The following is a 56,445-nucleotide window of genomic DNA, read 5'->3' on the forward strand; positions in this document are numbered from 1 at the left end:
TGGGTGGCCCGCTCGGCCTCGTGCTCGACGAACGGCACGGTGGCGCCGCGGCCGGCGATGTCGAACGGGGACAGCCCGGCGGCGCGCGCCGGGGTGGCGGTGGAGACCGCGACGGCGCTGACGCACGTCGCCACGAGCGTGGTGCCGACGATCGCGGCCAGCAGGGAGCGGGCGGATCGTCCCGGGGGTGGAGCGGGGGTGCCGATGGTGTGGTGGGCCATGAGCGGTGCTCTCCGTTTCGTCGGGCGGGCCGGGTCCCCCGTGGTGTGGGCGTTGCGCTCTGCGGTACCTCCTTCGGTTGCGCCGGCGAGGGGGCCGGCGACGTGGCGGCGGGTCGGGACGGACCGGCCGGTGGGGGTGGCGCCGGCCGGTCGGGACGGACCGGCCGGCACCGGGACAGCTCAGGAGGCCGGCGCAGCGCCGGGGTCGGCCGGCCGTTCCCGGGTACGCAGCCAGACGGCGGTGTCCGGCGGCAGCAGGTCGTCGTCCAGCGGCGCGCTGGCGAGCAGTCGCGCCTCGTGCGGGGGCAGCGGCACCGGGGTCGTGCCGAGGTTCACCAGGCAGGCGAAGGCGGGACCGCGGGCGAAGGCGAGCACCCCGTCGGGAGCCGGCAGCCAGCGCAGCGTCCCGTCACCGAGGTCCGCCTCGGTACGCCGCACGCCGATCGCCGCCCGGTACAGCTCCAGCATCGAGTGCGGGTCGTCGGTCTGCGCCCGGACGGTCCGGTCCTTCCACTCCGCCGGCTGGGGCAACCAGGGCGTCCGGGACGCGCCGTCCGGGCTGAACCCGAACGGCGGTGCGTCGCCGGCCCAGGGCAGCGGCACCCGGCAGCCGTCCCGGCCGTGCCCCGAGCGCTCCCACATTGGGTCCTGGCGCCGCGCGGGCGGGATGTCCTCGACCTCCCACAGGCCCAGCTCCTCGCCCTGGTAGACGTAGACCGCGCCGGGCAGGGCGAGGGTGAGCAGCGCCGCCGCCCGGGCCCGGAGGGTGCCCAGCTCCAGGTCGGTGGGGACGCCTTCGCGCTTGCTGGCGAAGCTGAACGTGGTGTCCGCCCGGCCGTAGCGGGTGACATGGCGGGTCACGTCGTGGTTGGACAGCACCCAGGTGGCGGGCGCGCCGACCGGGGCGTGCGCGGCGAGCGTCTCGTCGACGCAGCGGCGCAGCGCCGTCGCGTCCCAGGCGCAGCCGAGGAAGTCGAAGTTGAACGCCGAGTGCAGCTCGTCCGGGCGCAGGTAGTGGGCGAACCGTTCCCGGTCCGGCAGCCACACCTCGCCGATCAGCGCCCGCTCCCCCGGGTAGGAGTCGGCGATCCGTCGCCAGGCGCGGTAGATCTCGTGCACCCCGTCGAGGTCGTGGAACGGGTGCGGCCGGCCCGTCAGGGCCTCGGGCAGCGTCCCGTCCTTGACCAGCAGCCCCGCCGAGTCGATCCGGATGCCGTCCACCCCCCGGTCGAACCAGAACCGCAGGATGTCCTCGAACTCCGCCCGTACCCGGGGGTGGTCCCAGTTGAAGTCCGGCTGCTCGGCGGTGAACAGGTGCAGGTACCAGTCGCCGGGGGTGCCGTCCGGGTTGACGGTCCGGGTCCAGGTCTCGCCGCCGAACTCGCCGACCCAGTCGGTGGGCCGCTGGTCGCCGTTCAGGCCCCGGCCGGGGCGGAACCAGAACAGGTCCCGCTCCGGCGCGTCCGGGCCGCCGGCGAGCGCCGCCTGGAACCAGGGGTGCGCGTCGGAGCAGTGGTTCGGCACCACGTCGACGATGATCCGGATGCCGAGCGCGTGTGCCTCCGCGATCAGCGCCTCCGCTTCGGCCAGGGTGCCGAAGACCGGATCGATGTCGCGGTGGTCGGCCACGTCGTAGCCGGCGTCGGCCATCGGGGAGGGGTACCAGGGGCTGAACCAGATCGCGTCGACGCCGAGCGCGGACAGGTGGCTCAGCCGAGACCGGATGCCGGCGAGGTCGCCGATGCCGTCGCCGTTGCCGTCGGCGAAGCTACGCGGGTACACCTGGTAGATCACGGCTCCACGCCACCACGGACCCTTGTCTGCTGTGGACACGAGCACCTGCTTTCTGCGTCGGTACGTCGGCGGATTCGCCGGAGCTGAAGGTGAATCGGGCGAGCGGCCGTCGTCCGTCGCGCGGGGATGGTTGCGCTGGTGGCGCACCGGTCGGCTCCTCGTCGAGCCCGCCCGGCGGCTGCCCTGCCCGGCGTCCGCGGCCGCGGGGCTAGCCCTTGAGGCTGCCGGTGGTCAGTCCGGACATGATGTTTCGCTGGAAGATCAGGAAGATGACGACGGTCGGGATCGCGGCGATGACCGACGCGGCGATCACCACGTTCATCGGCGTACCACCCGAGAAGGCGTAGATGCCGACGCTGACCGTCCGGGTCTCGGGCGACGGCATCACCAGCTTCGGCCAGAGGAAGTCCTTCCAGACCGCCGTCACGGCGAAGATCGAGACCACGCCGAGGATGGGGCGCGACATCGGCAGGATGATCGACCACAGCGTGCGCAGCGGTGTCGCGCCGTCCACGAGGGCCGCCGCCATCAACTCCTCCGGGATCGAGTCGAAGAACCGCTTCAGCAGGAAGATGTTGAACGCGTTCGCGACCGCGGGCAGCCAGATCGCGAACGGCGAGTCGAGCAGGTTGAGGTGCAGGATCGGCAGGTCGATCACGGTCACGTACTGCGGGACGATGAGGACCATCGCCGGGATCATCAGCGTCGCCAGCATCAGGCCGAGGATCAGGTTGCCGAACACGGGTCGAAGCTTCGACAGGGCGTACGCCGCGGCGGTGTCGAGGACGAGTTGGAACAGCAGCGCGCCGATCGCGTAGTAGAACGTGTTGAACAGCAGCTTGGCGAGGTTCAGGTTGGTCCACGCGTCGGCGTAGTTCTGCAGCTCGGGATCGGCCGGGAACAGCGACGGCGGGGTCTGCGCGATCTCCTGGCCGGATTTCAGCGCGCCGGTGACCATCCAGTAGAGCGGCCCGAGGAAGACCAGCGTGAAGCCCACCACGACGACGGTGAGCAGCGTCCAGTAGACGACCTTGCCGCGCCCGCGCCGGAGCTGGGCAGGAGAGATGAGGGTCCGGGTCCCGGAGTCCTGTGCCATTGCTCGCCCCGTCCTAGTCCTGTTTCGCGCTCAGTCGCAGGTACGCGGCGGAGAAGCCGGCCAGCACCACGAGCATGATCACGCCGAGCGCCGCGGCGCCGTTGAGGTCGTTCTGGAAGAACCCGTGCTGGTAGATGAGGTACGCCACCGAGGTCGCGGAGTCCTCCGCGCCCGCACCGTTGGCGAGGATGAGCGGCTCGATGAAGAGCTGCATCGTGGCGACGATCTGGAGCATCGCCAGGAGCGCGAGGATCAGCCGGGTCTGCGGGATCGTCACGTGGACGATCCGCCGCCAGATCCCGGCGCCGTCGAGCTCGGCCGCTTCGTAGAGTTCGCCGGGGATGTTCTGCAACGCCGCCAGGTAGATCAGCACCGCGCCGCCCATGTTCATCCAGGTCGACGCGAGCACCATCGCCGGCATCGTCGTCTCGGGTGACTGCATCCACTGCGACGTCGGCAGGTGCAGCGCGGTGAGGATCGCGTTGAAGAGTCCCGCCTCGCTGGGGTCGTACGCGTAGAACTTGAAGAGGAACAGCGCCGAGGCCGGCGGCAGCATCACCGGCAGGTAGACCAGGATCCGCAGGTACCCCTTGGCGTGGCGGAACTCGTTGAGCAGGATCGCCACGAAGAACGGCACCGCGTACCCGAGGACGAGCGCGAGAAGGGTGAAGTAGAGGGTGTTCTTCCAGGCCGTCCAGAAGCTGGGGTCGTCGATGATGCGCAGGTAGTTGTCCCAGCCCACCCAGGTGGTCTCGCCCCGCCGGGTGCGCTGGAAGCTCATGACGATGCCGCGGATCATCGGGTACCAGGAGAAGACGGCGAAGCAGAGCACCGCGCCGATCAGGAAGGTGTGCCCGGTGAGGTTGTCCCGTACCTTGCGGCCAAGGCTCGTACGCTGCGGTCCGGCCGGGTACGGCGACGCGGGGCGACCCGCTCCCCTCGTGGTCCCCGGGACGGTGGTGATCGCCAAGGCAACTCCTGCGTGAGTCAGAGGTCGACGGTGCGGCGCGGAGGGTGTGGGGGCCGGCGCGCCGGCCCCCACACGATCGGATCAGCTCTCGGCGGCGAGCAGCTTGTTGACCTTGTCCTCGGCGGTCTTGAGCAGCCCGTCGATGTTCGCGCTCGGGTTCGTCAGCACCCCGGACATCACGGCGTCGAGCACCGCGTAGATCGCCTGCGCGTTGCGGGGCTCACCCTTGATCGGCACCGGGTTCGCCTCGAAGATCGCGAAGTTCGCGGTGTCGACGTTCGCGTTCGCCTTGCGCAGCTCGAGCTCCTGCTTCTGCGCCTCGCTGCCATTGGCGAACAGCAGCGGCTGGGGCAGGCCCACCGGGTAGTTCTGCGGCTTGGCCCGGACGTAGTCGAACTGACCCTTGCCCGGCGTCAGCTTCTGGTACGCGATCCACTTCAGACCGGCCTTGACCTGCTCCGGGGAGAGGCCCTTCTTGAAGAAGTAGCCCTCGCCACCGCCGAGCGTCGCCTTCGCCTGGCCGTCCTGGCCGGGCAGCGGGCCCATCGCCCAGTCCTGGAACTTGCCCTGGAACTGGCTGACGATCGCCTGGGTGGCGTCCGGCGCGCCGATGAACATCCCGACCTTGCCGGCGCCCGCGTTGGTCAGCAGGTCGCCCCACTGGAGCAGTTGGCGGGCACCCATGCTGTTGTCGCCGTACCGCATGTCCTTGAGGTTCTGCAGAACCTGCTTGCCCATCGCGTTGTTGAAGTCGGCCTTCTTGCTGTCCGGGGTCAGCACCTGGCCACCCTGCGAGTAGAGCAGGGAGGTGAAGTGCCAGCCGCCGGTGTTGCCGGCGCTGTACTCCGCGTACCCGGCGATGCCGTTGCCCAGCGCGGAGATCTTCTTGGCGGCGTCGCGGACCTCGCCCCAGGTCTTGGGCGGGTTGTTGACGTCGAGCCCCGCCTGCTGGAACAGGACCTTGTTGTAGACCAGGCCCATCGAGTAGTTCTTCACCGGGACGGCGTAGAGCTTGCCGCCGTCGGTGAAGACCTCCTTGAGCGCCGGGTCGACGCTGTCCCAGGTCGAGACGGTGTCCTTGGTGGCGTACTGGGTGATGTCCATCGCCTGACCGGAGTCGAGCACCTGCTGGAGATCGGTCATGTACCCGTAGAACACGTCGGTCACGGTGCCGCCGGCGAGGCGGGCGGTGAAGTCCGGCGGGTTGTTGCACTGCTCGCCGACGCTGACGCTCTTGATGACGATGTTCGGGTTCTGCCGCTGGAACTCGACGACATCGTCGTTCCAGTTCTTCAGCAGCTCTTTCTGAGAGCCGACCGGCTGGCAGTCGACGGTGATGGTGACCTTGCCACCGGCATCGCTCGTCGTGTCGTCGCTCTTCGTGGAGCACGCCGTGAGGCTGAGCCCCAGGCCGGCCACGAGCGCCAACGCCGCAGCCTTCCGGTACTGCGGTACGGACATCTGTCCATCCCTTCGGGAACGGGTGTCTTCAGGACGTCGCCGACCTGCGGTGAACGCACCGCGGCACCGCCCTGCCAGTGATCTGCATCGATCGGATGACCTGACCCCCGGTAGCTGCGTCGGGGCCAGCTGTGAGTGGAGTCACTGTAGCGAGGCCGACTCATTTCAGCAAGGTTTCGATCGTGGCCTGAAAGGACGCGACGTAGACGTGGCAGATGTTGACAGGGCCTCGGGTGGCACCCGGATTGTGGGGTGTTCGCAGCTTTTGTCGCTCGTGCTCGGTCCGTCGCTCGCGCGGGAACCTTCCGGTGGTCCAGGCGGCGTCCAACCTGGTCAGCGCGGGGCTGAGCAGTGTGGACCAGCTGGATCGGGCCGGGTGCTGCTCGGCACCGTTCGACAGCAACGACGAAGCGGCCGCCGACCGCGAGGAGCGGTCCACGGCCGGGAGCGTCGTCCGACGGCCGGGAGCGTCGTTCGGCGGTCAGGGCGGCGGTTCGGGGCCGGATCGTCGGTCAGTGGCCGCCGGGACGGTCAGCGGCGGGAACGGTGGCCGGCGGCCGACCGACGACCGAGGCGGCGGACCCGGGTCAGCGGCCGGGGGCGGGCGCGGTGGAGCCGCGTACCACCAGTTCGGGCTCGAACAGCAGCTCGTCGTGCAGCACGCCGGCGCCCTCGATCTGGGTGACCAGCAGGTCCACCGCGGCCTGCCCCATCGTCTCGATCGGCTGCCGCACGGTGGTCAGCGGAGGGTCGGTGCAGGTCATGAACGCGGAGTCGTCGAAGCCCACCACCGACACGTCGGTCGGCACCGCCCGACCCAGCCGCCGGGCGGCCCGAATGGTGCCCAGGGCCAGCACGTCGCTGGCGCAGATGATGCCGGTCACGCCCCGCTCGACCAGCTTGGTCGCGGCGACCCGCGCCCCTTCCATCGAGAAGCTGGAGCGCTCGACGCACTCCCGGTCGTCGGCCCAGTTCGCGGCCTGGACCATCGCATCCAGCTTGCGCCGGGACGGCACGTGCCCCTCCGGGCCGAGCACCAGGCCGATCCGCTCGTGCCCGAGCGAGCGCAGGTGCCCGTACGCCTGCTCGACCGCGACCGCGTCGTCGGTGGACACCCGGGGGAAGTCCAGCGCGTCGACGCCGGCGTTGACCAGCACCACCGGCAGCCCACGGTCGGTCAACCGGCGGTAGTGCTCGTGCGAGGCGTCGGCCAGCGCGTACGAGCCACCGGCGAAGATGACGCCGGAGACCTGGTGGTCGAGCAGCATCTCGACGTAGTCCGCCTCGGAGACGCCGCCGATCGTCCGGGCGCAGAGCGCGGGGGTGTAACCCCGTTGGGCGAGCGACCCGGTCACCACCTCGGCGAGCGCCGGGAAGATCGGGTTCTGCAACTCCGGGAGCACCAGCCCGACCAGGCGGGCCCGCTCCCCCCGCAGCTTGGTCGGCCGCTCGTAGCCCAGCACGTCCAGCGCGGTGAGCACGGCGGTACGGGTCGACTCGGAGACGCCGCCACGACCGTTGAGCACCCGGCTGACGGTGGCCTCGCTGACGCCGGCCTTCCTCGCCACCTCGGTCAGTCGCTTCGTCACGCCGCGATGATACGTCACCGATCCTGCAAGAAATGAACTGCACGTTGACGTGTCACGTCAGCGGTCGCCGACAGGGCAGCCTCTTCATTGGGCACTTGGGCGGACCCGGCGGGTCGCCGTCACCGGGCCCGTCCCGGCCGAGGGCACCACCTGTCTGGGCCGCCCGGAGGCAAGCCGGCTCTGCAACTACTGCACAAACACCTGCTTGAATATTGACAGGTTGTAGAAATAACATCGCCGCAACCAACTCGCCTCGCTTCTGACATCCACCGCGGCACGACGGGGACTGCCCGCGGCGTCGATGACGGTCGTCGGGTCCTCGGGAGAACGGATCACGCGATGTCTCGAATCAGCACAGGACGGCCGGGCGGACCGGCGCGCCGGCGAACCGTCGGGGCGGCGGTCATGGCGGCGGTCATGGCGGTCACGGTGACCGGTGGGGCCGGGCCGGCCCGGGCCGAGGCCGCCCCGCCCGCATCCCCGGCGCCGGTGGTCACCCGGGCCGCTCTCGACCCGTCGCTCGTCGCGGGCCGGGGCGCCGACGTCGGTTTCCTGGAGCAGGAGGCGGAGCACGCCACCACGAACGGCACGCTGATCGGCCCGGGGCGCACGGCGTACACCCTGGCGTCGGAAGCCTCCGGTCGCCGGGCGGTGAGCCTGGCGCCCGGCCAGTTCGTCGAGTTCACGCTGCCGGCCCCGACCAACGCCATCACCGTGCGGTACAGCATCCCGGACGCGCCCACCGGCGGTGGCATCACCGCGCCGCTGGACGTCTCGGTCGGTCGCCGGCCCGCCCGGACCATGACGCTCACCTCGCAGTACGCCTGGCTGTACAACCAGTACCCGTTCTCCAACGACCCCGCCGCCGGCCTGCTGCACCCGGACTGGTGGATCACCGAATGCTCCTGCGTCCCCGCGGCCACCACGCCCACCCCGACGATCACCAGGCCGTTCCGCCCGCACCACTTCTACGACGAACAGCGCATGCTGCTCGGCCGGACGTACCCGGCGGGCAGCGTGCTGCGGCTCGCGGTCCCGGCGGGCAGCGTCGCGCCGTGGACGGTCATCGACCTGCTCGACTCGGAGCTGGTCGCCCCGCCGCGCGTCGTGCCGGTCGCGGCGAACGTGCTGGCGTTCGGCGCGGACCCGACCGGCCGCCGCGACTCCGCCGGCGCCTTCGACCGGGCGATCGCCTTCGCCCGGCGCACCAAGCTGAAGGTCTACCTGCCGCCGGGGACCTACCAGGTGAACCGCCACGTCATCGTCGACGACGTCACCATCGAGGGCGCCGGCAACTGGTACACGATCGTCAAGGGACGCGAGGTCGCGCTCGACACCCCGGCCCCGGACGGCTCGGTGCACACCGGGGTCGGCTTCTACGGCCGGCCCGCGTCGGCGGGCGGCAGCCGCAACGTGCACCTGTCCGGCTTCGCGATCGAGGGCGACGTCCGCGAGCGCATCGACACCGACCAGGTCAACGGCGTCGGTGGCGCGCTGAGCCATTCCAGCGTCGACGGCCTCTACCTGCACCACACCAAGGTGGGGCTCTGGTTCGACGGGCCGATGACCGACCTGCGGGTCACGAACAACGTCATCGTCGACCAGATCGCCGACGGCCTGAACTTCCACACCGGCGTCACCGACTCCGTGGTACGCAACAACTTCGTCCGCAACAGCGGCGACGACGGCCTCGCCATGTGGTCGGAGAAGACCGGCAACGCGGGCAACATCATCGACCGCAACACCGTGCAGTCGCCGGTTCTGGCCAACGGCATCGCGGTGTACGGCGGCACGGACAACACCGTCTCGCGCAACCTGGTCGCCGACCCGGTGCGCGAGGGCAGCGCGATCCAGGTCGGCTCCCGGTTCGGCGCCGAGCCGTTCACCGGGCACCTGTGGATCACGGAGAACACCACCGCCCGGGCCGGCACCTACGAGCTGAACTGGAACATCGGCCTCGGCGCCATCTGGTTCTACGCACTGGACCGCAGCATCGACGCCGACATCCAGGTGGTCGGTGACCACTACCTGGACAACACCTACAACGCGATCATGCTGGTCAGCGACTGGCCGGTGAAGGACCGGTACTCGATCACCAACGTGCACTTCCGCGACGTCCGGGTGGACGGCGCCGGGACGTCCGTGGTGAGCGCCCGCACGGCGGGCTCGGCCTCGTTCGCGAACGTCGACGCGCGCAACGTGGGGGCGGTCGGCGTCAACAACTGCGGCTCCTTCCACTTCACCCCCGCCGGATCCGAGTTCAGCCTGACCGACCTCGGCGGCAACGACGGCGGGTGGCTCGCCCCGTGGCTGCTGCCCAACACGATCACCTGCGACGACCGGCCGCCGGTCGTGGCGCCGCCACCGCCGTCCACCTGGTGACCGCCGGCGGATCCCCGGCGCCGTGGCGATCGTCCGCCCCGGCGCCGGGGCCGCCCGTGACCACGGGGCCGGCCGGACGTGACGCGCCGCGACGGCCCCGCACGTTCGACCGACCCGATCGGTACGGGACTGGGGGGATCCCCGCCGCTGCGGTTCCGCTAGTGCTCGACGACGACGTCGACCGGGCCGACGCGCAGGGTGCCGTCGTTGAGCGGCGTGCAGCGCACCCCGCCCCGACCGCGCAGGGCCCGCCAGGTGCCGGGGCCGACGGTGGCGTCCATCCAGGCGCACGGGTTCGCCGGCCGGTTGACCCGCAGGCGGACCGGGCCGTCCCCCGAGTCCAGCACCAGCACCGACCCGACCAGCTCGTCCACCGCGATGCCGGTGGTCAGGACATTGCGGCGGACCTGCACAAGATCGACGCCCGGCGGCAACGACTCCCGTGCGATCACCGTCACGCTGGCCTCGCGGTGCGCCGGCCGACCGAAGTACCGGTCCCCCACGATGCCCAGCCCGGCGCGGAGCTGGACCTCGGTCACCAGCTCGCCGGGCGGGGCCGGCAGCGGACCGTCGGCGGGCCGGCCCACGTACCGGTGCACCGGTGAGGCCAGCAACTGGACGATCCGCGGCACAGCGGCGATTCTACGGAGCCGGCACCGCCCGCCGGGCGCGCTCGGCCGGTCAGGTCGGCGGAGCGGAACCACGCCCACGCCGAGGTGCCGGGCCGGAGGCGGCGCTGTCGATCTACCGCGACCTCGTCGGGGTCAACGCGGTCGCCTTCGAGCTCGACCTGGCCGCCGTGCTGGCGAACCTGAGCGGATACCTGTGGCAGCTGGGCCGCCGCGCCGAGGCGCTGGGGGCCAACAGCCAGGCCGAGGAGGTGTTCGCCCGGTGGGGCGGGGCCAACCCCGAGGCGCTCTCGGTGCACCTGCGGCATGTCCGCGAGAACATCGCCCGGATGAACGCGCAGCGCGGCCCGGCGGACCTGCGCCGGTGGGAGCTGGGCGCGCACTCCTTCGCGAGCTGAGCCACGACATTCCAGGCGGGTCCGTCGGGGTGTCCGCGCTCATCGGCTGCTGCCATCCGGGCGCCGTGGTGCGACGATGACATCGACGGCATTCTGGCCGAGCGGAGGACTGTCGTGGCAGACGGAAACGACCCGGCGGTGAACCGGACGCGTCGGATGGGCCGGAGCGCCCTCCCGCACCTCCTGGCGATGGTGATCTTCGGGCTGCTGGCCTGGTCCGGGGGGAGCATGCTGCGCCAGGGGGTGGACGGGCTCGCCGTGCCCTCGCTGATGATCGGGGCGGCCGGAGTCGTCGGCGCCCTGCTGATGGCGGCGGGGGGTCCGTCCCGGCACGCCGACCGGAGCGGACCCGACCCCCACCAGCTCGTCCGGGTGGCGATGGTGTTGGTGGCCGTCACCGCCCTGGTAACCGGCACGGCCCTCGCCCCGGACGGGATGGACCGGGGCTTCGTCATCTCCGTGGACGCGGTCCTCGCCGGCGCGCTCGCCTCGTACGCCCTGCTGGCCGGCGAGCAGCGCCGTCCGGCCCGGCTGCCGGGCTGAGCGCGCGCCGCACCGGCGCAGCCGCTCCCCCGCCGGCCCCCACGGTCCCGCCGACCGGCACGTACCGGGCGGAAACCGGACCAACCAGCGGGCCGGCCGCGTAGCGTGGGCGACACGAGCGGCAGCAGGAGGGTGACGTGACGGAGCCGGAGGAAGACCAGGAGAAGACCGGCAAGACCGACCGGGTGCTCTACTCCCCCGACGGGGATCCCCACCACACCTTGGCGCAGGCGCCCCAGCCCGACGAGCACCCTCCGGTGACCGTCACGCGCGACGACCGGACCGAGGTCCTCGACGACGAACAGTGACCGGCTGACGGCGTCGCCGGGCCGTCGGCCCGCCGGGGACCCGGCGCGCAGCCGGGTTTCATCGGGTGGCGTACGGGCATCAGGTGGCAGGTCGGCCGACGTCGACGATCCGCCGTTGCCGCCGCACCTCCAGTTGGAGGTCACCTCGGCGTGCAACCTGCGGTGCGTCATGTGTCTGGTCCGGTACCGGCCCGCGGTCAACAAGCTCGCCGGGGCCATGCGGCCGGAACTGTTCCACCGTCTGCTGGCCGAGGTACCCGCACTGAGCCGGATGACGCTGCAGGGTCTGGGCGAGCCGCTGCTGTCGCCGTACCTGATCCAGATGGTGCGGGCGGCGGTCGCCCGCGATATCACCGTCGGGTTCAACACCAACGCCACCCTGCTCACCCGTGGCCGCGCGGAGGAGCTGGTGGACAGCGGGGTCGACTGGCTGCACGTCTCCCTCGACGGGGCCGGCGCGGGCGTCTACGAGGCGGTCCGCGAGGGGGCCGACTTCGCCCGCGTCGTGGCGAACCTCGCCGGGCTGGTGCACGCCAAACAGGCCGCGGGCAGTGTCACCCCGTGGATCCGGGTGGTGTTCGTGGCGATGCGGGACAACGTCAGCGAGCTGCCGGACCTGGTGCGCCTGCTGGCCCGCATCGGGGTGGACGAGCTGCACGTGCAGAACCTCTCGCACGACTTCTCCGACGCCGACCCCGCCGGCGGGTACGACGGTATCCGGCAGTTCACCGCGGACCAGGCACTGTGGACCGGCGCGGACGCGGACCGCGCCGCGACGGCCTTCCACGAGGCGGGCGAGGCGGCGCGGGAGCACGGGGTACGACTGCGCCTGCCGCGCCCCGGCGTTCCGGCCGACGCCGGCCCACCCTCGGGCCGAGGTTGTTCCTGGCCCTGGGAGGCGGCCTACATCACCAGCACCGGCGTGGTGCAGCCGTGCTGCATGGTGATGGGCGACGACCGGATGTCGCTGGGCCGGCTGACCGAGCAGAGCTTCCCGCAGATCTGGTACGGCGAGCGCTACCGCGAGTTCCGGCACCGCCTCCTCGGCGGCGAGCCGCCCGAGGTGTGCCGGGGTTGCTCGCTGTACCGGCGCGCCTTCTGACACCGCCCCCCGCCGGGTAGGCATCGATGATGGTCGTGGCTCACCGGTCAGTCCGCGCGGCGCAGGGGACCCCACTCCCGCGACGCCTGCCCTTCCACCGCCCGGTCCGCCTGCCGCAGGGCCGCCTCGCCGACCCAGGCCACCGGCCGGTGGCAGATCACCAGGGGTTCGTTGTCGGGTCCCCGGCCGATCTGCTCGCCCAGCAGCACCCACGGACGTACGCCGGGACCACGCAGGTCCCGCAGGTGGCAGTAGTCGTACAGCCGGCGGGCGATCCACAGCCGCAGGGAACGGTCACCCCACCACGACTCCACCGCGAGCGGGTTGGCGGACAGGCCCGGCAGCTCCGTCCCGGTCAGCGCATCCCGGCTGGATTGCCTGGCCTGCTGCTCGTCGGTCAGGTCCGCCTCCGGGCCCCGGGACCACCGCACGTACAGCGACTTCTCCGCGTTCTTCTGCACCAGGTTGACGAGCTGATCCAGGTCCTCGACGACCCACATGCCCGCTTGGTTGCCCACCTTGCTCACCCCGTCCATGTGCCCTGCCGGCCCCCTGGCCATTCCTCCTGATTCCGGGCCTTTTGGGGATCGGGCCGGCTCACCCGCACGTCTTCGGGCGGGTTGGCACCTCCTCGCCTACCGGCGACGGCGGGCGGCGATCGCCGGCAGCCGGAACGCATGTGCCCAGCCGGTACGGGTAGCCACGGGTCGACGTGTCCGTGACGGCGGCGCGGCACCCGCGGGAGCTGCGGGGCGCCCGCCGGTACGGCCCGAGCGCCTGCCGGGTGGCCACGGGCCGATCCGAGGCGGCGGGAGTGCGCGATGGGACGCTACGACGACGAGGTGACCGGGCTCGCGGCGCCGCTGACCGACCCGGGCGACCTGGACGTGCTGATGGACCGCGTCGGTGCCGCCCGGGTGGTGATGCTCGGCGAGGCGACCCACGGCACGCACGAGTTCTACACCTGGCGAGCCGCGATCACGCGGCGACTCATCGAGGAGAAGGGCTTCTCGTTCGTCGCCGTGGAGGGCGACTGGCCCGACTGTGACCGGGTCGACCGCAGCGTACGGTGCCGCAGCGACGCGCCGGCGGATCCGCGCGCCGCCCTCGCGGCGTTCGAGCGGTGGCCGACCTGGATGTGGGCCAACGAGGAGGTCGTCGACTTCACCCGCTGGCTGCGGGCCCACAACGCCCAGCTGGACGGGCCGGCACGGGTCGGCTTCCACGGCCTGGACGTGTACTCGCTGTGGGAGTCGCTGCGCGAGATCCTCGTCTACCTGCGCGAGCACGACCCGGAACAGGTGCCGGCGGCGCTGGCCGCCTACCGCTGTTTCCAGCCGTACGACGAGGATCCGCAGCAGTACGCGCTGGCGACCCGGCTGGTGCCGAACAGCTGCGAGAACGAGGTCGTCGACCTGCTCGCCGCGCTGCGCGAGCGGGCCGCCACCGACGGCGCGGGCCGCTTCGGGGCGTGGCAGAACGCCGAGGTGGTCGCCGGCGCCGAGCGCTACTACCGGACGATGGTGCGGGGCGGCCGCGAGTCGTGGAACGTCCGTGACCGGCACATGGACGACACCCTCGACCGGCTGCTCACGCACTACGGTCCGGGCGCGAAGGCGGTCGTCTGGGCACACAACACCCACGTCGGTGACGCCCGGGCGACCGACATGGTCGAAGCGGGCGAGGTCAACATCGGCCAGCTCGCCCGCGAGCGCCACGGCGTCGACCAGGTCGTCCTGGTCGGCTTCGCCACCCATCGGGGGACCGTGGTGGCCGGCGACGCCTGGGGGGCGCCGATGCGAGTGATGACGATGCCGCCGGGCCGGCGACACTCGCTGGAGGAGGCGCTGCACGGCGCCGCGCCGCCGGAGGCGCTCTTCGTCTTTCCCCGGGACGGCCGTCCCGACCTGCTCACCGACGAACTCGACCATCGGGCGGTCGGGGTGGTCTACCACCCGGAACGGGAGAGCTGGGGCAACTACGTCGCCACGGTGCTCGGCGACCGCTACGACGCCCTCTGCTGGGTCGACCAGTCCCAAGCCGTCCGGCCGCTGCACATCCGGCCCGCCAGCCTCGCCGAACCGGAGAGCTACCCCTCGGGCGTCTGATTGGGTCGGGGCGTCCGGCGGGCGGGGCTGGCTTACCTGACGGCGACGGTGATCTTGTCGAAGTCGGGTGCCGGCGAGTCCGGGTTGAACATCTTCAGCGTGTTGGGCCCGGGTCGGAACGGCACCGTCACGACCATGGTGCCGACGCTGCTCCACCCGCCCGTCCCCGGGAAGGTCAGGGTGATCGGGGCCGCGCCGTTCACACTGATCCGCCCCACGCGGGGGGACTCGCCGTTGACGTACGCGATGGTCACGGTGGCCGACCCGCCGGTGCGGGCGGTCACGCCGTTGAACTGCAGCGTTCCCATGTCGCGCCCGATGTTGCCCACCTTCTTCCCGCCGGAGCAGCCAGGACAGTCATAGATCCTGATGTCGTCCAGGCCGTTCTCCGTCGACTCGGCCTCGTAGGACCGCACCACCACCGGTGCCGCCGGGGCGGCGGGTGGGCGGGTGGCCGGCGGTCGGGTGGTCGGGGGTGCCGTCGACGGCGCGGCGGGTCGGGTCGCCACCGATCCGACGCGCACCTCCCCGCCGCCCTCGGCCGGGGTGGCCGTCGCCGGGTCCGGCGTCGGGAAGGCCGGATCAAGGTCCGTCGCCGGGCCGGCCGGGCCGGGACGATCCGCCGCCGGCGACCCCCCGAGGCCCAGATCCACGTTCACCGCCGCCAGCGTCAGCACGATGATCAGGTAGCCGACTCCCACCACCGCCAGCAGGCGGATCGGGCCGATCCGCCACATGCCGTGCGGACCGGATCCGTGACGTGGACTCACTCCCGAGGCTCCCCTCCGCGCGCCGAGTGGTGCGCCCGGCGCGGAGACGACCCGGAGCCGGGTGTGACAGGTGCCACAGGATTGTAGGGGGCCGATCAACTTCTGGCCCGCCGCCAGGTGCGTCACGCGGGCAGCGTCCGGTCCGCGGGCCTACTTCTCGATCTGGGTACGCGGCAGCATGGTCGGCGACCAGCCGAAGTCGTACCGGGGGACGGCGACCGCCTGGGCGAAGGCCTTGGCGGCGGCCGGAGAACTGACGATCCTCCAGTCCACCTCCTTGTTCGCCTCGAACCAGATCAGGCCGATGATGTCCCGGTGGCGGGGCAGCAACTGGAAGGTCTGCTTGATCCACTCGGCCTTGCGCCCCGTGCCGTTGGAGGCGCCGGTCTCGGTGATGACCAACGGCTTGTGGGTGAAGGTGCGGATCTCCTTGATCGTGGGGTTGAAGATCGCGTCGAAGGACCGGTACGTCGAGAGCGCCCCGGTGCCGTAGTACCCCGAGAGTCCGACCCAGTCGACGTAGTCGTCGCCCGGGTAGAGCGTGGAGAGTTTCGGGGTGGAGTTGTCCCATCTGACGTTCGGGCTCCACGTCCAGATGACGTTCTTGACCCCGGCCGCCTCGAACACGTCGTGGACGTGACGCCAGGCCTTCACGAAGTCGCCCGGCCGGTTGCCGTTGACCGTCTCGCACCACGGGTACCAGTCGCCGTTCATCTCGTGGCCGAACCGGACGGCCACCGGATAGCCGAGTGACTTGATGCCCTGGGCCCAGGACAGCAGGTACTTGTCGAAGCTCCCCCGGGCGATGCGGGACAGCCGGTAGTGGGGTTGGTCGGAGCGGATCTTGTCGATCCTGCGGGCGCTGAAGCCCTTCTTGCGGGCCGCCTGGTCCAGGCGGTAGTCCCACGGTTCCCAGGCCAGCATCGGCAGCATGCCGCGGCTGTTGATCTGGTCGAAAAGCGTCCGGTCGAATGTGTCGGACGCCCACCCCGAGCTGAAGAGCATCACCTGCGGCTGGCGCTTCGCGGCCGCCGTGAACATGTCCACCGCGGTGAAGTCGTGCGGGCCCTCCTGTGTCATGACACCGATGAACGCCTTGCCGGCCGGCGGGAAGAGTTCCGCAGCCGGTCGGGGCGGCGCGCTCGGTGCCGCCGTGGCTCCGGCCGGCACCGCCGCACCTGGCTCGGCCTTCGCAATCCGGCCGGACGGGCCGTCCTCCCGGCCCCCGGACATGGTGGTCGGTGCGATGGCGAACGCGTAGGTCAGCAGCAGCGCGCCGATCAGCACCATCAGGACCCGCGGAACGGTCAACCTCATTGTTGCAGAACCCCCTCAGCCGCCACCCGCAACCTCGGGTGGCGTTCCTCGCTGTCGGCGCGAGCGACCGGCTCGGCCATGTCGTCAACCGCCGGCAGGTGCTGGTCGACAGCCTCGCCGCCGGGCGCTCCGCCGACGCCGCGGTGAAGTTCCTGAACGGGTACGGGTTCGTCGGTCTGATCTGGCCGGGCGTGACGTGAGTGAAAGGCCCGGCACCGGGTCACCCGTCCTGCCGGGGCGGGCGTCGACATCGACCGGGGACGAGGCAGGGTACGGAACACCTAGTCCTCGAGTTTCGTGCGCAGGAGCATGTCTGGCGACCAGGTGACCTGGTAGCGAGGGTCGGCGACCCCCTTGGCGAAGGCTTTTGCCACGGCCGGTGAGCTGACGATGCGCCAGTCCACCTCCCTCTCCTTGTTCACTTCGAACCAGATGACGCCGATGATGTCCTTGTAGCGGGGCAGCAGCCGGAATGTCTGCGTGATCCACTCGGCCTTGCGCGCGTAGGCGTCGGAGGCACCGGTCTCGGTGATGACCAGCGGTTTGCTGCTGAAGGCGCGGATCTCCTTGATGATCCTGTCGAAGATCACGTCGAAGGGCCGGTAGTCCGGGGTGAACACAGTGGTGTAGTAGCCGGAGATGCCCACCCAGTCGACGTAGGCATCGCCCGGGTAGAACGTGGAGAGTTCCGGGAGCGAATCGTCCCAGATGTTGTTCGGGCTCCACACCCACGTGACGTTGGTGGCCCCGGCAGCCCGGAACAGATCATGTACGTGGCGCCACGCCTTGACGTAGTCGCCCGGTCGGTTGCCGTTGACCAGCTCGCACCACGGGTACCAGTAGCCGTTCATCTCATGGGCGAACCGGATGGCCACCGGGTAGCCGAGTGACTTGATCCCTTCGGCCCAGGATCGCAGGTAGCTGTCGAAGTCCCCGCGCGCTATGTGGGACAACCGGTACGGGGTTTGCTCGTTCCGCAACCTGTCGACCTCGCGGGTCGGGAGCCCCTTCTTGATGGCCGCTTCGCCCAATCGGTAGTCCCACGGTTCCCAGCCCAGCATTGGCAGCATGCCGCGCTCTTTGATCCGGTCGAAGGGCGTCCGGTCGAATGCGTCGGATGCCCATCCGGAGCCGAAGAGCATGACCTGCGGCTGGCGCTTCGCGGCCGCCGTGAACATGTTCACCGCGGTGAAGTCGTGCGGGCCCTCCTGGGTCATGACACCGATGAACGTCTTACCAGCCGGAGGAAAGGTTTTCCGGTCCGGTCCGAGCGACGAGCCTGGTTCGGCCGTCGCCCCCGCGCTTGGTCCGGCCGCGGCAACCCGGTCGGACGGCGCCTGCTTTCGGCCCTCGGCCGTGGTCTTTGGCGCCATGGCGAAGGCGTAGGCCAGCAGCAGCGCGGCGATCAACACCATCATGACCCGCGGGACGGTCAGCTTGGCCATGGCAAACCCCCGTTCGCCGCCACCCGCGACTTCGGCGGTTTGCGCTCCTCATTGCCGGCGCGCGCGGCGTGCTCGGCCGTGTCGTCGTGCTGCTTCCCGCGGGCCGTGATGTGCGACAGGAGCGCGATCAGCGGCGGACCGAGACCTGTCAGGAGGGTCAGGATCGGCCAAACGTGGAGCATGGTGAAGCTGGTGTCCAGGACGAAACTCGCGCCGAGCAGGGCAGCGGCGAAAGCCGCCCAGCAGAAGTGCAGCCGGAAGGTGCCGAGCGACTCGGTGGTGCGCAGCTTCCCCTTGGCCGTCACCACGAACCCGAGCTTCCGCCGAAGCAGCGCACTGACACCGGCGGCCACGTAGATGGGACCGGCGAAAAGCGCCAGCGCCATGCCGACCAGGCCGATCTCCTCCCGTTCGTGGGGAGCGATGTTGAAGCGGCGGAGCCAGAGCCACAGCAGGAACCAGGTGCCCATGCTCGAGCCCCACAGCACCGACCACACGGTGACGTCGAGTTGGGCCGCGCCCACACCGGTGAGCAGGTACATGGCCGTGGCGAGATTGCCCAGCAACAGGCTGACGGCGACGCTCGGGTAGTAGAACTGCAGCAGGCGGTACTGCCAGCGGCGCCGTCCACGGAGTTCGCGCGGTGCGCGCAGCTCGGGGCGGATGAGGATCTCGCAGATGCCGGCCGCCCACCGCTTCTGCTGGTTGAAGTAGTCCGCCCACGACGTCGGGCCTTCCCCGATGGCCACCACGTCCGGGGTGTAGACGCCCTTCCACCGGTTACCGGTCTGCGGGTTGACGGCGGCGTGGACCCGGATGCTGGTGAGATGGTCCTCGATGATCGAGTCCTGGTAGCCCCCGATGCTCCGCCAGGCCGCCGGTCTATAGAGGTGGCCGGTGCCGGTGAGCAGCGGCGCGTCCAGCCCGTTCCCGCCCCGCGCGATGAGCCCGTTGTAGAGGTACTGCTGCACCGACGCGCCGTGCGCCACCCAGTTCTGGTGCATGTTGCCGTAGACCTGCGGCGTCACCACGAAGGCGACGTCCGGGTCGCGGAAGTAACCGAGGGTCCGTTCGAGGAAGCCCGGCAACGGCACGTGGTCCGGGTCGACGTTGGCGACCACGTCGTAGCAGTCCTCGTACTCCGCCCGCCAGGCGTTGTGGTTGCCCGACTTCGTCCGGGCCCGGAACTCGCCGCTCGGCTGGTTGTACTCCGGGCGGCCCTTACGGCTGAAGTGCCGCACCCCGAGCCGCGCGGCCATCTCCTTCACCGCCGGGTCGTCCCCCTCGTCGAGGATCCAGACGTCGACTTGGCCGCAGTACACGATCTGCGTCATCCTCCGCAGGGTCCGCTCAGCGACGTCGATCGGCTCCTTGCTGGGCACGATCGTGGTGAGCAGCGCCACCCGCAGGCCGACCGGCGGATCGACCGGGATCGGATCCTTGGCGTGGAACGCGAACACCCAGATCACCACGTTCTGCGCGAGGCGGATCAGCTCCACGCCGACGACCACGCAGAAACCGATCCGGGCCGCCGTCGTCTGCCAGCTCCCGAGCCCGGTCACGCCCGGCCCCGGCACGTGCGCCGGGAGCAACAGCCAGCCGATGAACAGCACACCGGCCGCGCTGTTGACGAGGACGAACAGCGCGAGGATCAGCCGTGACGCCGGCGAGACGGCGTGGCGGAACTCGACCGCCGCCTCCGGGTGCCGCGGCGCGACCAACGGTCCGGCCGTCGTCCCGCACGCCGCGTAGGCACGACGCGCTCTGACGTTGCGCTGTCGACGGTCGGAGGGCTGCTCCGACGAGTCCCGGGGCGAGGTAGCGGCCGGAGCACCCGACGTGACCTCCCCCGCGACGTGAGCCAGCCGGATATCGCTGGCGATCCCCACGTTGCCCCCAAAGGACTTCTGCCCGACACGAACTCGACCGGAGCTGATGCTATTCGGGCAATCTGCTCAAAGGGTGCGTGTTGCCTAAATGGTCATGAGCATCGTTCCGCCGGTCGTCTCATTCACCGGCGGGGGCCGGGCGAGTCCCGTGCGGCGGCTCGCCGCCGGCGGGCCGGGTCCACAGTTGAATGATCCTCGCGAGATCGCCGGTCGCCTGCTCGTGTCCCTCCGGCGCCGGCCGGGCCAGTTGTGCCGGCGCACCGAGCACCGCGATCGCCACCAGGGCGACCGCACACCACCGGGCACGGACCCGGGCGAGGGCGACGGCGCCGAGCGTCGCCCACGCCGGAAGCGTGAAGAGCAGCACCTCCGGCCCCCAGATCGGCGTTGCCTGCGCGACGAGCAGCAACCCCAGCGGCGGCACCAGCGCCCACGCGGTGTACACGGCGGCGGAGCGCCGCAACGGAAGGCTGAACAGCGCCAACCCGAGCAGCACGACCCCCAGGGCGGTGACGCCGAACAGTTCCCGGGGGGTCGCGGCCAACACGTCCGGGGTGAGCTTCGATCCCCGCGCGATCGGCACGCCGGGTTGCCCGCCGAACAGTCCCAGCGCGGCGGCCGCGGGTAGCGCACCCAGGAGCGCCACCGCCGACCAACGGCCGGCCACGCCGCGCCGGAAGGCGAACACGGTCCAGCCGTGCCCGGCCAGCAACAGCAGCGCGAGACCGTGGGACAGGCCCAGCAGCAGCACCGAGGCGCCGTAGCCGGCGAATCGTCCGAACGTCGGCCGGTCGACGGCCAGCACGAGCAGGAACGTGGCGAGCACGGCGGCGAACACCGTCAGCGCGTACGGCTGGACCTCCTGCGCGTACCGCGTCGACGTCGGCAGCAGCGCGAAGATCACTCCGGCCAGCAGGCCGACCCGCGGCGTGAACAGTCGGGCCGCCAACAGCCCGACGAGGGCCGCCGCGGCGGTGATGGCCACCATCGACACCGCCCGCACCGCCGGGCCCGGCGTGCCGAGGACCTCCGCCGACCAGCGCATCAGTGCGGAACCGGCGCTACCCCAGGCCGGGGCGTCCTCGGTGGACGGGGCGGGCGCGCCGGCCCGGACGAGGTAGAGCGCGACGGTCAGCAGAGCCGGTACCAGCCAGGCGGCGACCCGCCACCGGACGGGGTCGGGCGCCGGCCGGGGGGCCACGTCGTGGCTCTCGCCCCAGGGGTCCTCGACGTCGACCTCGGTCGACGCCAGCCGGGGCAGGACTATGGTGTCCGCGTCCTTCATCGTGTCTCACGCATCTCTGTCGGAACCGGCGGTCGGAGCCGCGGCAGGGGCGCGCCCTTGGGCGACGCGAGGCCAGCCGTCCCGTGGCGTGGGCAGCACGCGGCGCAGGACCGGCCGGAGTCCTGGATCGGGTAGGAATGTCACCTGGAGCATAAGGAACACGGGCGGACAGATAGCCCGTATGCGCCACAAGCACCAGATCGGGGATCGACCACCGCTCAGCGGCGGCGCTCAGCCGCTGGATGCTTTGGTCCCAGCGTCGCCAGTGCGACGAGAGTCCGGGCTCACGGGACGTTTCGCGGCGCCTGAGGGGTCTGGTGGGTGTCGAGGTGCGCGCGCAGCGCTGCGGCGATCTCGCCCGCCGCGACGAGCTGATCCGGCGTGAGAGCGTCGACGAAGAGTTCGCGGATGGCGCGCAGGTGCGGAACCGTGGAGCGCCGGAACGCGTCGGCTCCGGCGGGCGTGAGCAGGACCTCCGCCCCGCCGCGATCCGTGGCGCACTCCTGGCGGCGGATGAGCCCGCGCCGCTCCATCCGCCCCAGGTGGTGGGAGAGGCGGCTGCGCTCCCAGCCGATGTGGGCCGCGAGTTCGGAGGAGCGCATCTGCCGTTCCTGCGCCTCGGTGAGGGCGAGCAGCACGGCGTAGTCGCCCGGGGAGAGGGAAGACTCGGTCTGGAGGCGGGACGCGAGCTGGGACCTGAGCGCTTCCGCCGTCTCGATGTAGTCGCGCCAGGCCCGCAGCTCCGCCGCGTTCGGAAGCTGGCGGCCCTTCCGCCGGTCAGGTGTGGCTTTCGTCATCTCGCACTCCTGGTTGACATGTCAATCCTGAGGCTAGCATGGTTGACGTGTCAATCGTCGAGGGCTTCCTGCGGCGGGATCGCCGCCGGGGAGCGAGCGTGAGGAGGAGACGATGACAGCCCAAGGCTTTGAACTGGGGCTCAACTCGTTCGGGGAGGTCGCCACCGACGGCGGCCGGGTCCTGAGCGACGCCGAGACGGTGCGGCTGCTCGTCGACGAGGCACGGCTCGCGGAGTCGGTCGGCCTCGACGTGTTCAGCGTGGGCGAGCACTACCGCGAGGGCCACACCGACTCGGCGACGCCGGTGTTGCTCGCGGCGATCGCGACGGCGACCGATCGGATCCGCCTCGGGACCTCGGTGACGGTGCTCAGCACCAACGACCCGGTCCGGCTCTACCACGAGTTCGCGACCCTGGACGCGGTGTCGAACGGCCGGGCCCAGCTGGTTCTCGGGCGGGCGTCGGCGACCGAGTCGTTTCCGCTGTTCGGCTACGACCTGGCGGACTACGAGCGCTTGTTCGAGGAGAAGCTCGACCTCTTCGTCCGGCTCCAGCGGGACGAAGCGGTCACCTGGTCGGGCACCGTACGCACTCCTCTGGTCGAGCAGCGCCTGCATCCGCGGATGCCGGCGGGTGGCATCCCGACGTGGATCGGCGTCGGCGGGAGTCCGAACTCGGTGATCCGCGCCGCTCGCTACGGCCTTCCGCTCATGCTCGCGATCATCGGCGGGCGCCCGCAGCGGTTCGCCGGCCACGTCGACCTCTACCTCCGGGCGCTCGAACAGTTCGGGCATCCCGTGCAGCCGATCGGGCAGCACTCGCTCGGCCTCGTCGCGGACACCGACGAGGAGGCCGTGGAGACCTGGTGGCGGTACTGGCAGCCGGTGGTGGCGCAGATCGCCGCGGAACGCGGCTTCTACAAGCCGGACCGCAAGCGCTACGAGGCCGAGCTCGACCGCGGCGCGCTGTTCGTCGGGTCACCCGAGACGGTCGCGCAGAAGATCGCCACCATGGCCCGTGACCTGCGGCTGAGCCGCTTCGACCTCAAGTACGACATCATGCACCTGCCCCGCGAGGCACGCGCGCGCACCATCGAACTGCTGGGCAGTGAGGTCGCGCCGCGGGTCCGGGAGCTGCTGGCGAAGGAGCCCACCCATGTCTGATCTCGAGTTCGGCCTCGACACCTTCGGCGACGTGCCGGAGGACGACTCCGGCAAGCTCATCTCCTACGCGGCGGCGATCCGTCAGGTCGTCGACGAGGCGGTGCTGGCGGACCAACTGGGGGTCGACGTCATCGCCCTCGGCGAGCACCACCGGCCGGAGTACTCGGTGTCCACGCCGGAGACCGTGCTCGCCGGGATCGCCACGCGTACCTCGCGGATCCGGCTCGCCTCCGGGGTGACCGTGCTGAGTTCGGACGACCCCGTCCGGGTGTTCCAGCGCTTCGCCACGGTGGACGCGCTGTCGCACGGCCGGGCCGAGGTCATCCTCGGGCGCGGGTCGTTCACCGAGTCCTTCCCGCTGTTCGGCTACGACCTGCGCGACTACGACGTGCTCTTCGAGGAGAAGATCGAGCTGTTCGTGAAGCTGCTGGACGAGCAACCGGTCACCTGGAGCGGCACCAAGCGTGCCCCGCTCGAGCGCGCCGACGTCTTCCCGAAGACCGAATCGGGACACCTCACCACCTGGGTGGGCGTCGGCGGCTCGCCGCAGTCGGTCGTGCGTACCGCCCGATACGGCCTACCGCTCATGCTCGCCATCATCGGTGGCGCTCCCGAGCGCTTCGCGCCCTACATCGACCTCTACCGCCGGGCCGCAGCGCAGTTGGGCACGACGGCGCACCCGGTCGGGATGCACTCGCCCGGCTTCATCGCCGACACCGACGAGGAGGCGAAGGAGCTGTACTGGCCGTACTACCGGGTCATGCGGGACCGGATCGGCGCGCTGCGCGGTTGGCCGCCGATCCGCCGCGCCGAGTTCGACGCCGAGGTGGAGCACGGTTCCCTCTACATCGGCTCCCCGGAGACCGTCGCCCGCCGGGTGGCCCGCGCCATCCGCAGTCTCGGCGTCGGCCGGTTCGACCTCATCTACACCGCCGGAGCGCAGCCGGTCAGCGCCCGGATGCGCGCGGTGGAGCTGTACGGCACCAAGGTGATTCCCATGGTCCGTGACATCCTCGCCAGTTGATCGGGCCAACGGACGCCCGATCGGAAAGCGGAAGGACGACATGAACGACAGCGCCCGGAGCGAGCCCCGGACCCTCGGCATCCTCGGTGCCGGCAAGGTGGGCACCGTACTCGCTCGACTCGCCCTCGCCGCCGGCTACCGGGTGCTGATCGCCGGCTCCGGCGACCCGGAGAAGATCGCCCTCACCATCGAGGTGCTCACGCCCGGGGCAGTGGCCACCACCGCGGTCGACGCCGTGGCCGGCGCCGACATCGTCATCCTCGCCCTTCCGCTGGGCAAGTACCGGAGCATCCCCGTCGAGGCGCTGCGCGGCAAGCTCGTCGTCGACGCGATGAACTACTGGTGGGAGATCGACGGCATCCGCGACGACCTCACCGACCCGCGCACCTCCTCGAGCGAGACGGTCCAGGCGTTCCTGGCCGACTCCCGCGTCGTCAAGGCGTTCAACCACATGGGCTACCACGATCTCGAGGACGGGGCGCGGCCGAGCGGCACACCCGACCGCAAGGCCATCGCCATCGCCGGCGACGACCCCGGTGATCTCGACGTCGTCGCCTCCCTGGTGGACCGGCTCGGCTTCGATCCGGTGGTCGCCGGCCCGCTCGCCGAGGGCGTGCGACTGGAACCAGGCAGCGAGTTGTTCGGCGCCAACGTGAGCGCCGACGAGGTGCGGACCATGCTCGACCGCTTCGCGGAGTCGGAGCGTGGGCGGATCGTCGCCCTGGCCCGGGCCACGCCGAAGGCGGGGTAGGCCCGGCTTCATCGCCCGGCAGCCCGCACGTGCCCAGGCCGCGCTGGTTGCGCGGCCCGGGCCGTGCTGCGCGGTCCGGGTCAGTCGACCGGCGGGGTGTACGTGTCGCAGACCCGGCCACGCTCCGCCCGGGCCACCGTGGTGCCGACGCACAGCCGGAGCCGTGGCTTGAACCCACCCCACAGCAACTCGGAACGGGTCTGGACGGTCGTCTTACCAGGAGTGCACAGCGCGGCGAAGGTCCGCCAGACGAGCTCGTCGGCCGGCCCGTTGGTGGCGATCTGGACCACGCCGCACCGCCCCGGAGCGTTGACCGCGAGCGTCCCGTTGACCGCCACCGGCGGTACCGGCCGCTCCGGGATGCTCATCATCATCTCGTAGCTGCCGTAGGCGGTGACCCGGGCGCTCTCCAGTGCGAAGTCGCTGTCAACGGAGGCCGTCGCGGGTGAGGCGCCAGCCGCGACAGCGATGCCGGTGACGGCGACCGCACCGAGCATCCTGACACCGAGTGACGTCATTGTGCACTCCCTTTCGAAAGGGCCTACCGATCGGGCGGGCCAAATGGGCGGCGTCCACCGTGGTCGCGCGCCGCGGGTGAATGGCACGACCACGATGACGGGAACGCCGGACGGCGCCGACCGTTTGATGATTCGTCGGCGCCGGCCCCGATGAGATCGCATCACGGATACGCCGTCAAGGAGGTCCGGGCGGGTTCCGGAGACGCGGCGACCGGCATGAGAGCGCACTTTCGCTGTTCAACGCCGACGCCGCCGACAGAACAGCGCCGACGGATGTGTCCTGCTTCACTTCGGCGCCGCTCCGCACGATTTCACGATTGTCGCAGCGAATTCTTCTCGTCCACATATTCGCTGCCGGCGACGCTGACCGTCGTCCCTCGGCAGCGCACCGAAGGCGACGAGGATCGAACGCCGCTCGGCGAGTGCCGACGTGCCGCCCGTTCACTTTCGATACCTGCCGCACGTCCGACGCGATCACCGCCACCGACCGCCACGAGAAAGGAAATGGCTAGGGCGCCTCCACCGCCGAAATCACCGGTGGACGAGCCGCCCCGGGGAGTTCGGTTGCGAATGTTTTCGTCGTGCCGGCGAAATAATGGCGATCGTTACGCGGCAACCCGCCCCGCTCGGCCTCAGGCAGCTCCCGGAGCCGGTCCCCGCTTTCCGCGGCGCGGAAATGTGGCTCTTCACAAAGCGGGGTGTAGTTGGGGTCTGAATCCGCCGGTTTCGAGGAGTGCCCTGGCGATGCAGTGGGTGAGGTTGCGGAAGCCGAGGGCGATGCCGGCGGGGCGTCGGCGATACTGTGGGCGTGGAGTACGTGTCCAGAGTGCCGCGACCGCCGCTGGACGGGCTGATCGACGACCTTTACTACCTGGAGGGTGCGTCGCCGTACGCCCGGCTGACGCTGCCGCCGATGCCGGCGGCGTTGCTCATCGTCAACCTCGGGGCGCCGTTCCGCATCCGCGCCGGCACCGACATCGAGCCGGCCGAGTACGCCGACGGCTGCGTGGTCACCATGCCCACCCGCGCGTTGGAGTTCGGCTACCCACTCCGGACCCGGTCCGTCGGCGTGCACTTCAAGCCGTGGGGGCTGGCGCCGTTCCTGCCGATGCCCGCGGCCGAGCTGTGTGACCGGCCGGTGACGGTAGAGCAGGTTTGGGGCCGGCCCGCCATTGCTGAGCTGCGAGACCGGCTGGCCACGGCGGACGGACCGCACGAGATGCTGACGCTGCTCGAGGAAGAGCTGACACGACGGCTGTGCGAGACCGCCGGCCTGGGACTGGTCCGCCATACGAGCAGCGTCATCGCGGCGACCAGCGGGGCGGTGGCGATCGGCGACCTGAGGGTGGCAGCCGGTGTCAGCAGCACTCATCTGGCACAGCGGTTCAAGGAGCTCATCGGCGTCACGCCGAAGCGGCTGGCCCGCACCTACCGCTTCGCCGCCACCGTGTTCTCGATCAACCCCGCCGAACCGATCGACTGGGGCGACCTCGCCGGTCGCGCAGGCTACTTCGACCAGGCCCACTTCGGCCACGAGTTCCGGGCGTTCACCGGGCTCACGCCGACCCGGTACGTCGAAGTCCGGCGGCAGTTCCTGCGCGAGCATCCCGGCCACGTGCTGGACAGCTGGCCGCTGCCGGCCGATTGATTTCTTACAAGAGCGACAGCTCACGACACGCCAATATGGAGGCATCCCAAAGCAGAGGAGCGCCCCATGGGCAAAGTAGTCATGTACAGCTCGGTGTCGGTGGACGGCTTCGTCGCGGACGAGAATGACCAGCCCGGCCCGCTGTTCGACTGGTTGTCCAGCGGTGACGTGCCGTTGGACGAGAGCGGCGAGTTGAAGGTGTCGCAGACGTCTTACGACTACACCCGGCCGTACTGGGACCAGATCGGGGCGACAATCGTCGGCCGCCACGTCTTCGACATGACGGACGGCTGGGACGGGAAGCCTCCGGGCGGGATCGACCACGTGGTCGTCGTGACGCACCGGCCGAAGCCCGAGGGCTGGGACCCCGAGGCGCCGTTCCACTTCGTCGACGGCGTCGAGGCAGCCGTGGCCAAGGCGCAGGAGCTTGCGGGTGACCGCATGGTCGAGGTCGCCGCTGGCGAGGTCGGTGGCCAGGTGCTTGCCGCAGGCCTGGTCGACGAGGTGCGCATGGACGTCGTACCCGTCGTGTTCGGGTCCGGCAAGCGCTACTTCGGGTCGGTCCACGCGCAGCACCTGTTGGAGGATCCTGACGTGGTGATTCAGGGCAACCGGGTGCTTCATCTGCGCTATCGGGTGCGCCGTTGACCGATCTGAGCGGGTACGCGAAGAAGTCCACTGCGAACGGTGACACAAGTTCGGGCCTCCGGCTGCGTTTGCGCATCGCTGCCCCGGGACCGACGCGCCAGCCAACATCCAGCCAGCGATTACCCCCTCAACTGTGAAGAGCCGGAAATGTTCTCGACCCCGACATCAATCCAGCTGGGTTACCCCGAATTGCGGGCTCGATGATTTCCGGGACCAAGCTCCACGCTGGACCTCGGTGAGCCGCGGCCGGCTGTCAGGCCACCGTGAGCAGCAGTTTGCCCGCGAAGGAGGTCTGCAGGCGACGGTGCGCCTCCGCCGCCTTCCCCAGCGGGAACTTCTCGGCGACGTGCACCTCGAACGGTCCGGCCTCGATGAGCTCGTTGAGGCGCTGCAACTGCCGGGGCCCGGTCTCGCCGTCGTACGCCTTGATCGTCACACCGGGCCGCTCGCCCGGTTCCGGTTGCACGCCGTGGGGGTACCCGAGCACGCCGCCGTCGCGCAGCGCCTCGGTGAGCTTGTCCAGCGTCTTCCCACCGGCCATCGCCAGCAGGCCGTCCACGCCGTCCGGCGCCACCTCCCGGATCCGCCCGAGCACCTCGGCGAGGTCACCGTGACCGTCGACGGCCAGATCGGCGCCGAGCCGGCTCACCAGCGCCACGCCCTCCGCCCCGGACGCCACGGCGACCACGTTGAGCCCCTGCCGCTTGGCCAACTGCACGGCCAGGTGACCCTGTCCCCCACTCGCCCCGAAGATCAGCAACCATGCGCCGGCGGAGAGGCCCAGCACGTCCAGGCCCGTCAGGGCGGTCAGCGCGTCGGTGGGCATGGCGCCTGCATGCTCCACCGGCAGGCCGGCCGGCAGCTTCGCGACGTACTCGGCCTTGGTTGCCGCGTACTCGGCGTAGAAGCCGCCCTTCGGCCGGGTGTAGCCGTACACGTAGATCACGTCGCCCACGGCGACGTTGGTGACCTGCCGTCCGACGGCGGCGACGCTGCCGGCGGCCTCGGCGCCGGGCACGATCGGGAAGGTGCTTCCCTCGGGCACCAGCGCGCCCTCCCGTGTCATGGCGTCCCACACCCCGACGCCGGCGCTCCACACCTTGATCAGAACTTCGTCGTCGGCGATCTGCGGCACCGGCAGGATACGCGGGGTGATCACCTCCGGACCGCCGAACTCGTCGAAGGCCGTGGCCTGCATCTGCTCCGGCACGTCGCCGTCTGCCATCTGGAATCCTCTCCACCCCGGTGTCTGCGGGCACCGCATCGTCGAAGGCAGCATGCCGGTGCACCCGTCGCCGGGGGTCCCCGCGCGAGCGCCGTTCACCCGGTCGGGCTACCGGTCGCGAGCCCACCGGGCCTGCCGTGGACCAACTCCGCGTTGCCGGCGGTCGGAACACCCCGGCCTGCACAGGGTCCGGCGACCGATCGGCAGCAGTAAGATCGCTGGCACCCGGCGAAGACACGTCCTCCCCCACCCGGAGTCCGCATGTCCGAGCAGCCCGCCGCCGACGTCCCCCGCCCCCGCAGGTGCCGTCCGCCGCGCGGTCGGGCCCTGGTCGGATTCCTCCGTCGGCGCGGGGCTGATCGTTCGTACCGAGCTCTCCGCCCGGCCCTGGTCGTGGTGTGCCTGATCGCCGTGGCCGGGTTGCCGGCCGGATCGTCGGTGGCCGGCGTCACCGGGTCCACCGCCCTGCGGGTGCTCCAGCTGAACCTCTGCAACAGCGGCCGGGCCGGCTGCTACACGGGCCGATCGGTGACCGAGGCCGCGGAGGTGATCGGCGCCGAGCTGCCCGACCTGGTCACCCTCAACGAGATCTGTCAGGACGACGTGGCCGCGCTGGAGCGCGTGTTCGCGGCCGTCCACGGCGGCGGCACAGTCGTCTCCGCCTTCAAGGCTGCCGGTGACCGCCCTACCGGCGCCGTCACCGAGTGCCGCAACGGGCAGCCGTACGGCGTCGGGCTACTGACCCACCTCGCCGCGCCGTACCCGGAGCACACGGTGCACAGCGGGATCCACCCGACGCAGGATGTCACGGACCCCGAGGAAAGACCCTGGCTCTGCGTCCACGTCGCCGGCGTGCTGCACGCCTGCACCACACACCTGGCGGCCACCAGTGCCCACCGTCGCGCTCGCCCAGTGCGCCCACCTGCTCGACACGGTCGTACCGATGATCCGCAGGAGCACCGGATACGCGCCCACCGTGCTGAGCGGCGACCTCAACCTCCGGCACGGCGACGCCCCCCGACGTGCGGTCCTGCGTGCCGCCGGGCTACCTGCGGATCGACGACGGCGCGGTGCAACAGATCATGGTGACAACCGACGTCACGATCTGTTGCGGCAGGTCGATAGGCATGCACGGGGCGACCGACCACCCAGGGCTGTTGGCCACTCTCACGATCGACGACGACCGACGTCCCGCCTGGGCCGCCACCGCGCCGCGCTGGACACCCGCCCGCGTTGCCCGGGCCCGGAGAGCACGGTGGACGCGGCACCGCGCCGGTCAGGCGGCCGTCAACGGTCGCTGACGAGCGTGTCCGGGGCCCGCATCCGCCACGCATCGGTCACCAGCTCGCGCAGGCGCTCGACATCGACCTTGGCCAGTCGCAGCATCACCAGCGGCCACCCCTCGTAGCCGGGTGTGGTGAAGAAGAGGTCGGGCTCGCCGAGGAGGAGAGCCTGCTTCTCGGCCTCGTCGCCGACGAACAGCACCGCGATGTCGGTCCGGATCACCCGTGGCTTCCCCGGCCGGCGCTCGGGGTAGGACCAGACGAAGCCCTTGTCGGCGACCCGGAAGTCGAAGCCCTCGCTGTCGATCTCCACCACGTGCGGCAGGGCCAGGGCTATCCGGCGGACATCATCGGCGTCAGCCATCGGGGTCCCTCCCGGGTCGGATCCTCACCGGGCCGAGGTTACGCCTCAGCACCGACATTGATCATGTGCACACGTGTCGCCGGCGTCTCGCCCATCGCGGAGGTGGCACCCATCCGGTTTGCGACAATCAACGAGCACGGACACCGAACCCGGCGCAGTCCGCCACTCGACCAAGAAGAGGTACGTATGCCACTTGACCATGACGCGTGGCCGACGCTGGAGGAGTTGCTGCGCGAGGAGGGCGAGTTGGAGCTTCCGGCCCTGTCGGAGTCGGACGCGTACGAGTTGGGGATGCGGGCGGTCGCCGCCGCGAGAGAGCGGGACCTGCCGATCTCGGTGGGCGTGTGGCGGACCGGGCGCCAGTTGTTCCACTGCGGCTTGCCCGGTTCGACGCTGGACAACGACGGGTGGCTGCGTCGCAAGGGACGAGTCGTGATGCGGTTCGAGCACTCGTCGCTGTACATGGCACGGCTGTGCCAGGACAAGCAGGTGACCCTCGCGGAGAGATTCGGACTGCCGGCCGCGAAGTACGCGGCTGCCGGGGGCGCGGTGCCACTGCGCGTTCGCGGCACCGGCGTGGTGGGCTGGTTCGGCGTCTCCGGACTTCCGCAACTGGACGACCACCGCTTCGTCGTCGAGGTGCTTCGCGGGACCTCGCGTTAGTCGTGCACCGGGGCGGTAGGTAACCCGAGCCCTGGTGGCCACGGATCGGGGTTGACGGGCCGCCACCAGCGGCTCGTCAACCCCGCCGATCTTGTCGGGGGCGGCGGTTAGCGTGTGGTCACTGTCGCCGCGCCGGCCACGTCGGGCCGGTCGCTGACCCCTCGGAGGCCCCCATGTCGCAGGAGACGACCTACCTCGAACTGTCCGAAGTGGACGGTGCACACAAGTTCTACGAGGTCGTCGTCGAGGACGCCACGCTGACCGTGCGCTACGGCCGGATCGGCGACCAGGGGCAGGTCAAGGCAAGTGCCTATCCGGACAACGCGCGGGCCCGGGCGGCCGCGGCGAAGAAGATCGGGGAGAAGGTCCGCAAGGGGTACGCCCCGGCGGTCCCCGGCGTCAGAAAGAAGCGCAGCGTCTCCCGGCGGCAGATCGTCAGCACCCGCTCCACCGCCCGCACCGCCCCGGTGCTGTGGCGCTACAACTCCGGTGCCCCCGCCTTCGGCATCTTCGTCGACGGGCAGCACTGCATGGTGGGCAACGAGCACGGGGTGATCACCACCCTCGGCCACGACGCCCAGGTGCGCAGCCAGGTCCGCCTCCCCGACGGGGTGAAGTGCATCGTCGCCGACGACGCCTGGATCTACGCCGGCTGCGACGACGGCAACGTCTACGACCTCTCCGGCAAGGTGCCCCGGGTGGCGTACGCGATCGCGCCGGAGATCGACATCTACTGGCTGGACATCCACGACGGCGTCCTGGGGGTCTCGGACGCCGACGGCGGGATCGCCGCCATCGACCACGAGGACGAGTTCCTCTGGCGCCGGCCCGGGCGGGGCCGCTCCGCCTGGATGGTGCGCTGCGACACCGACGCGCTCTACCACGGCCATTCCCAGGGGGTGACCGGCTTCGACTGGCGTACCGGCCGCGAGCTCTGGCACACCAGCACCGGCTCGGTGCTCTTCGGGTGGCAGGAGCGCGGCAGCGTGTTCGCCGGGACGAGCACCCGCGAGGTGATGCGGCTGGCCAAGGACGGTCGGGTCGAACGCCGCTACCGGTGCGACGCCCCGGTCTTCTCCTGTGCGACCGCGGAGGGCGGCCGGTACGTCTTCGCCGGCGACAGCCAGTCCTCGATCTACTGCTTCGACGCGGCGGGCACCCGGCTGTGGAAGCTCGGCACCGGCTGCGGCTCGGCGTACTCCATGCAGTACCACGACGATCGGCTCTATGTCGTCACCACCGGCGGCCATCTGGCCTGCATCGACGCCAGCGAGCCGGCGATCCGGGCGGCCCAGGTCGGCGACGTGCCGCAGGTGCTGGACGTCAAGGCGCCCCGCCAGGCACCGCGGACCGTGGAGCCGACGGTGGTCGAGGTGACCAGCGACGCCGGCGCGGGCGTCGTCGTGCAGTGCCTGGACGATCGTGGGCGGCTGCGGGTCCAGGTGGTTTCCGACGGCTACCGGCGCGACTGGTCGGTGCAGTTCCCCAAGGGCATCCGCGAGCCGGGCGCCCGCTACCTGGTGACCGAGGTCCGCGAGTCCGGCCGAGGCGGGTTCTACCGGGCGTACGGCGACATCCGCCGGCTGCGCTGAGCAGGGCGCGTGGTCAGGTCTGTCGCACCCGCCCGCCGAAGAAGACCTGGATCTCGACGATCTGCCCATCGCGCACCGTGATGTATTCCGTATTGCGGTGCCGGTCGCCAGTCTTCAGCTCGTACTCGTACAGGATGAAGACACCGTCTCCGTCGCCGTCGACGACGTCCAGGAGCTCCTGGGAGTGCAGACGACCCGCCGTGGGGAAGCACCGTTCGAAGTACGCGGTCCGGTCGATGTGGTCGTCCTGCGGGCTCGTGAACACCAGGTCCTCCGCGAACAGCTGGTTCGCCGCGTCGCGGTCCTGCGCGAGGTAGGCGTCGAACGCCGCGCGGACGATGTCGACGTTGGAAAGTGGCACCTAGGCCTCCTTGACGGCTTCGAGGCGAGGGATGCTGGCTCGTGGTGATCGGCGTGGACGAGGTCGCCTGCTGGAATCTACAGACCCGCAGGTGGTGGGTAACCGGTCAGGTGCGGGCGGGTGACCACCCGTCGGCGACGAGGAGGGAGGCGTCGACGCCCTCGCCGTCGAAGAGCATCCCGTCCCGGTCCCCCGCGACGACCCGGTCGACGTACACGCCACGACCCTGGCCCGAGCCGTCGGTGCTGCTGCTCCACCGCAGGTGGGTCGCCTGGTCGGGCAGCACCACCGAGACCTGCCACCAGACCCGGCCGCCGTAGCCGGTGACCGTGCCGTCGCTGGTCCAGCGTCGGTCCCCGTGCCGCAGCAGCATCCGTGCCGGAGTCCACGTCCGGCCTCCGTCGGTGGAGACCTCGAACCGCGTGCTGTCGTAGCGGGGCTCGGTGTCGTACCAGAGCAGGAAGCTCGCGGCGCCGCCGCCTTGCGCGGCCCGGCGCAGCGGGGCGGTGAGGGTGACCGTCGCGAGGTCGCGCGGGTCGGCCCGCCAGGCCTCCCGCGACCGGGGCCGCACCGGCATCGCCTCGGCGAGGTCGCGCGCGACCGCGCGCCGGGCGACGTTGTTGCTGCCCCAGCCGCGGTCGGGGTGCACCCGGTTGCTCAGCAGGATGACGAACGAGTGGGAGAGCGGGTCGATGACGATGGACGTGCCGGTGAAGCCGGTGTGCCCGAACGCCACCGGGGAGGAGAGCCCCATCATGTACCAGTGCTTGTTGAGCTCGAAGCCGAGCCCGCGATCGCTCTCCGGGTAGGCCGCCTCCAGCGGCGCGTTGTAGTTGACCAGCATCGCGCGCACCGTGTCCGCCCGGAGGATCCGTCGCCCGCGGTACTCGCCCCCGTTGAGCAGTGACTGGCAGAGCAGCGACAGGTCGGCCGCGGTGGAGAAGACCCCGGCGTGCCCGGCCACGCCCCCGAGCGACCAGGCGTTCTCGTCGTGCACCTCGCCCCAGACCATGCCGCGCCCGGCGTACGGTTGGTACTCGGTGGCGGCGATCCGCGACCGCAGCTCCGGCCCCGGGTTGTAGCCGGTGTCGGTCATGCCCAGTGGCGCGGTGACGCCGTCGCGGACCAGGTCGGCCAACGGCCGCCCGGTCACCCGTTCCACCAGTACGCCAAGCGCGATCAGGCCGAGGTCGGAGTAGACGTAGCGCGTGCCGGGCGGGGCGGCCAACGGTGTGGCCAGCGCGGCGGCGAACCGCTCGGCCGGCGTCGGGTATCGGCTCCACAGTGGCGTGAAGGCGGGCAGACCCGAGGTGTGGGTCAGCAGCATCCGTACCGTGACCGCCTCCTTGCCGCCGGCCGCGAACTCCGGGACGTAGCGGGCGACCGGGGCGTCCAGGTCCACCCGCCCCCGCTCGACCTGCTGCATGGTGACGATCGTGGTGAACAGCTTCGACACCGACGCCAGGTCGAAGACGGTGTCGGGCCGCATCGGGATCTGCTGGTCGGCGGGAAGTTCCACCCCGACCAGCCCGGGCGGCGGTCCGACGGCGGCGTACCGCACCGCGGTGCCCACGGCGGCGTGCTGCACGACCACGCCGTCCTTGGCCGCCAGGACCACCGCGCCCGCGTACGCCGGGTACCCGGGGTGGTCCGGCGTCGGCTGGAGATAGGCCGCCAGGTCGGCGGGGAGGCGATCCATGGGCGCGGGGAGCAGACCGACCTCGCGGGCGCTGCCGGGCCGCAGCGTGTCGTGCCGGAAGTGGATGTCGGCGGGGGTGACGGCGGGCGGCCCGGCCTCGTCGCGCAGCGGCGCGCCGGCCACCGGGGCGGCCGGCGCGGTCGTGCCCAGGATGGCCACGGCCACGCCGAGCGCGAGCCGGCGGAGCGCGGGCGAACGATGCAGCGGGCGGGACGACGTGGTCATGGCCGCACTCCTCAGTAGAGCAGGTAGGGCTTGCGCTGGCGGTCGAACGCGGCCAGTTCGTCGGCCCAGGCGCCGACGACGTCGTCCACGTCGGCCCCGGCGTCGATCTGGGTACGCAGGCGGGGCGACCCGGTGAGCTTGTCGATCCAGTACGGGCGGACGGCGTCCCAGGAGTCGCGCCGCCAGGCGAACGCGGGGTACTTGTGCGCCTCCACCAGCATCGCCACCGCGGTACGGATCGGGTCGTACACCGCCCGGTCGACGACCTTGACCTCGACGCCGGCGCAGAGCTTGTTCAACAGCGCCGGCTTCTGCCCGGCCGAGGTCGGTGCGAAGTACGCCTCGCGGAACTCGACTCCGGGCAGGTCGCGGGCGTTGAGGCGGTCACTCCAGTGGTGGTCGAAGTCGGTCGCCAGCCCGCCGATCAGCTCGAACGGACGGCAGGTGCCGCGGCCTTCGGTGATCGACGCGACGCCCTCGAAGAGGCCGGTACCCGGGTAGACCAGCGCGGTGTCCGGGGTGGGCATGTTCGGACTCGGCATCACCCAGGGCACGTCGGTGTCGGCGGCGAGGCGGTCCCGCTTCCAGTGCTCGCACCGCACCACGTGCAGGTCCACCGGTCGCCCGGCTTCGACGGGCAGGAACGTGCCGTTGAAGAACCGGGCCAGCTCCCCGACGGTCATCCCGTGCTGCTGGACGATCTCCTTGAGGCCGACCCCCGAGGTGTACGGCGCGGTCATCATCGGCCCGTAGGCCCGCCCGCCGATCGGGTTCGGGCGGTCCAGCACGACGTAGCGTTTGCCGACCCGGGCCGCGGCGACCATCGAGGTGTACATGGTCCAGATGTAGGTGTAGAAGCGGACGCCGACGTCCTGGATGTCGAAGAGGACCGTGTCCACGCCCGCCTCGGTGAACATGGTCTCCCACCGGGCCTGCGAGGCGCCGTACGCGTCGTAGACGGGGATGCCGGTGCGCGCGTCGGCGCCGGTGCCCTCGCTGCCTCCGGCCTGGGCCGAGCCACGGAAGCCATGCTCGGGGCCGAACGCCGCGGCCAGCCGGACCTGGCCCGAGCCGTGCATCAGGTCGACGAGGTGGCGGTAGGCGCCGTCGACGCCGGTCGGGTTCGAGACGACGCCGACCCGCTGACCGGCGAGCACGGCGAAATCGGAGGCCACCAGTTGGTCCAGGCCGGTGCGGACCCGGCGGACACCGGGGCTGCCCGCCGCGGGCGCCAGGGCCGCACCGACGCCGAGCGCCCCCGCGCCGGTGCCGAGCGCTCCCGCGCCGACCGCGCCGGCGAGGAAATTCCTACGCTGCATGGGTTGCCTCCTACCAGGTCAGGCCGTGGCCGTAGGGGTAGAGCACGGTGCCCGCGCCCTCGGCCGTGGGGATCGTGACGGGCAGCCGCCCCCGGGGGGACAGCTCGCCGTGCAGCGCGCGGACGAGCGCGTCCATCGCCGCCCGGGTGTACGAGTAGGTCGCCAGATAGGTGGTCACGCCTGGCAGGTGGGCGATGTCGTAGGGGTCCCGCACCGCCACCACCACCACGGGTTTTCCGGTGGCGAGCAGCGCCGCGACGAGACGCTGCTGGGTGGCCCGCGGATCGGTGATGGTGGTGTCCCACGCCTTGTTGACCAGCACGACGGTGAGGTCGTGCTCCGCCGCCTGGGTGGCCGTCGCGGCGATCACCGCGTCGGACGGCAGCGTCGCCGGCCGGGCGGTGGCCCGGGCGCCGCGGGCGGTGAACCCGTCGGCGACCGTCGCGATCGGAGCGAAGGCCGCGGTGTTCCAGCCGGTGACCAGCACCGACCGGTTGGTGCCGGCCAGCGGCAGCAGCCCGGCGTCGTTGCGCACCGCGGTGAGCGTCGGGTCGGTGACCTGGGTGACGGCGGCGAGGTGCTCCGGCGCCCCGACCGTCCGTACCGCCTCCTCGACGTCGACCAGCGGCGACCGGGCCAGCCCCTGCCGGTACTTCATGCCGAGGATGCGCCGCACCGACTCGTCGATCCGCCGCTCGGTCAGCTCGCCCGTGGCGACGGCCCGCAGCACCGCGTCCCGCGCCAGCGCGAGGTTCGGCGGCATCAGCAACTGGTCGGCGCCGGCCTTGATCGCCAGTACGGGCACCCGCTCGTCGCCGTACTTCTGCCGCACGCCGGCCATGTTCAGCGCGTCGGTGACGATGACTCCCCGGAAGCCGAGTTCACCACGCAGCACGCCGGTGAGGATCGTCGGCGACAACGTCGCGGGGTCGCCGGACGGGTCGAGCGCGGGCACCACGATGTGCGCGGTCATGATCGAGTCGACGCCCGCGCTGATCGCCCGCCGGAACGGCGGCGCGTCGATCCGGTCCCACTCCGCCCGGCTGTGGTTGATCACCGGCAGGCCGGTGTGGCTGTCGGTGGCCGTGTCGCCATGGCCGGGGAAGTGCTTGGCCACCGCGGTCACGCCGGCGCCGTCCTGGAACCCGGCGACCTGCGCGGCGGTCAGCTCGGCCACCAGGGTGGGATCGGCGCCGAAGGACCGTACCCCGATGACCGGGTTGCCGGGGTTGACGTTGACGTCGGCGATCGGCGCGTACGGCTGGTGGATGCCCACCGCGCGCAGCTCCCGCCCGGTGATCTCCGCCGACGTGCGCGCGTCCTGCGGTGAGCGCCCGGCGCCCAGCGCCATCGCGCCGGGGAACTGCGCGGCGGGAGCGGGCATGCGCAGCACCGTGCCCTGCTCCTGGTCGGTGGAGATGAGCAGGGGGACGCGCCCCTTGCTGCCGTCGCCGAGGGCGGCCCGCTGGAGACCGTTGGAGAGGCCGGCGATCTGACGGGGACTGTCCAGGTTGTGGGACCAGGAGAAGTAGCAGACGCCGCCGAGGTGGAACCGGTCGATGACCTCGGCCGGAGTCTCGACGCCGAACGCGGCGCGGTTCGCGGCGCGGTCGGCGGCCGTCGGCTCGGTGGCGTCACTGCCGTAGACGTAGGTGGAGAAGAGCTGCCCGACCTTCTGCGCCAGGCTCATGTGCCGCAGCGTCGAGGTCACCCAGCCCTGCTCGGCGGTGGGCGGGCGCGCGGGCTCGGCCGAGGCGTGGACGGGGAGCGGCGCGAGGGTGGTCACCAGGGTGGCCACCAGGACGGTCGCGGTGACGGATCGGGTCTTCATAGACGACGACCTCTCAGTCCGGGTGGCTGAAACTTAGCTACATATGAATGAGCAGTCAAGAAGGTTAGCTACAAGATGTTCACTGTGCGCCTGGCGCGCTCTGTCGACGGCGGACCCGGCGCTGTCTGGGAGGTTCTGTCAGTACCGGTCTCAGCAGGCACTGCCACGGCGCGAGCGTTGGGGGTTCTCTGGATGGTGCCCGCCGCCCGCCCCTGCAAGCAGCCCGCACGACACGTTCACCTACGGAAGGATCACGACTGTGGACAAGCGCATCCTCGGCGCCGGCCTGGAGGTGTCGGCCCTCGGGCTCGGCTGCATGGGCATCAGTTCCGGCCTCGGCCCCGCCGCGAACCGTGCGGACGGCATCGCGGTCATCCGCGCCGCCGTGGAACACGGCGTCACGTTCTTCGACACCGCCGAGGTGTACGGCCCGTTCGTCAACGAGGAACTCGTCGGCGAGGCCCTCGCCCCGTTCCGCGGCCAGGTCGCGATCGCCACCAAGTTCGGGTTCGCGTTCGACGCCGACGGCCGGCAGGCCGGTCTGAACAGTCGGCCCGAGCACATCAGGCAGGTCGCCGATGCCTCCCTGCAGCGGCTCGGCGTGGAGTCGATCGATCTGTTCTACCAGCACCGCGTCGACCCGGACGTGCCCATCGAGGACGTCGCCGGAGCGGTCAGGGACCTGATCCAGGCCGGAAAGGTGAAGCACTTCGGCCTGTCCGAAGCCGGTGTGCGGACCATCCGCCGGGCCCACGCCGTACAGCCCGTCACGGCCCTGCAGAGCGAGTACTCCCTGTGGTGGCGCGAGCCCGAAGCCGAGATCCTACCGACGCTGGAGGAGCTCGGCATCGGCTTCGTCCCGTTCAGCCCGCTTGGCAGGGGATTCCTCACCGGCACGATCGAGCAGAGCGCGACGTTCGCCGGCTCGGACATCCGCAGCAGCATCCCCCGCTTCGCGCCCGAGGCGCGGCAGGCCAACCAGGCCCTGGTCGACCTGCTCGGCACGGTCGCCGCCCGGAGGTACGCCACACCCGCGCAGGTGGCGCTCGCCTGGCTGCTCGCACAGAGGCCGTGGATCGTGCCGATCCCGGGCACCCGCAACCCGCGGCGCCTACAGGAGAACGTCGGTGCCGCCAAGCTCGAGCTGACCGCCGACGACCTCGCCGAGATCGCGGACGCGGTCACGAAGATCGAGGTTCACGGCGACCGCTACCCCGAGCAGCTGCAGCGACTCATCGACCGCTGAAAAGGAAAGGTCACCTCATGTCCATCGACATTCCGCAGGTCACGCTGAACAACGGCGTGCAGATGCCCATCCTCGGCTTCGGCGTCTACCAGATCCCCGCAGAGCAGACCGAGCAGGCCGTGGCGGACGCCCTGGCCGCCGGCTACCGGCTCCTCGACACCGCTGCCGCCTACGGCAACGAGGAGGCCGTCGGACGCGCGATCCTCAAGAGCGGCATCCCACGGGAGGAGCTGGTCGTCACCACCAAGCTGTGGGTCCAGGACACCGGCGAGGAGAACACCCGGCGGGCCTTCGACGCGTCGCTGGAGCGCCTCGGCCTGGACCACCTCGACCTGCACCTGATCCACCAGCCGTTCGGCGACGTGTACGGCTCGTGGCGCGCCATGGAGCGCCTGAACCGGGAGGGCCGGGTCAGGGCGATCGGCGTGTCGAACTTCCACCCGGACCGCCTGGTCGACCTGATCGAGCACCACGACGTCACCCCGGCTGTCAACCAGATCGAGACGCACCCGTTCTTCCAGCGCACGGCCGACCAGGAGATCATGCGCGAGCGCGGGGTGCAGATTGAGTCCTGGGGGCCGTTCGCCGAGGGCAGGAACAACCTGTTCTCCGACCCGGTCCTGACCGAGATCGGCGCCGGCTACGGCAAGTCCGTGGCCCAGGTCGTCCTGCGGTGGCTCGTTCAGCGCGGCGTCGTGGTGATCCCGAAGTCCGTGCGCGCCGAGCGGATGGCGCAGAACATCGACATCTTCGACTTCGCGCTCACCGACGAGCAGATGGCGCGCATCGCGGGCATGGACACCGGCGCGTCGCTGTTCTTCGACCACCGCGACCCGGCCATGGTCAGCCGGATCAGCAGCGTCCGGATCCACGACTGAGGCGGTGGCGAAGTGGCTGACGACCAGGCGAGCAGGGTGCCGCGACGCGCGGTTGTCCGGGGTGCCCTGCTCGGGGTCGCCGGCGCGGCGGTCGGTGCCACGGTGAGCGGCTGCACCGCTTCCCGGCGGGCCGGGGACGAGCCCCGGCCCGCCGCCAGCCGGCCCCGCTCCCCCGGAGGCACCGTGCTGCTGGCCTACTTCTCCCGTGCGGGCGAGAACTACCACTACGGCGGACGAAGGCGCCTGACGATCGGCAACACCGAGGTCGTCGCGCAGATGATCAGCCGGCTCATCAACTGCGACGTGCACCGCATCCAGGCCGCCGATCCCTATCCCGACGACTACTCGGCGACGGTCGACCGCAATGTCCGCGAACAGGACGCCGACGCCCGACCCGCCGTGGCGAACCCGCTGGCCTCGGTCGAGCGCTACGACACGGTGCTGCTGGGCAGCCCGATCTGGAACGTCCGAGCGCCGATGATCATGTCGGCCTTCGTCGAGGGCCTGAACCTCACCGGCAAGACCATCCATCCGTTCACCACGCACGCGATGAGCGGCCTCGGCACCACCGAACGCGACTACACCGCCTCATGCCCGGGCGCGACCCTCCGGGAGGGTCTCGCCGTCCGGGGTGAAGAAGCGGCAGACGCCGGCCCGGCCGTCGAGTCGTGGCTGCGCCGCATCGGCGTGCTCCTCCGCTGACGCCGGACCGCTCAGGTGAACGTCATCGACTGACACCGCGCACCCCGGTCAGCGGGCCGACTGGACCCAGTCCTGGTAGTGGGTGGGTGCCAGGTGTGCGTCCGGGCCCGCGATGATCGCGTCGCCGGTGACGGCCGCGAACAGGCCGGCCTTGTCGTCGGTGACGACGTTCCGGTCGTCGTGCTGTGCGGCCAGGGTGAGCCTGCCGAGGTCGTCGAGGGCGAAGACGTCCGGGCCGGCGATGTTCCGGATGCCGTTCAGCGGCGAACCGATGGCGACATCGACGACTTCGTCGACGATGTCCGCGGAGGCCATCGGCTGGATACGGGTGGCGGGCAGGCGGACGGTGGTGTCGTCGGAGGTCCAGGACATGGTCGCGTTCATGAATTCGAAGAACTGGGTGGCCCGCACGATGGAGTACGGCGTCGGCCCCTGCCGGAGCAGGTCTTCCTGCAGGGTCTTGGCGCGGTAGTAGTCGAGCTGGGGCACCTGATCCACACCGACGATCGAGAGGACCACCTGGTGCCGGACGCCGGCGCGCTCCCCGGCGGCCAGCAGTTTGGTCATGGAGGTACGGAAGAAGTCGAGCGAGGCCTCGTCGAAGGTCGGCGAGTTCGAAACGTTGACAACGACGTCGGCGCCCTCCAGCGCCTCGTCCAGGCCCTTCCCCGTGAGCAGGTCGACGCCGGTCGACAGCGACGCGGGGACGGCCTTATGTCCGGCCGCGGTCAGCTTCTGGACCACCTGCGAGCCGATCAGTCCGGTCCCACCGACGACTGTGAGCTTCATGGCTCTCACCCTTCCACGCGCGCCGCGCAGGCACGCCAGATTTGTCGAGGACCCCGCCTCGAACTCGGACAACTCTTGTCCGAGAAAGTAGTCGGATAAACTTTGTCCGAGTCAAGCGGGGGGTCGGATGAAGCTGTCAGGTGGAGTCGAGTGGGCACTGCACTGCTGCGTGGTGCTGACCACGGCGACGGAGCCCGTGCCGGCTGCCCGGCTCGCGGAACTGCACGACGTCTCCGGCAGCTATCTGGCCAAACAGCTGCAGGCACTCTCCCGCGCCGGCCTCGTGACCTCCGTGCAGGGCAAGGCGGGCGGATACGTCCTGACCAGATCACCCGAACTGATCACCATGCTCGACGTCGTCACCGCCGTCGACGGCGCTCAGCCCGCGTTCGTCTGCACCGAGATCCGCCAGCGCGGCCCCCTGGCGACACCGCAGGAGGCCTGCACACGGCCGTGCCCCATCGCCCGCGCGATGGCCGCCGCCGACGCCGCCTGGCGCGCCGCCCTACAGGCGATTTCCATCGCAGACCTCGCCGGCAGTGTCGACGACGACTACGGCCCTGCCGCGCTCGCCGGCTTGGGCACCTGGCTCACCGCACGGAACGAGGGCGACACCGCGCCTGGCGAGCGAGGGTGATCGCGGAGGGCGGCTGTCTGATCCAGCGCCCCTGACGGGACCTAGCCGGCATCGACAACGTCGCTGCGCGGATCAGCGAAGGTGTGATCACGGCGGAGCCTGGCCGTGGATCGACCTGGACGCCAGCCCGACCGGCAGCCGGCTCAGCCGGCGCGGCGAGCCCGGTCGCACGGCCGGAGACGATGATCGGCCGGTGGGCGAAGCGCTGGCTTCGCCCACCGGCCGATTGCCTCCCCTTGGTGGGGAAAGGCTGCCATCGGTCCTGTCGGTGCGGGTTCACGACGACGTCACCCACTGCCGCCGTCCGCAGCGCACGCCGCGGTACTGGGCAGGCGGTCCTATTCGCTGGAGCGTGACCGCTGCTGTTCGCGGTACTGCTCGACCGGCAGGCCGCCCCGGCCCCAGTTCTCGGTCTCGACCTCGTCGATGACGACGAAGGTCGAGTCCAGCGGCTTGTTGAGGACGTCGCGCAGCAGTTCGCTCACGCCCTTGATCAGCGCGGCCTTCTCCTCGGCGGTCGCCGCCGACGCGCCGGGCGTGCTGCCCTCGCGGGTGATCTGGATGTTGACGATCGGCATGGGATGCTCCTGTCTACGGGTTGCAGTGATGGCGGGTCAGCGCCCGGCGTTCTGGCCGCCGTCGACGTGCAGGATCTCGCCGGTGACGAAGGGCGCGGATTCGAGGTAGATGACGGCGTCGACCACGTCGCTGGTCTCGCCGATCCGGCCGACCGGGTGCAGGCCGGCGAGCGCGTCGTGGGTCTCGACCGGGTGCATCGGGGTCTTGATGATCCCGGGCGCGACAGCGTTGACCCGGACCCCACGACTGGCGTACTCGATGGCCAGCGACTTGGTCGCGGAGCTGAGGCCACCCTTGGTCAACGACGCGAGCGCGGACGGGACGTGTGAGCTGGGCTGGTCCACCAGGCTGGTCGTGATGCTGACGATGTGACCGTTGCCGGTTGCCAGCAGGTGCGGCAGGACCCGCCGGGTGAGGTGGAAGAACCCGAGGAGGTTGACCTTGGTGACCTGGTCGAAGTCCTCGTCGGTGTAGTCGGTGAACGGCTTGGCGACGAAGATGCCGGCGTTGTTGACCAGGCTGTCGATGCGGCCGAAACGCTCCACCGCCGCGTCGACCACCCGCTGCGCGGTGTCGGGGTCGGCGATGTCGCCCCGGATGGTGACGATGTCCGAATCATGGGCATCGCCGATCGAGCGTGAGGTTGCCACGACGCCGTATCCGAGCTTGCGGTACGCGTCCACGAGGCCGGCGCCGATGCCCTGGGAGGCACCGGTGATCACGGCGACCTTCTGACCCTGACTGCTGCTCATGACGAACCACTTCCTGACTGGCCGAAGCCCTGGTAGGACGGCGGCTGACGGGGCCGGGAGCCGCGATCGCGGCAGCCCGGATGACCACTAGACGACTGGTCGACTAAAAGCTAGCCGACCGGTCGTGTATCGTCAAAGCATGGGTCGGACCAGTGATGCGCGGAACAAACTCCTCGACGCGGCCGCCACGCTGATCGAGCAGCGCGGCTACGCGGCGCTGGGGGTCGCCGAGATCTGCGCGACCGCCGGCGTGCCGAAGGGCAGCTTCTACTACTTCTTCGAGTCCAAGCAGGCGCTCGCCCTCACCGTCATCGACGAGCACTGGGCGACCCAGCGCCGCCAGTGGGAGGAGTTGCTCGGCAGCGGACACGACCCGCTGCGCAGCCTGCGGGACCTGTTCGAGGCCACCGAGGAGGTGCAGCGCGCCGGGCAGCAGCAGGTCGGGCTGGTCGCCGGCTGCCTGTTCGGCAACCTCGCCCTCGAACTCAGCAACCAGGCGGAGGAGATCCGCCGTCGGCTCCAGGAGATCTTCGAGGCCCAGATCGACCTCATCGAGCAGGTGGTCCTCGAGGCGAAGAAGCAGGGCCAGGCCGGTCCGTCGGTCGAACCCCGGGAGGCCGCCCGGTCCATCGTCGCCCAGATCGAGGGGCGGGTCCTGCTCGCGAAGCTGCTCAACGATCCGGGGCAGCTCGAGACGCTGTGGCGCAACTGCCTGGACCTGCTCCAGGTGCCGGCGCAGGCGCGGCCGACCGACTGAGCGACCCCGGCGGCACAGGCTGGTGCGGAGCCTCCGAGCCATCGGATGGGTCCGCCGCGCCCGCAGGTGTCCCCTTGCGGATGAGCATCGGGCGATGCGGCTGCCGGCCCGGACCCCGCCGAGGACGATCGAGCGTGCGCCAGCCGGTTCGTCGCGCAGTGACCGCGGCGCACCGTAGCGGGCACCGTTGGTCAGTGCGGTTGGCGAGGCAGGGAGCCACACGTGTCGAAAACGCCGTACTCGGACCTTGCCGAGCGAGCGCGAGAGCTACCGACGGCCCCGGTGCCGCAGGCCGCCCTGGGCCCCGAGGTCCCCGAGGCCGGGTACGTCCTGGAGGAGATCGCCGACGGGGTGTTCTGGCTCAGTGAGGGCATGTACCAGATGATGTTCGTGGTCACGGACGAAGGCGTCATCGCCGTCGACGCGCCACCCACCCTCGGCCACAACATTCTCCGCGCGATCGGCAGCGTGACCAGCCGCTCCATCACCCAGGTCGTCTACAGCCACCAGCACTCCGACCACGTCGGAGCGATGTCGGTCTACCCCGAGGACGTACCGCGCTACGCGCACCGGATCACGGCGGAACGACTCGCGCTGCTCCGCGACCCCACCCGCCCGCTGCCGACACACGTCTTCGACGACACGCTGACCATCGATGCGGGAGACCACAGCCTCCAGCTCGACTACAAGGGCCCCAACCACGCCGAGGGAAACATCTTCATCTACGCCCCGACGCAACGCGTGCTGATGCTCGTGGACGTGATCTTCCCGGGCTGGGTCCCGTTCTCCAACCTCGCCGTCTCCGCGAACATCCCCGGCTTCGTCAACGCTCAGGAACAGGCGCTCGAATACCCGTTCGACAAGCTCGTCGGCGGACACGTGACGCGGCCCGGCACCCCGGACGATGTCCGGACGCAGATCGAATACCTGCAAGACCTGCGCTCCACCACCGAGGCAGCTCTCTCCTCGGTCGACGTGCAGAAGCTCCTGGCCCCGGTCGACGCCACCAACGTCTGGGCCATCTTCAAGACCTACCTCGACGCCGTGGCCGCCCGGGCCGCCGATGAACTCGTTCCGCGGTGGAGCCAGCGTCTGGGCGGGGCCGACATTTTCACGCTGCCGAACGCATGGGCGATGGCCGAATCCCTCCGGCTGGATTACGGCAGCATGGGTCCGTTCGGCATCGCGCCCTGAGGCGACCACGGACCCCGCACCGGCGGCGCGACACGAACCCCCGATGACGCCACCCAAGGGGCAGCGGGCATGACCCGGGGCCTCGCGGTCCAGCCCGCAAGGCCGTACCCAGACAGATGCGCCGATCTGCCTGCAGGACGTGAAGGGCGCTCATAGGCTGCGGACACGCGCCCGCCTTGACGCGAGCCCCACTCGCAGCAGAAGGAGGTGTCGGTGTCGGCAACATCCGGGCGTCCCACGCCCGCGGATCCGATGGTCACCGGGACCGCCCGGCGCGTGCCGAGCGGCGCCTGCCGTGACCTCCCGCCCGAGTTGGGCCCGGACGCGATCGGCGTGTTGGAAGGGCGCACCTTCATGCTCTCCGACGCCGTGGGGAACGTGCCGGACGGGTCCATCGGCGGGCTCGTGCACGACGACACCCGCTTCGTGAGCAGGTGGGTGCTGACGATCGGCGACGCACCGCTGCTGGTCCTCTCCTCCGGCACCGTCGACCCGTACTCGGCGGCCTTCTTCCTGGCCAACTCCGCGCTACCCGGGCTGCCGGCCAACCGGGTCGGCGTGCGGCGGCAACGGTTCGTCGGCGACGGGCTCTACGAGCGGGTCGAGCTGCGCTACTTCGGCATCGAGCCGGCAGAGGTGCGGCTGCGGCTCGCGGTGGGAACCGATTTCGCGGACCTGTTCGAGATCAAGGAGTCCGGCCGGGACCGTAGCCCGCACATCGTCCGCCGGCACGCGCCGGACGGGTCGGCCCTCGAGTTCGCGTACCGCAACGGCGACTACGCGGCGACGGTGCGGATCGAAGCTGACCCGCCGGCCGACCTGGTGGACGGAGACGCGCTGGAATGGAACCTGCGGCTGGCGCGCGGACAGCAGTGGGGCTGTGAGCTGTGGGTACCGCTGCGCTGCGGCGAGGAGGACTACCGCCCCGCGCCCCGCGAGTTCGGACAGGCCGTTGACCACGGCATGGAGGATCCGTCGACCCGGTGGGCGGCGAGCAAGCCGCACCTGCACGCGGACGCCGACCTGGTCCGGGACGTCTACCACAAGTCGGCGGTGGATCTCGTGTCGATGCGGATCGAGAAGACCATCGCCGGGGAACCGGTCGTGCTGATCGCCGCCGGCCTGCCGTGGTTCCTGACCGTCTTCGGCCGGGACACCCTGATCACCGCGTACCAGACCATGATGTGCGGCCCGGACGTCGCCCGCGGCGCCCTGATCGTGCTGGCCGCCCACCAGGCCACCACGTTCGACGAGTTTACCGACCGGGAACCGGGCAAGATCTTCCACGAGTACCGGTCGGGCGAGCTGACCCGGCTCGGCCTCAAGCCCTACCGTCCCTACTACGGCGGCGCCGACACCACCGCGCTGTGGCTGATCCTGCTGTCGGAGTACTGGCGGTGGACCCGCGACGACGAACTCGTCCGCCGGCTGCGCGGCAACGCCGACGCCGCCCTGGGTTGGATCGACCAGCACGGCGACCGCGACGGCGACGGCTACGTCGAGTACGCCACCCGCTCCGACCAGGGCCTGGGCAACCAGTGCTGGCGGGACTCCCCCGACGGCGTGCAGTACGCCGACGGGACCGTCCCGGTCCTGCCGATCGCCACCTGCGAGACGCAGGGCTACACCTACGACGCCAAGGTGCGCCTCGCGGAACTCGCCGACGGTCCCTGGCAGGACCCGGACCTGGCCCGCCGGCTGCGGGCGGAGGCCGACCGGCTGCGTGAGCAGTTCGACCGGGACTACTGGATCCCGCGCCGGGGCGGCTACTACGCCGTCGGGCTGGACGGGGACAAGCGGCCCATCGACTCGATGACCTCCAACATGGGTCATCTGCTGTGGAGCGGCATCGTGCCCGAGGATCGCGCCGGGCACGTCGCCCGGCAGCTCATGTCCGACGAGATGTTCTCCGGCTGGGGTGTCCGCACCCTGTCCACCGCCGACACCGGCTACAACCCCATCGGCTACCACCTCGGCACCGTCTGGCCGCACGACAACTCCATCATCGCGGCCGGCCTCGCCCGCTACGGCTACCGGGACGAGGCGAACCGCATCGCCATGGGCATGCTGGAGGCCGCCCGCCACTCCGAGCACCGCCTGCCGGAGGCGATTTCCGGCTACGACCGGTCCTTCGGCCGCCAACCCGTCCCCTACCCCACCGCCTGCAACCCGCAGGCCTGGGCCAGCGGCGCACCCCTGCTCCTACTGCGCACCATGCTCGGCCTGCAACCACAGGCGGACACCCTCGTCGCCGACCCATATCTGCCCGACGAACTCGGCCGAATCCGCCTGCACCGCGTGATGGCCGGGGGCCGGCGGTGGAACATCGACGCCATCGGCCGCCACACCACCCTCACGGAAGCGACGTGACGGCCGGGAGCGGAGGGGGCGGGCGGCGTGTCGGTCGCAGGAAGGTAGCGGGCGGCGACGTTTCTTCGGCGCGGACGGGTGAGCCGACGCCAGGTGCAGGCGGAAATCAGGACTGGTGACGGTGCTCGGCGACGCTTGTCTGCGTCCGAGGGCAAGGGATTGCGGAAGTTCGGCGGGCGGCTGCCGAGCCGCCAGATAATGCGAAGGTCAGCCTGGGTTCATCCTTCGGGGCCGGCGGGCTGATCGACATGCCTCGGGAAGGGAGCAGCCGTCGGATGAGCACGATGCACGCCGTGAGGGCTCACAGCCGGGGCGGCCCGGAGCAACTCGTGTACGAGGAGGCGCCGCGGCCCGAGCCGGGGCCTGGTGAGGTGTTGGTGGCCGTGAAGGCCGCTTCCATGACACCCCGCGAGCTCACCTGGCCGGAGACCTGGACCCACAGCTCGGAGGGGACAGGACCCGAACGCACCCCGATCATTCCGTCGCACGAGTTTTCCGGGGTCGTCGCGGCGTGCGGCGCGGGGGTGGAGAGCCCCGCCGAGGGAGAGGCCGTCTACGGGTTGATCCCGTTCACCCGGGATGGCGCTGCCGCCGAGTACGTCACCCTGCCCGCGGCCGTCGTGGCGGCCAAACCCACCACCGTCGACCATGACCACGCGGCGGCGCTCCCACTGGCTGCGCTGAGCGCCTGGCAGGCACTGGTGGACCACGCCGATCTGCAGGCCGGCCAGCACGTGCTGGTGCAGGGCGGCGCCGGCGGCGTGGGTAGCTACGTGGTACAGCTCGCGGCCAGCCTCGGTGCTCGCGTGAGCGCCACGGCGGCGGCGGCCGACCTGGAGTTCGTCAAGGATCTGGGTGCCGAGCAGGCCATCGACTATGCGCACGACCGCTTCGAGGATCACGTCCGCGACCTGGACGTCGTCGTTGACCTCGTCGGAGGAGCCACGCAGTCGCGGTCCTGGTCCGTTCTGAAGCCGGGCGGCATTCTGATCAGCCTCTCCACGCCTCCGGACCAGCAGGAAGCAGCCCGGCACGGCGTCCGCGGGGTGTACTTCATCGTCGAGCCCGAGCAGGACGCGTTGGATTCCATCGCCGAGCTCGTCGACCACGGCCACTTGCGGCCGGTGCTGGACCGGGTACTGCCCCTCACCGAGACGCGCTCGGGTTACGAGGCGCTCGAGACGGGCAAACGCCGCGGCAAAATCGTCATCCACGTCGCCGACTAGGGCCAGCTTCCGATCCGTCATCGACGACTCGACGCTGCCCACGCCCCGCGCCTGACCGCCGGTTCGCTCCCCCGCTGACATGAACGGCGCGGATGCGGGAAGAAGCGGTTTCCCTGTGAGCGATCAGGTCGAGCCGGCGACGCGCGTGAGGAGGGTTGCTTCCTGACTCGCGGGCTGATAGCCGCGATCGCGCTCAATCATCTTTGCCCGGTGCGATGTCTTCTGACCGATTCTCCGATCGCACCACGCTCGCCGCCGGAGCCCGGAATGGCGATGGGGGAAATCCGACGGTTGACGGGCGAACAGGCGGGGCGGGTGCGGGAGGGGGTGTCGTGACGGGAAAGGCGCAGGCGGCCAGGCCCGTACGAACCACCGCGTCGACGTGGTGGGCCGATGCGATCGCCTCGGCTGCCGCGGTCAGCCTTCTGGTCGTCGTCGCGCTCTGGGTGCGAGGCGGCGGTGTGCAGGGGCTTCGGGGCTGGGCGGCGGGCCTGACGTCGCTCGGCCGGTTGACCGGGCTCGTCGCGGCCGACCTGCTGCTCATCCAGGTGCTGCTGATGGCGCGCGTGCCCTGGATCGAGCGCACCTACGGACAGGACGTGCTCGCCCGTTGGCACCGCGTCGTCGGGTTCACGTCCTTCGATCTGATGCTCGTACACATCCTGCTGATCACGGTCGGGTACGCCGCGACGGATGGGGTCTCCGTGACAGGCGAGGCGTGGACCCTCGTCACCACGTACCCGGGAATGTTGCTGGCGGTCGCCGGGGCGGCCGCCCTGACGATGGTCGTGCTCACCTCCCTGCGGGCCGCGCGGCGGCGGCTGCGCTACGAGGCGTGGCACCTGCTGCACCTGTACGCCTACCTCGGCGTCGGCCTGGCGCTGCCGCATCAGCTCTGGACCGGGGCCGACTTCACCAGTTCCCGGGCCGCGACGCTGTACTGGTGGACCGCGTACGCCGCGTGCGCCGGCGCGGTGGTCGCCTTCCGGCTCGGGCTGCCGGCCTGGCGGACGCTGCGGCACCGACTCACGATTGCCGCAGTCGTCCCGGAGGCTCCCGGCGTGTACTCGATCTATATGACCGGACGCCATTTGGACCGTTTGCCGGCCCGCGCCGGGCAGTTCTTCCAGTGGCGGTTCCTGAGCGGCCCGGGTTGGAGTCGCGGCCATCCGTACTCGCTGTCCGCGGTACCGAGTGAGGACACGCTGCGGATCACGGTGCGATCCCGGGGCGAGGGCAGCGAGCAGGTATCAAAGTTACGGCCGGGGACCCGTGTGCTGATTGAGGGGCCGTACGGCCGGCTGACCGCCGCCCGGCGCACGGTTCCGCGGCTAGCCATGATCGCGTCCGGTATCGGAATAACCCCGCTGCGGACCTTGTTGGAAGAGTTTCCGTACGCGCCAGGCGAAGCCACGCTGCTGTACCGGGCGCGCTCGGCAGAAGACCTGGTGTTTCGCCAGGAACTGGAGCGCCTCGCGGCCGTCCGTGGCCTGCGCGTGGAGTACCTGTTGGGGCCGCGCGGGCGGGCGGGTTCATGGTTGCCGGCCGGGTTCGGCGACGACGCGAAAGCCCTGCGTGAGCTTGTCCCGGACATCGAGCAGCACGACGTGTTCGTCTGCGGACCGGACGAGTGGATGCGAACGGTCGTACGGGCGGCTCGGCAGGCAGGCGTGCCGGCGGAACGCATTCATCTTGAGCGCTTCACCTGGTAACTCAACCACCCATCCTCATTGCGCTCGCAATCGGAGGAGGACGACATGCGCAAGATCACTATGTGGTTTCTGGCAACGATCGCCGTGGTGGTACTTCTCTTCAGCTACCGGACGTCGACCGGACCCGACAGCTCGCCTCCGGGCGGGACCGTTGGCACAAGCGCGCCAAGCGTGGTGACCGGCCCCGGTGCGCCGACGGACCCCGGGAGATCACGGGGCAACGTCGCACGGTCCGGTTCCACCGCTGTCGCCGACGGCCCAGTCGTGCAGACCAAGCGCGGGCGCGTCCAGGTGCAGGCACACATCAGCGGCGGCCGAATCACCGACATCACGCCGCTGGCGGTGCCGAACGTGAACAACCGCGACCGTGAGATCAACAAGCGCGCGGTGCCGCAGCTGCGCGCCGAGGCGCTCGCCGCGCAGAGCGCGCAGATCGACGCGGTGTCCGGGGCAACGGCGACCAGCGAGGGCTACACGAAGTCGCTCCAGGCCGCGCTGGACTCCGCTCAGTTCAAGGCCAAGCCGTGACCAGGCAGGCATTCGTCGAGCAGATCATGGGTCTGCCCGTCAGCGTGCATGTGCGCGGTCCCGAAGCCGACTCCCCGGCGGCGGCAAACGCCGTCGCCGGGGCCTTCGCCGAACTGCGCGCGATGGACGCCGTCTTCAGCACGTACCGCCCGGACAGCCTGGTGAGCGCGCTGAACCGGGGAGAACCGGTAGACGATCCGTTGGTCGAAGCGGTACTCGACCTGTGTGAGCAGGCGCGGCAGCGTACCGACGGCTACTTCAACGCGTACCTTCCCGAGCCGGGCGGTGGCACCCGCTTCGACCCGTCCGGCCTCGTCAAGGGCTGGGCCGTCGAGCGCGCCGCGGAGCACCTGGAGGGGTACGCGTCCTACCTGAATGCCGGTGGGGACATGACGGTACGCGGATCCTGGCGCGTCGGCATTGAGGATCCGGCACAGCCCGATCAGCTCCTCACCGCCATCGAGGTCGTCGACGGGGCCGTCGCGACCTCGGGCAGTGCACACCGCGGAGCGCACATCGTCGATCCGCACACCGGCGCCCCCGCCCAAGGCCTGCGCTCGGTCACCGTCATCGGGCCGTCCCTGACCTGGGCGGACGTGTACGCCACCGCAGCGGCCGCGCAGGGGCCTGAGGCACTGACATGGCTCGCCACGCTACCCGGGTACGAGGCCCTGCTCGTCGGCGACGACGGTGCCCTACTGGCCACGCCGGGTTGGCCACTGCCCGCATAACGCGAGCTCGACCTGCAGCTCGTCGGACCGCCGAAGAGGTCACTGATCACGTCAGGATCTGGTGAGAATGACGAGTTGCTGGGTCGCTCGGGTCATCGCGACATAGCGGTCGACCGCTCCTTCGATGCCTTCGCCGAATGCCTCCGGGTCGATGAGGACGACCAGGTCGAACTCGAGCCCCTTCGCCAGTTCCGGGGTCAGCGATCGGACGCGGGACGTCGGCTGGAATGTGGGGTCGCCGATGACGCAGGCGATCCCGTCGGCGTGCGCGGCGAGCCAGGTGTCGAGGATCGAGTGCAGATCAGAAGCAGATCCGTGTACGACGGGGACGCCGCTGCTGCGGATGGAGGTCGGCACGTTGGCGTCCGGGAGTACGGCCCGGATGACCGGCTCGGCTTCCGCCATGACCTCCTCCGGCGTCCGGTAGTTGATGCTCAGGGAGGCCAGGTTGATCCGGTCGAGCCCGATCCGCTCGAGCCGTTCCTGCCACGACTCCGTGAACCCGTGCCGGGCCTGGGCGCGGTCCCCGACGATGGTGAAGCTCCGGGACGGGCAGCGCAGCAGCAACATCTGCCACTCCGCGTCGGTCAGTTCCTGAGCCTCGTCCACGACGACGTGCGCGAACGGGCCGGCGAGCAGGTCCGGCTCGGCGCTGGGCAGTACGGCCTCGTCGACCAGAGCATCCTGGAGATCCAGTTGGCGCAGGCTCGACAGCACACCTTCACCATCGTCATAGGCGTGGGCCTCGATCAGCTCGTCGACGACCGTGGCCATGCGTTCCCGTTCGACGGCGACAACGGCGTCCTGCCGACGCTTACGCCCTGACGCCTCCGGGTCGCCGAGCCGCTGCCGTGCCGCGTCCAGGAGTGGCAGGTCGGACACGGTCCACGCCTGGGGGTTGCCGCGCTGCAGCTTCCGAATGTCATCCGGGCTGAGCCAGGGAGCGCACTTGCGCAGATAGGCGGGCACCGACCACAGGTCTCCGACGAGGTCGGTCGCTTCGAGCAGCGGCCAGGCGCGGTTGAAGGTCGTGAGCAGTCCCCTGTTCCGCATCAGCGATCTGCGGACCAGGTCGTCCGGCTCATCGCCGTCGTACTTCTCCATCAGGATCGTCAGCAGCTCTTCCCAGATCTCGTCGCGCGCCTCGTTGTGCGGGGTACCGGGGTCCGGTGCGTCGAACGCCTCGGCCCAGTCGTCAGCGCTCAGCCAGATGTCGGACTCGTCGGTCGTGACCGTCATCGGTGTGGTCGGCGGCTCCTCGTAGAACCTGACGGCCACCTCGATCGCCTTCACCAGGTCCGCGGACGACTTCAGGAAGGCCACGTCCGGGTCGGTCTCGATGGTTGCCGCGGCACCCTCGGGCACCAGGTCCCGCAAGGTGCAGGTCTGCACGTCCTCTTCGCCGAGGCTGGGGAGGACGTCGGCGACGTAGGCGAGGTAGGGCTGGTGCGGACCGACGAACAGCACGCCGCCCCGGCGGTGACCGAGGCGAGGGTCGGCGTAGCGGAGGTAGGCGGTGCGGTGCAGAGCGACGACGGTCTTCCCCGTACCCGGACCGCCGTCGACGACGAGCGCGCCGCTCGATCCCGCGCGGATGATGGCGTCCTGGTCGGCCTGGATCGTGCCGAGCACGTCCCGCATCCGGGCCGACCGGCTGCTGCCCAGGCTGGCGATGAAGGCGGACTGGTCGTCGAGCGCGGCGTGCCCTTCCAACCCGTCCGCGGTGAACACCTCGTCCCAGTAGTCGCTGATCCGGCCGCGGGTCCACCGATACCTGCGGCGGCTCGCCAGACCCATCGGGTTGGCGTGGGTCGCTCCGAAGAACGGCTCAGCCGCCGGGGAGCGCCAGTCGAGCAACAGCCGGCGACCCGCGCTGTCCGTGAGGCCACGCCGCCCGACGTACACCGGCTCGGGGTTGTCCGCGCTGACCAGGCGTCCGATGCACAGGTCCACACCGAAGCGACGCAGGGCACGCAGGCGAGCGGTCAGCCGGCGGACCTCCTGGTCCCGGTCCACCGCCTGCCGGCCTTTGCCGCCGGGCGCCTTGCGCGCGGCATCGAGGCGGTCGGACAGATCGGCGATCGACTGCTCCAGGCTTTCCGCGAGGGCCGCGAAGTGCTGCTCGTCGCGGGCGATCAGCGTCGGGTCGGCCTTCGGGGAAAGGTGCTCGGGAAGGTCAAAGGCGCTGGTGGTCAAGGGCTTCACGGCAGCAGCTCCGATCTGGTGTCCTGGCAATGGGAGACGAGTGCGTGGCGGTCCGTCGACTCAGTGCGGTGCCGCTGTTTCCCGCGCCGCTTTCGTCGCCGGTGAGAATGTTTCGGGTACTCCCATTTCCGCTGGTGCTGGGGCTCGGCCGGCAATTCTGCGGCACGACCGGGGTCTTGCCGCAAGCCCCCCGGTGCGGTATATGTTGAAAGTGGAAGGGAGGGTGCACTCCTCTTTTCTCCTGATCGCCGGCGGAGCGGTCGCACGGAAGATTCACCCACGTGACTGACGGATGGCCGACGGCACTGCGCACCGCGCTCCGGCGGGGGCAGCTGCTCGTCGCCGAGGTCCCCGCCGTCCTGCCTGATCACCGAGCCTGGATCGCCGTCTATCCGGTCCGGCGCCCCGCCTCCCACCGCGACGAGCAGGTCTTCACCATCTTCCACCGCGAGTTCGACAACAGCTACATCGACAGCGACCGGTGCATTGGGCCGGACGATGGCATGACGGACGTGCGAATCGCACAGGCACCGGACGAGAACGCGCTGAACGACGTGCTCATCGGATGGGGCATCGACCCTTGCCAGCTTTCCTACGTCCATCGGACCGACTACCCCGTCTGATCCGCGCCGGCAGCCGCTGCGGAATACAGCCGCGGAGACCGATTCCAACGACGTCGTGGGGGAACCGCGGTGGATATGGCGTAGGCGTGCGGGCGGTTCCCTGTTGCACCCGGACTTGCACCAGTAATTGACTCGGCAACCGGGGCTGAGACTCGTAGCTTGATCCAGCATGAGCAGGGACGACGAGCGTGACGTGGTCCGATCAGGGTACGACGCACTCTCCTACCACTACCGCGCCGATGATGCCGACGACGGCCAGTACGCGCCCTGGTTGGCCGAGCTGCGTCGACGCCTACCGGCCGCAGCAACGATCCTCGACCTCGGCTGCGGCTGCGGCGTGCCGGTCGCCCGCTTCCTCGCGAATGCCGGGCACCACGTCACCGGAGTCGACATCAGCGACGTGCAGATCGAGCGGGCACGCCGACTGGTGCCGACCGGCACGTTCCTGCGCGCCGACGCCACTCGGCTCGAACTGCCACCGATGTCAATCGATGCCGTGGTCTGCCTCTACGCCCTCATCCACATGCCGCTGGCCGACCAGGCACCTCTCATCAATCGGATCGCCACCTGGCTACGCCCCGGAGGCTGGCTGCTGGCCACCGTCGGCCACGAGGCCTGGACCGGCAGGGACGACAACTGGCTCGGCGGCGCCGCCGCCATGTGGTGGAGCCACGCCGACGCCGCCACCTACCGCGCTTGGCTGCGACACGCGGGGCTCACGATCACCTCCGAGGACTTCGTTCCCGAGGGCAGCAGCGGACACACCCTTTTCTGGGCGCAGCGCCAAGCTGCGGAGCGATCTTGACCCTGAGGAGCGCTGTGAGCGGCGGCGAGCCTGGCGCTGACGATCGGACGGCTGTGGCGCTGCCGGACGAACGTCGCCTGGGGTACTCCCAACCCCCTGCCCGGTGGCTAGTGCTCTGACCACAAACGTTGGCGGTGTTGGTGACACGCCGGCCTGGGTGAAGGGCTGGGCCGGCGTGGGGCCGTCAGGCTGTCGGGGTGGCAGAGCCGGTTCGGGTACGTCGATTAAGTGATCAAGAGGGTCAGCGGCTGCAGCGTCTGGTGCGTCGGGGCACCGGCTCGGTCGTGCGGCTGC

55 protein-coding genes (2 of these 55 running past the window's edge) are annotated in these 56,445 nt (G+C 70.6%); 29 read left to right on the forward strand and 26 right to left on the reverse strand.

Going from position 1 to position 56,445, the window contains the following annotated elements:
* The 7 genes from ACTWM8_RS18830 to ACTWM8_RS18860 form a co-directional block, all read right to left on the reverse strand.
* Window positions 1-221, reverse strand: the start of a protein-coding gene (locus tag ACTWM8_RS18830) for a discoidin domain-containing protein (protein WP_446210182.1). The gene continues 2,647 nt to the left of window position 1, outside the view; 221 of the gene's 2,868 nt are visible here — the first part of the coding sequence; its start codon is at window positions 219-221; its stop codon lies off the left edge, out of view.
* Between the two features lie 180 nt (window positions 222-401).
* Entirely contained in the window at window positions 402-2,015 is a 1,614-nt protein-coding gene (locus ACTWM8_RS18835; RefSeq protein ID WP_446210183.1) for a glycoside hydrolase family 13 protein, read from the reverse strand.
* A 208-nt stretch (window positions 2,016-2,223) separates the two neighbouring features.
* Complete coding sequence (locus ACTWM8_RS18840) at window positions 2,224-3,111, reverse strand: carbohydrate ABC transporter permease (protein WP_377607956.1); 888 nt, start codon at window positions 3,109-3,111, stop codon at window positions 2,224-2,226.
* A gap of 13 nt (window positions 3,112-3,124) precedes the next feature.
* Window positions 3,125-4,081 (reverse strand): carbohydrate ABC transporter permease, encoded by a 957-nt coding sequence (locus tag ACTWM8_RS18845; protein ID WP_446210184.1) that lies wholly within the window; start codon window positions 4,079-4,081, stop codon window positions 3,125-3,127.
* A gap of 81 nt (window positions 4,082-4,162) precedes the next feature.
* Entirely contained in the window at window positions 4,163-5,542 is a 1,380-nt protein-coding gene (locus tag ACTWM8_RS18850) for an ABC transporter substrate-binding protein (RefSeq protein WP_446210185.1), read from the reverse strand.
* Window positions 5,543-5,702: 160 nt separating this feature from the next.
* Window positions 5,703-5,981 (reverse strand): hypothetical protein, encoded by a 279-nt coding sequence (locus ACTWM8_RS18855; protein ID WP_446210186.1) that lies wholly within the window; start codon window positions 5,979-5,981, stop codon window positions 5,703-5,705.
* A gap of 148 nt (window positions 5,982-6,129) precedes the next feature.
* Window positions 6,130-7,131 carry a LacI family DNA-binding transcriptional regulator gene (locus ACTWM8_RS18860; RefSeq protein ID WP_179805468.1) on the reverse strand — a complete coding sequence of 334 codons (1,002 nt, stop codon included), beginning with the start codon at window positions 7,129-7,131 and terminating at the stop codon, window positions 6,130-6,132.
* 405 nt (window positions 7,132-7,536) lie between these two features.
* Between ACTWM8_RS18860 and ACTWM8_RS18865 the strand changes: the two genes are divergently transcribed.
* Window positions 7,537-9,513, forward strand: a complete 1,977-nt coding sequence (locus tag ACTWM8_RS18865; protein WP_446210187.1) for a glycosyl hydrolase family 28-related protein — start codon at window positions 7,537-7,539, stop codon at window positions 9,511-9,513.
* A 158-nt stretch (window positions 9,514-9,671) separates the two neighbouring features.
* Here ACTWM8_RS18865 and ACTWM8_RS18870 read toward each other — a convergent pair whose 3' ends face one another.
* Window positions 9,672-10,145 (reverse strand): molybdenum cofactor biosysynthesis protein, encoded by a 474-nt coding sequence (locus ACTWM8_RS18870; protein WP_446210188.1) that lies wholly within the window; start codon window positions 10,143-10,145, stop codon window positions 9,672-9,674.
* Here ACTWM8_RS18870 and ACTWM8_RS18875 point away from each other — a divergent pair.
* From ACTWM8_RS18875 to ACTWM8_RS18890, 4 genes are all read left to right on the forward strand, one after another.
* Window positions 10,115-10,540 carry a hypothetical protein gene (locus ACTWM8_RS18875; RefSeq protein WP_446210189.1) on the forward strand — a complete coding sequence of 142 codons (426 nt, stop codon included), beginning with the start codon at window positions 10,115-10,117 and terminating at the stop codon, window positions 10,538-10,540. The genes ACTWM8_RS18870 and ACTWM8_RS18875 overlap by 31 nt on opposite strands.
* Window positions 10,541-10,654: 114 nt before the next feature.
* Window positions 10,655-11,083: a hypothetical protein gene (locus ACTWM8_RS18880; protein WP_446210190.1), complete on the forward strand. Its 429-nt coding sequence runs from the start codon at window positions 10,655-10,657 to the stop codon at window positions 11,081-11,083.
* A 137-nt stretch (window positions 11,084-11,220) separates the two neighbouring features.
* Window positions 11,221-11,391 carry a hypothetical protein gene (locus ACTWM8_RS18885; RefSeq protein WP_446210191.1) on the forward strand — a complete coding sequence of 57 codons (171 nt, stop codon included), beginning with the start codon at window positions 11,221-11,223 and terminating at the stop codon, window positions 11,389-11,391.
* A 115-nt stretch (window positions 11,392-11,506) separates the two neighbouring features.
* Window positions 11,507-12,493, forward strand: coding sequence for a radical SAM/SPASM domain-containing protein (locus tag ACTWM8_RS18890; RefSeq protein ID WP_446210192.1), 987 nt, complete (start codon window positions 11,507-11,509; stop codon window positions 12,491-12,493).
* A gap of 47 nt (window positions 12,494-12,540) precedes the next feature.
* On the opposite strand, the gene ACTWM8_RS18895 is transcribed toward ACTWM8_RS18890, so the two are convergent.
* Complete coding sequence (locus ACTWM8_RS18895) at window positions 12,541-13,011, reverse strand: DUF6098 family protein (protein ID WP_446210193.1); 471 nt, start codon at window positions 13,009-13,011, stop codon at window positions 12,541-12,543.
* Window positions 13,012-13,314: 303 nt separating this feature from the next.
* On the opposite strand from ACTWM8_RS18895, the gene ACTWM8_RS18900 reads away from it, so the two are divergent.
* Window positions 13,315-14,601: an erythromycin esterase family protein gene (locus ACTWM8_RS18900; RefSeq protein WP_446210194.1), complete on the forward strand. Its 1,287-nt coding sequence runs from the start codon at window positions 13,315-13,317 to the stop codon at window positions 14,599-14,601.
* Between the two features lie 32 nt (window positions 14,602-14,633).
* On the opposite strand, the gene ACTWM8_RS18905 is transcribed toward ACTWM8_RS18900, so the two are convergent.
* Window positions 14,634-15,371, reverse strand: a complete 738-nt coding sequence (locus ACTWM8_RS18905) for a hypothetical protein (protein WP_446210195.1) — start codon at window positions 15,369-15,371, stop codon at window positions 14,634-14,636.
* A 150-nt stretch (window positions 15,372-15,521) separates the two neighbouring features.
* Entirely contained in the window at window positions 15,522-16,688 is a 1,167-nt protein-coding gene (locus tag ACTWM8_RS18910; RefSeq protein WP_446210196.1) for a glycoside hydrolase family 26 protein, read from the reverse strand.
* A 38-nt stretch (window positions 16,689-16,726) separates the two neighbouring features.
* Between ACTWM8_RS18910 and ACTWM8_RS18915 the strand changes: the two genes are divergently transcribed.
* Window positions 16,727-16,888: a hypothetical protein gene (locus tag ACTWM8_RS18915; protein ID WP_446210197.1), complete on the forward strand. Its 162-nt coding sequence runs from the start codon at window positions 16,727-16,729 to the stop codon at window positions 16,886-16,888.
* 81 nt (window positions 16,889-16,969) lie between these two features.
* Here ACTWM8_RS18915 and ACTWM8_RS18920 read toward each other — a convergent pair whose 3' ends face one another.
* The 4 genes from ACTWM8_RS18920 to ACTWM8_RS18935 all read right to left on the reverse strand — a co-directional run bounded on the left by ACTWM8_RS18920 (window position 16,970) and on the right by ACTWM8_RS18935 (window position 22,104).
* The gene (locus ACTWM8_RS18920) at window positions 16,970-18,133 is read right to left on the reverse strand and encodes a glycoside hydrolase family 26 protein (protein WP_446210198.1); all 1,164 of its coding nucleotides are present in this window, start codon (window positions 18,131-18,133) and stop codon (window positions 16,970-16,972) included.
* Window positions 18,121-19,854 carry a glycosyltransferase family 2 protein gene (locus tag ACTWM8_RS18925; RefSeq protein ID WP_446210199.1) on the reverse strand — a complete coding sequence of 578 codons (1,734 nt, stop codon included), beginning with the start codon at window positions 19,852-19,854 and terminating at the stop codon, window positions 18,121-18,123. The genes ACTWM8_RS18920 and ACTWM8_RS18925 overlap by 13 nt, the downstream gene beginning before the upstream one ends.
* A gap of 286 nt (window positions 19,855-20,140) precedes the next feature.
* The gene (locus ACTWM8_RS18930) at window positions 20,141-21,307 is read right to left on the reverse strand and encodes a glycosyltransferase family 39 protein (protein WP_446210200.1); all 1,167 of its coding nucleotides are present in this window, start codon (window positions 21,305-21,307) and stop codon (window positions 20,141-20,143) included.
* A gap of 284 nt (window positions 21,308-21,591) precedes the next feature.
* On the reverse strand, window positions 21,592-22,104 hold the full coding sequence (locus ACTWM8_RS18935) for a MarR family winged helix-turn-helix transcriptional regulator (protein ID WP_446210201.1): 513 nt from the start codon (window positions 22,102-22,104) through the stop codon (window positions 21,592-21,594).
* Window positions 22,105-22,216: 112 nt separating this feature from the next.
* Here ACTWM8_RS18935 and ACTWM8_RS18940 point away from each other — a divergent pair, with 112 nt between their 5' ends.
* The 3 genes from ACTWM8_RS18940 to ACTWM8_RS18950 are packed head-to-tail and all read left to right on the forward strand — an operon-like array spanning window position 22,217 to window position 25,041.
* Window positions 22,217-23,266, forward strand: coding sequence for an LLM class flavin-dependent oxidoreductase (locus ACTWM8_RS18940; RefSeq protein WP_446210202.1), 1,050 nt, complete (start codon window positions 22,217-22,219; stop codon window positions 23,264-23,266).
* A complete protein-coding gene (locus tag ACTWM8_RS18945; RefSeq protein ID WP_446210203.1) occupies window positions 23,259-24,290 on the forward strand; it encodes an LLM class flavin-dependent oxidoreductase in 1,032 nt (343 codons plus the stop codon). The genes ACTWM8_RS18940 and ACTWM8_RS18945 overlap by 8 nt, the downstream gene beginning before the upstream one ends.
* 40 nt (window positions 24,291-24,330) lie before the next feature.
* The gene (locus tag ACTWM8_RS18950) at window positions 24,331-25,041 is read left to right on the forward strand and encodes an NADPH-dependent F420 reductase (RefSeq protein ID WP_446210204.1); all 711 of its coding nucleotides are present in this window, start codon (window positions 24,331-24,333) and stop codon (window positions 25,039-25,041) included.
* An 80-nt stretch (window positions 25,042-25,121) separates the two neighbouring features.
* On the opposite strand, the gene ACTWM8_RS18955 is transcribed toward ACTWM8_RS18950, so the two are convergent.
* Complete coding sequence (locus ACTWM8_RS18955; protein ID WP_446210205.1) at window positions 25,122-25,559, reverse strand: hypothetical protein; 438 nt, start codon at window positions 25,557-25,559, stop codon at window positions 25,122-25,124.
* Window positions 25,560-26,367: 808 nt separating this feature from the next.
* Between ACTWM8_RS18955 and ACTWM8_RS18960 the strand changes: the two genes are divergently transcribed.
* Together ACTWM8_RS18960 and ACTWM8_RS18965 are read left to right on the forward strand one after the other, a co-directional pair.
* Window positions 26,368-27,207 (forward strand): helix-turn-helix domain-containing protein, encoded by an 840-nt coding sequence (locus tag ACTWM8_RS18960; RefSeq protein WP_446210206.1) that lies wholly within the window; start codon window positions 26,368-26,370, stop codon window positions 27,205-27,207.
* A gap of 66 nt (window positions 27,208-27,273) precedes the next feature.
* A complete protein-coding gene (locus tag ACTWM8_RS18965) occupies window positions 27,274-27,855 on the forward strand; it encodes a dihydrofolate reductase family protein (RefSeq protein ID WP_446210207.1) in 582 nt (193 codons plus the stop codon).
* Between the two features lie 253 nt (window positions 27,856-28,108).
* Here the strand turns inward: ACTWM8_RS18965 and ACTWM8_RS18970 are convergent, their stop codons facing one another.
* Complete coding sequence (locus tag ACTWM8_RS18970; protein ID WP_446210208.1) at window positions 28,109-29,080, reverse strand: quinone oxidoreductase family protein; 972 nt, start codon at window positions 29,078-29,080, stop codon at window positions 28,109-28,111.
* Between the two features lie 261 nt (window positions 29,081-29,341).
* Here ACTWM8_RS18970 and ACTWM8_RS18975 point away from each other — a divergent pair, with 261 nt between their 5' ends.
* On the forward strand, window positions 29,342-30,169 hold the full coding sequence (locus tag ACTWM8_RS18975) for a hypothetical protein (protein ID WP_446210209.1): 828 nt from the start codon (window positions 29,342-29,344) through the stop codon (window positions 30,167-30,169).
* Window positions 30,170-30,367: 198 nt separating this feature from the next.
* On the opposite strand, the gene ACTWM8_RS18980 is transcribed toward ACTWM8_RS18975, so the two are convergent.
* Window positions 30,368-30,727, reverse strand: a complete 360-nt coding sequence (locus ACTWM8_RS18980; protein ID WP_446210210.1) for an MmcQ/YjbR family DNA-binding protein — start codon at window positions 30,725-30,727, stop codon at window positions 30,368-30,370.
* Between the two features lie 186 nt (window positions 30,728-30,913).
* On the opposite strand from ACTWM8_RS18980, the gene ACTWM8_RS18985 reads away from it, so the two are divergent.
* Window positions 30,914-31,390, forward strand: a complete 477-nt coding sequence (locus ACTWM8_RS18985; protein WP_446210211.1) for a heme-degrading domain-containing protein — start codon at window positions 30,914-30,916, stop codon at window positions 31,388-31,390.
* 173 nt (window positions 31,391-31,563) lie between these two features.
* A complete protein-coding gene (locus ACTWM8_RS18990; protein ID WP_446210212.1) occupies window positions 31,564-32,982 on the forward strand; it encodes a WGR domain-containing protein in 1,419 nt (472 codons plus the stop codon).
* Between the two features lie 13 nt (window positions 32,983-32,995).
* On the opposite strand, the gene ACTWM8_RS18995 is transcribed toward ACTWM8_RS18990, so the two are convergent.
* The 4 genes from ACTWM8_RS18995 to ACTWM8_RS19010 form a co-directional block, all read right to left on the reverse strand.
* Window positions 32,996-33,343 (reverse strand): nuclear transport factor 2 family protein, encoded by a 348-nt coding sequence (locus ACTWM8_RS18995; RefSeq protein WP_446210213.1) that lies wholly within the window; start codon window positions 33,341-33,343, stop codon window positions 32,996-32,998.
* Between the two features lie 106 nt (window positions 33,344-33,449).
* Complete coding sequence (locus tag ACTWM8_RS19000) at window positions 33,450-35,267, reverse strand: serine hydrolase (RefSeq protein ID WP_446210214.1); 1,818 nt, start codon at window positions 35,265-35,267, stop codon at window positions 33,450-33,452.
* 11 nt (window positions 35,268-35,278) lie between these two features.
* A complete protein-coding gene (locus ACTWM8_RS19005; protein WP_446210215.1) occupies window positions 35,279-36,586 on the reverse strand; it encodes an exo-beta-N-acetylmuramidase NamZ family protein in 1,308 nt (435 codons plus the stop codon).
* Window positions 36,587-36,596: 10 nt separating this feature from the next.
* Window positions 36,597-38,417, reverse strand: a complete 1,821-nt coding sequence (locus tag ACTWM8_RS19010; RefSeq protein WP_446210216.1) for a glycoside hydrolase family 3 protein — start codon at window positions 38,415-38,417, stop codon at window positions 36,597-36,599.
* Between the two features lie 43 nt (window positions 38,418-38,460).
* On the opposite strand from ACTWM8_RS19010, the gene ACTWM8_RS19015 reads away from it, so the two are divergent.
* The 3 genes from ACTWM8_RS19015 to ACTWM8_RS19025 all read left to right on the forward strand — a co-directional run bounded on the left by ACTWM8_RS19015 (window position 38,461) and on the right by ACTWM8_RS19025 (window position 41,243).
* The gene (locus tag ACTWM8_RS19015; RefSeq protein ID WP_446210217.1) at window positions 38,461-39,663 is read left to right on the forward strand and encodes an aldo/keto reductase; all 1,203 of its coding nucleotides are present in this window, start codon (window positions 38,461-38,463) and stop codon (window positions 39,661-39,663) included.
* Between the two features lie 17 nt (window positions 39,664-39,680).
* Window positions 39,681-40,541: an aldo/keto reductase gene (locus ACTWM8_RS19020; RefSeq protein ID WP_446210218.1), complete on the forward strand. Its 861-nt coding sequence runs from the start codon at window positions 39,681-39,683 to the stop codon at window positions 40,539-40,541.
* 183 nt (window positions 40,542-40,724) lie between these two features.
* Complete coding sequence (locus ACTWM8_RS19025) at window positions 40,725-41,243, forward strand: flavodoxin (protein WP_446210219.1); 519 nt, start codon at window positions 40,725-40,727, stop codon at window positions 41,241-41,243.
* A gap of 48 nt (window positions 41,244-41,291) precedes the next feature.
* On the opposite strand, the gene ACTWM8_RS19030 is transcribed toward ACTWM8_RS19025, so the two are convergent.
* A complete protein-coding gene (locus ACTWM8_RS19030; RefSeq protein WP_446210220.1) occupies window positions 41,292-42,032 on the reverse strand; it encodes an SDR family oxidoreductase in 741 nt (246 codons plus the stop codon).
* 127 nt (window positions 42,033-42,159) lie between these two features.
* On the opposite strand from ACTWM8_RS19030, the gene ACTWM8_RS19035 reads away from it, so the two are divergent.
* A complete protein-coding gene (locus ACTWM8_RS19035; protein WP_446210221.1) occupies window positions 42,160-42,669 on the forward strand; it encodes an RrF2 family transcriptional regulator in 510 nt (169 codons plus the stop codon).
* A 338-nt stretch (window positions 42,670-43,007) separates the two neighbouring features.
* On the opposite strand, the gene ACTWM8_RS19040 is transcribed toward ACTWM8_RS19035, so the two are convergent.
* A complete protein-coding gene (locus tag ACTWM8_RS19040; RefSeq protein WP_357915070.1) occupies window positions 43,008-43,247 on the reverse strand; it encodes a tautomerase family protein in 240 nt (79 codons plus the stop codon).
* 36 nt (window positions 43,248-43,283) lie between these two features.
* Complete coding sequence (locus ACTWM8_RS19045; RefSeq protein ID WP_446210222.1) at window positions 43,284-44,000, reverse strand: SDR family NAD(P)-dependent oxidoreductase; 717 nt, start codon at window positions 43,998-44,000, stop codon at window positions 43,284-43,286.
* A 139-nt stretch (window positions 44,001-44,139) separates the two neighbouring features.
* On the opposite strand from ACTWM8_RS19045, the gene ACTWM8_RS19050 reads away from it, so the two are divergent.
* From ACTWM8_RS19050 to ACTWM8_RS19080, 7 genes are all read left to right on the forward strand, one after another.
* A complete protein-coding gene (locus ACTWM8_RS19050) occupies window positions 44,140-44,757 on the forward strand; it encodes a TetR family transcriptional regulator C-terminal domain-containing protein (protein ID WP_446210223.1) in 618 nt (205 codons plus the stop codon).
* A 282-nt stretch (window positions 44,758-45,039) separates the two neighbouring features.
* A complete protein-coding gene (locus tag ACTWM8_RS19055) occupies window positions 45,040-45,951 on the forward strand; it encodes an MBL fold metallo-hydrolase (RefSeq protein ID WP_446210224.1) in 912 nt (303 codons plus the stop codon).
* A gap of 213 nt (window positions 45,952-46,164) precedes the next feature.
* Entirely contained in the window at window positions 46,165-48,321 is a 2,157-nt protein-coding gene (locus ACTWM8_RS19060) for an amylo-alpha-1,6-glucosidase (protein WP_446210225.1), read from the forward strand.
* A 275-nt stretch (window positions 48,322-48,596) separates the two neighbouring features.
* Entirely contained in the window at window positions 48,597-49,547 is a 951-nt protein-coding gene (locus tag ACTWM8_RS19065) for an NADP-dependent oxidoreductase (protein WP_446210226.1), read from the forward strand.
* 332 nt (window positions 49,548-49,879) lie between these two features.
* Window positions 49,880-51,259 carry a ferredoxin reductase family protein gene (locus tag ACTWM8_RS19070; RefSeq protein ID WP_446210227.1) on the forward strand — a complete coding sequence of 460 codons (1,380 nt, stop codon included), beginning with the start codon at window positions 49,880-49,882 and terminating at the stop codon, window positions 51,257-51,259.
* 45 nt (window positions 51,260-51,304) lie between these two features.
* A complete protein-coding gene (locus tag ACTWM8_RS19075; RefSeq protein ID WP_446210228.1) occupies window positions 51,305-51,787 on the forward strand; it encodes an FMN-binding protein in 483 nt (160 codons plus the stop codon).
* Window positions 51,784-52,518, forward strand: a complete 735-nt coding sequence (locus tag ACTWM8_RS19080; protein WP_446210229.1) for an FAD:protein FMN transferase — start codon at window positions 51,784-51,786, stop codon at window positions 52,516-52,518. Before ACTWM8_RS19075 ends, ACTWM8_RS19080 begins: the two co-directional genes overlap by 4 nt.
* A gap of 51 nt (window positions 52,519-52,569) precedes the next feature.
* On the opposite strand, the gene helR is transcribed toward ACTWM8_RS19080, so the two are convergent.
* A complete protein-coding gene (gene helR, locus ACTWM8_RS19085; protein ID WP_446214596.1) occupies window positions 52,570-54,714 on the reverse strand; it encodes an RNA polymerase recycling motor ATPase HelR in 2,145 nt (714 codons plus the stop codon).
* A gap of 290 nt (window positions 54,715-55,004) precedes the next feature.
* Here helR and ACTWM8_RS19090 point away from each other — a divergent pair, with 290 nt between their 5' ends.
* From ACTWM8_RS19090 to ACTWM8_RS19100, 3 genes are all read left to right on the forward strand, one after another.
* Entirely contained in the window at window positions 55,005-55,346 is a 342-nt protein-coding gene (locus ACTWM8_RS19090) for a hypothetical protein (protein WP_446210230.1), read from the forward strand.
* A 169-nt stretch (window positions 55,347-55,515) separates the two neighbouring features.
* Window positions 55,516-56,151 (forward strand): class I SAM-dependent methyltransferase, encoded by a 636-nt coding sequence (locus tag ACTWM8_RS19095; protein ID WP_446210231.1) that lies wholly within the window; start codon window positions 55,516-55,518, stop codon window positions 56,149-56,151.
* Between the two features lie 197 nt (window positions 56,152-56,348).
* Window positions 56,349-56,445, forward strand: the start of a protein-coding gene (locus ACTWM8_RS19100) for an IS630 family transposase (protein ID WP_446210232.1). The gene runs 1,022 nt beyond the window's last position; 97 of the gene's 1,119 nt are visible here — the first part of the coding sequence; its start codon is at window positions 56,349-56,351; its stop codon lies off the right edge, out of view.

The organism is Micromonospora sp. IBSANI012, from assembly GCF_052814045.1.

Excerpts from the sequence above, each read along its gene's own strand:
- ACTWM8_RS18930 (WP_446210200.1), bottom strand. The coding sequence starts at position 21,307 with ATGAAGGACGCGGACACCATAGTCCTGCCCCGGCTGGCGTCGACCGAG.
- ACTWM8_RS19045 (WP_446210222.1), bottom strand. The coding sequence starts at position 44,000 with ATGAGCAGCAGTCAGGGTCAGAAGGTCGCCGTGATCACCGGTGCCTCC.
- ACTWM8_RS19075 (WP_446210228.1), top strand. The coding sequence starts at position 51,305 with ATGCGCAAGATCACTATGTGGTTTCTGGCAACGATCGCCGTGGTGGTA.
- ACTWM8_RS18975 (WP_446210209.1), top strand. The coding sequence starts at position 29,342 with ATGTCCGAGCAGCCCGCCGCCGACGTCCCCCGCCCCCGCAGGTGCCGT.
- ACTWM8_RS18865 (WP_446210187.1), top strand. The coding sequence starts at position 7,537 with ATGGCGGCGGTCATGGCGGTCACGGTGACCGGTGGGGCCGGGCCGGCC.
- ACTWM8_RS19040 (WP_357915070.1), bottom strand. The coding sequence starts at position 43,247 with ATGCCGATCGTCAACATCCAGATCACCCGCGAGGGCAGCACGCCCGGC.
- ACTWM8_RS18900 (WP_446210194.1), top strand. The coding sequence starts at position 13,315 with ATGGGACGCTACGACGACGAGGTGACCGGGCTCGCGGCGCCGCTGACC.
- ACTWM8_RS18945 (WP_446210203.1), top strand. The coding sequence starts at position 23,259 with ATGTCTGATCTCGAGTTCGGCCTCGACACCTTCGGCGACGTGCCGGAG.
- ACTWM8_RS18935 (WP_446210201.1), bottom strand. The coding sequence starts at position 22,104 with ATGACGAAAGCCACACCTGACCGGCGGAAGGGCCGCCAGCTTCCGAAC.
- ACTWM8_RS18940 (WP_446210202.1), top strand. The coding sequence starts at position 22,217 with ATGACAGCCCAAGGCTTTGAACTGGGGCTCAACTCGTTCGGGGAGGTC.
- ACTWM8_RS18990 (WP_446210212.1), top strand. The coding sequence starts at position 31,564 with ATGTCGCAGGAGACGACCTACCTCGAACTGTCCGAAGTGGACGGTGCA.
- ACTWM8_RS19015 (WP_446210217.1), top strand. The coding sequence starts at position 38,461 with ATGAATGAGCAGTCAAGAAGGTTAGCTACAAGATGTTCACTGTGCGCC.
- ACTWM8_RS18985 (WP_446210211.1), top strand. The coding sequence starts at position 30,914 with ATGCCACTTGACCATGACGCGTGGCCGACGCTGGAGGAGTTGCTGCGC.
- ACTWM8_RS19020 (WP_446210218.1), top strand. The coding sequence starts at position 39,681 with ATGTCCATCGACATTCCGCAGGTCACGCTGAACAACGGCGTGCAGATG.
- ACTWM8_RS18980 (WP_446210210.1), bottom strand. The coding sequence starts at position 30,727 with ATGGCTGACGCCGATGATGTCCGCCGGATAGCCCTGGCCCTGCCGCAC.
- ACTWM8_RS18920 (WP_446210198.1), bottom strand. The coding sequence starts at position 18,133 with ATGGCCAAGCTGACCGTCCCGCGGGTCATGATGGTGTTGATCGCCGCG.
- ACTWM8_RS18955 (WP_446210205.1), bottom strand. The coding sequence starts at position 25,559 with ATGACGTCACTCGGTGTCAGGATGCTCGGTGCGGTCGCCGTCACCGGC.
- ACTWM8_RS19005 (WP_446210215.1), bottom strand. The coding sequence starts at position 36,586 with ATGCAGCGTAGGAATTTCCTCGCCGGCGCGGTCGGCGCGGGAGCGCTC.
- ACTWM8_RS19010 (WP_446210216.1), bottom strand. The coding sequence starts at position 38,417 with ATGAAGACCCGATCCGTCACCGCGACCGTCCTGGTGGCCACCCTGGTG.
- ACTWM8_RS18910 (WP_446210196.1), bottom strand. The coding sequence starts at position 16,688 with ATGAGGTTGACCGTTCCGCGGGTCCTGATGGTGCTGATCGGCGCGCTG.
- ACTWM8_RS18850 (WP_446210185.1), bottom strand. The coding sequence starts at position 5,542 with ATGTCCGTACCGCAGTACCGGAAGGCTGCGGCGTTGGCGCTCGTGGCC.
- ACTWM8_RS19065 (WP_446210226.1), top strand. The coding sequence starts at position 48,597 with ATGAGCACGATGCACGCCGTGAGGGCTCACAGCCGGGGCGGCCCGGAG.
- ACTWM8_RS19050 (WP_446210223.1), top strand. The coding sequence starts at position 44,140 with ATGGGTCGGACCAGTGATGCGCGGAACAAACTCCTCGACGCGGCCGCC.
- ACTWM8_RS19095 (WP_446210231.1), top strand. The coding sequence starts at position 55,516 with ATGAGCAGGGACGACGAGCGTGACGTGGTCCGATCAGGGTACGACGCA.
- ACTWM8_RS18965 (WP_446210207.1), top strand. The coding sequence starts at position 27,274 with ATGGGCAAAGTAGTCATGTACAGCTCGGTGTCGGTGGACGGCTTCGTC.
- ACTWM8_RS18840 (WP_377607956.1), bottom strand. The coding sequence starts at position 3,111 with ATGGCACAGGACTCCGGGACCCGGACCCTCATCTCTCCTGCCCAGCTC.
- ACTWM8_RS18950 (WP_446210204.1), top strand. The coding sequence starts at position 24,331 with ATGAACGACAGCGCCCGGAGCGAGCCCCGGACCCTCGGCATCCTCGGT.
- ACTWM8_RS18970 (WP_446210208.1), bottom strand. The coding sequence starts at position 29,080 with ATGGCAGACGGCGACGTGCCGGAGCAGATGCAGGCCACGGCCTTCGAC.
- ACTWM8_RS19000 (WP_446210214.1), bottom strand. The coding sequence starts at position 35,267 with ATGACCACGTCGTCCCGCCCGCTGCATCGTTCGCCCGCGCTCCGCCGG.
- ACTWM8_RS19035 (WP_446210221.1), top strand. The coding sequence starts at position 42,160 with ATGAAGCTGTCAGGTGGAGTCGAGTGGGCACTGCACTGCTGCGTGGTG.
- ACTWM8_RS19030 (WP_446210220.1), bottom strand. The coding sequence starts at position 42,032 with ATGAAGCTCACAGTCGTCGGTGGGACCGGACTGATCGGCTCGCAGGTG.